Source organism: Nitrospirillum karajorum (assembly GCF_036348415.1).
In the GTDB taxonomy this organism is placed as follows: domain Bacteria; phylum Pseudomonadota; class Alphaproteobacteria; order Azospirillales; family Azospirillaceae; genus Nitrospirillum; species Nitrospirillum amazonense_B.
This window is the reverse complement of the sequence record NZ_JAZBQB010000002.1, coordinates 474795-532300: the sequence shown is the minus strand read 5'-3', so window position 1 is coordinate 532300 and position 57506 is coordinate 474795. Positions and strand designations below refer to the sequence as shown.

At 66.7% G+C, this 57506-nt stretch carries 51 protein-coding genes (2 of these 51 cut by a window edge); 32 read left to right on the top strand and 19 right to left on the bottom strand.

Features of this window, described 5'->3' with window-relative positions; genetic code table 11:
* The 5 genes from UCD39_RS10065 to UCD39_RS10045 all read left to right on the top strand — a co-directional run.
* Positions 1-267, top strand: the end of a protein-coding gene (locus UCD39_RS10065; RefSeq protein ID WP_330495891.1) for a S10 family peptidase. Its footprint begins 1200 nt before the window's first position; 267 of the gene's 1467 nt are visible here — the last part of the coding sequence; its start codon lies off the left edge, out of view; it ends in the stop codon at positions 265-267.
* Between the two features lie 286 nt (positions 268-553).
* Complete coding sequence (locus UCD39_RS10060; protein ID WP_330495890.1) at positions 554-2710, top strand: TonB-dependent receptor; 2157 nt, start codon at positions 554-556, stop codon at positions 2708-2710.
* 101 nt (positions 2711-2811) lie between these two features.
* The gene (locus UCD39_RS10055) at positions 2812-4545 is read left to right on the top strand and encodes a M61 family metallopeptidase (protein ID WP_330495889.1); all 1734 of its coding nucleotides are present in this window, start codon (positions 2812-2814) and stop codon (positions 4543-4545) included.
* A gap of 174 nt (positions 4546-4719) precedes the next feature.
* Positions 4720-5922, top strand: coding sequence for a pyridoxal phosphate-dependent aminotransferase (locus UCD39_RS10050; protein ID WP_330495888.1), 1203 nt, complete (start codon positions 4720-4722; stop codon positions 5920-5922).
* Positions 5923-5947: 25 nt separating this feature from the next.
* On the top strand, positions 5948-7405 hold the full coding sequence (locus UCD39_RS10045; protein WP_330495887.1) for a S10 family serine carboxypeptidase-like protein: 1458 nt from the start codon (positions 5948-5950) through the stop codon (positions 7403-7405).
* A 13-nt stretch (positions 7406-7418) separates the two neighbouring features.
* Here UCD39_RS10045 and UCD39_RS10040 read toward each other — a convergent pair whose 3' ends face one another.
* The 3 genes from UCD39_RS10040 to UCD39_RS10030 all read right to left on the bottom strand — a co-directional run bounded on the left by UCD39_RS10040 (position 7419) and on the right by UCD39_RS10030 (position 10433).
* Positions 7419-7904: an Lrp/AsnC family transcriptional regulator gene (locus UCD39_RS10040; protein WP_330495886.1), complete on the bottom strand. Its 486-nt coding sequence runs from the start codon at positions 7902-7904 to the stop codon at positions 7419-7421.
* Positions 7905-8017: 113 nt separating this feature from the next.
* Complete coding sequence (locus UCD39_RS10035) at positions 8018-8503, bottom strand: Lrp/AsnC family transcriptional regulator (RefSeq protein WP_145734026.1); 486 nt, start codon at positions 8501-8503, stop codon at positions 8018-8020.
* A 4-nt stretch (positions 8504-8507) separates the two neighbouring features.
* A complete protein-coding gene (locus UCD39_RS10030; protein WP_330495885.1) occupies positions 8508-10433 on the bottom strand; it encodes an ornithine cyclodeaminase family protein in 1926 nt (641 codons plus the stop codon).
* Between the two features lie 379 nt (positions 10434-10812).
* On the opposite strand from UCD39_RS10030, the gene UCD39_RS10025 reads away from it, so the two are divergent.
* The 7 genes from UCD39_RS10025 (at position 10813) to UCD39_RS09995 (ending at position 23417) form a co-directional block, all read left to right on the top strand.
* Positions 10813-12072, top strand: coding sequence for an aminotransferase class V-fold PLP-dependent enzyme (locus UCD39_RS10025; protein WP_330495884.1), 1260 nt, complete (start codon positions 10813-10815; stop codon positions 12070-12072).
* A 119-nt stretch (positions 12073-12191) separates the two neighbouring features.
* Positions 12192-13682 (top strand): S10 family peptidase, encoded by a 1491-nt coding sequence (locus UCD39_RS10020; RefSeq protein WP_330495883.1) that lies wholly within the window; start codon positions 12192-12194, stop codon positions 13680-13682.
* Positions 13660-15630, top strand: a complete 1971-nt coding sequence (locus tag UCD39_RS10015; protein ID WP_330495882.1) for a prolyl oligopeptidase family serine peptidase — start codon at positions 13660-13662, stop codon at positions 15628-15630. Before UCD39_RS10020 ends, UCD39_RS10015 begins: the two co-directional genes overlap by 23 nt.
* Positions 15631-15840: 210 nt before the next feature.
* Positions 15841-17997, top strand: a complete 2157-nt coding sequence (locus UCD39_RS10010; protein WP_330495881.1) for an amidohydrolase family protein — start codon at positions 15841-15843, stop codon at positions 17995-17997.
* 92 nt (positions 17998-18089) lie between these two features.
* On the top strand, positions 18090-19613 hold the full coding sequence (locus UCD39_RS10005) for a S10 family peptidase (RefSeq protein WP_330495880.1): 1524 nt from the start codon (positions 18090-18092) through the stop codon (positions 19611-19613).
* A 9-nt stretch (positions 19614-19622) separates the two neighbouring features.
* Entirely contained in the window at positions 19623-20942 is a 1320-nt protein-coding gene (locus UCD39_RS10000) for an APC family permease (protein WP_330495879.1), read from the top strand.
* Between the two features lie 294 nt (positions 20943-21236).
* Entirely contained in the window at positions 21237-23417 is a 2181-nt protein-coding gene (locus UCD39_RS09995; protein ID WP_330495878.1) for a TonB-dependent siderophore receptor, read from the top strand.
* A 207-nt stretch (positions 23418-23624) separates the two neighbouring features.
* Here the strand turns inward: UCD39_RS09995 and UCD39_RS09990 are convergent, their stop codons facing one another.
* A complete protein-coding gene (locus UCD39_RS09990; protein WP_330495877.1) occupies positions 23625-23813 on the bottom strand; it encodes a DUF779 domain-containing protein in 189 nt (62 codons plus the stop codon).
* A 193-nt stretch (positions 23814-24006) separates the two neighbouring features.
* On the opposite strand from UCD39_RS09990, the gene UCD39_RS09985 reads away from it, so the two are divergent.
* The gene (locus tag UCD39_RS09985) at positions 24007-24381 is read left to right on the top strand and encodes a response regulator (RefSeq protein WP_330495876.1); all 375 of its coding nucleotides are present in this window, start codon (positions 24007-24009) and stop codon (positions 24379-24381) included.
* Position 24382: 1 nt separating this feature from the next.
* Here the strand turns inward: UCD39_RS09985 and UCD39_RS09980 are convergent, their stop codons facing one another.
* The 3 genes from UCD39_RS09980 to adh all read right to left on the bottom strand — a co-directional run bounded on the left by UCD39_RS09980 (position 24383) and on the right by adh (position 27463).
* The gene (locus UCD39_RS09980; RefSeq protein WP_330495875.1) at positions 24383-25360 is read right to left on the bottom strand and encodes a helix-turn-helix domain-containing protein; all 978 of its coding nucleotides are present in this window, start codon (positions 25358-25360) and stop codon (positions 24383-24385) included.
* Positions 25361-25505: 145 nt separating this feature from the next.
* Positions 25506-25922, bottom strand: a complete 417-nt coding sequence (locus UCD39_RS09975; RefSeq protein ID WP_330495874.1) for a DUF779 domain-containing protein — start codon at positions 25920-25922, stop codon at positions 25506-25508.
* Positions 25923-25942: 20 nt separating this feature from the next.
* Positions 25943-27463, bottom strand: a complete 1521-nt coding sequence (gene adh, locus UCD39_RS09970; protein ID WP_330495873.1) for an aldehyde dehydrogenase — start codon at positions 27461-27463, stop codon at positions 25943-25945.
* A 276-nt stretch (positions 27464-27739) separates the two neighbouring features.
* On the opposite strand from adh, the gene UCD39_RS09965 reads away from it, so the two are divergent.
* Positions 27740-29635 (top strand): sigma-54-dependent Fis family transcriptional regulator, encoded by a 1896-nt coding sequence (locus UCD39_RS09965; protein WP_330495872.1) that lies wholly within the window; start codon positions 27740-27742, stop codon positions 29633-29635.
* A 12-nt stretch (positions 29636-29647) separates the two neighbouring features.
* Here UCD39_RS09965 and UCD39_RS09960 read toward each other — a convergent pair whose 3' ends face one another.
* Positions 29648-30895 (bottom strand): SGNH/GDSL hydrolase family protein, encoded by a 1248-nt coding sequence (locus tag UCD39_RS09960; protein WP_330495871.1) that lies wholly within the window; start codon positions 30893-30895, stop codon positions 29648-29650.
* Positions 30896-31311: 416 nt separating this feature from the next.
* On the opposite strand from UCD39_RS09960, the gene UCD39_RS09955 reads away from it, so the two are divergent.
* Positions 31312-31692: an SEL1-like repeat protein gene (locus tag UCD39_RS09955; protein WP_330495870.1), complete on the top strand. Its 381-nt coding sequence runs from the start codon at positions 31312-31314 to the stop codon at positions 31690-31692.
* Between the two features lie 52 nt (positions 31693-31744).
* Here the strand turns inward: UCD39_RS09955 and UCD39_RS09950 are convergent, their stop codons facing one another.
* From UCD39_RS09950 to UCD39_RS09940, 3 genes are all read right to left on the bottom strand, one after another.
* Entirely contained in the window at positions 31745-34030 is a 2286-nt protein-coding gene (locus tag UCD39_RS09950; protein WP_330495869.1) for a xanthine dehydrogenase family protein molybdopterin-binding subunit, read from the bottom strand.
* Positions 34030-34515, bottom strand: coding sequence for a (2Fe-2S)-binding protein (locus UCD39_RS09945; protein WP_330495868.1), 486 nt, complete (start codon positions 34513-34515; stop codon positions 34030-34032). The genes UCD39_RS09950 and UCD39_RS09945 overlap by 1 nt, the downstream gene beginning before the upstream one ends.
* An 84-nt stretch (positions 34516-34599) precedes the next feature.
* Complete coding sequence (locus UCD39_RS09940; protein WP_330495867.1) at positions 34600-35514, bottom strand: LysR family transcriptional regulator ArgP; 915 nt, start codon at positions 35512-35514, stop codon at positions 34600-34602.
* Between the two features lie 96 nt (positions 35515-35610).
* On the opposite strand from UCD39_RS09940, the gene UCD39_RS09935 reads away from it, so the two are divergent.
* The 4 genes from UCD39_RS09935 (at position 35611) to UCD39_RS28490 (ending at position 37095) form a co-directional block, all read left to right on the top strand.
* Positions 35611-36222: a LysE/ArgO family amino acid transporter gene (locus UCD39_RS09935; RefSeq protein WP_330495866.1), complete on the top strand. Its 612-nt coding sequence runs from the start codon at positions 35611-35613 to the stop codon at positions 36220-36222.
* Between the two features lie 88 nt (positions 36223-36310).
* The gene (locus UCD39_RS09930; RefSeq protein ID WP_330495865.1) at positions 36311-36556 is read left to right on the top strand and encodes a DUF982 domain-containing protein; all 246 of its coding nucleotides are present in this window, start codon (positions 36311-36313) and stop codon (positions 36554-36556) included.
* A gap of 144 nt (positions 36557-36700) precedes the next feature.
* Positions 36701-37012: a cupin domain-containing protein gene (locus UCD39_RS09925; RefSeq protein ID WP_442943615.1), complete on the top strand. Its 312-nt coding sequence runs from the start codon at positions 36701-36703 to the stop codon at positions 37010-37012.
* Positions 36958-37095, top strand: coding sequence for a cupin domain-containing protein (locus UCD39_RS28490; protein ID WP_442943614.1), 138 nt, complete (start codon positions 36958-36960; stop codon positions 37093-37095). Before UCD39_RS09925 ends, UCD39_RS28490 begins: the two co-directional genes overlap by 55 nt.
* Here the strand turns inward: UCD39_RS28490 and UCD39_RS09920 are convergent, their stop codons facing one another.
* Both UCD39_RS09920 and UCD39_RS09915 read right to left on the bottom strand, forming a co-directional pair.
* Positions 37096-38118: a threonine aldolase family protein gene (locus UCD39_RS09920; RefSeq protein WP_442943613.1), complete on the bottom strand. Its 1023-nt coding sequence runs from the start codon at positions 38116-38118 to the stop codon at positions 37096-37098.
* A 234-nt stretch (positions 38119-38352) separates the two neighbouring features.
* A complete protein-coding gene (locus UCD39_RS09915) occupies positions 38353-38772 on the bottom strand; it encodes a hypothetical protein (protein WP_330495863.1) in 420 nt (139 codons plus the stop codon).
* Between UCD39_RS09915 and UCD39_RS09910 the strand changes: the two genes are divergently transcribed.
* Positions 38763-39920 (top strand): RluA family pseudouridine synthase, encoded by a 1158-nt coding sequence (locus UCD39_RS09910; RefSeq protein WP_442943612.1) that lies wholly within the window; start codon positions 38763-38765, stop codon positions 39918-39920. The genes UCD39_RS09915 and UCD39_RS09910 overlap by 10 nt on opposite strands.
* 144 nt (positions 39921-40064) lie before the next feature.
* Positions 40065-40946, top strand: a complete 882-nt coding sequence (rpoH, locus tag UCD39_RS09905; RefSeq protein WP_145734075.1) for an RNA polymerase sigma factor RpoH — start codon at positions 40065-40067, stop codon at positions 40944-40946.
* A 90-nt stretch (positions 40947-41036) separates the two neighbouring features.
* Here rpoH and UCD39_RS09900 read toward each other — a convergent pair whose 3' ends face one another.
* Positions 41037-41582 (bottom strand): hypothetical protein, encoded by a 546-nt coding sequence (locus UCD39_RS09900; RefSeq protein ID WP_330495862.1) that lies wholly within the window; start codon positions 41580-41582, stop codon positions 41037-41039.
* A gap of 86 nt (positions 41583-41668) precedes the next feature.
* Between UCD39_RS09900 and UCD39_RS09895 the strand changes: the two genes are divergently transcribed.
* From UCD39_RS09895 to UCD39_RS09855, 9 genes are all read left to right on the top strand, one after another.
* Positions 41669-41878, top strand: coding sequence for a hypothetical protein (locus UCD39_RS09895; protein WP_330495861.1), 210 nt, complete (start codon positions 41669-41671; stop codon positions 41876-41878).
* Between the two features lie 107 nt (positions 41879-41985).
* Positions 41986-43341, top strand: a complete 1356-nt coding sequence (locus UCD39_RS09890) for a pentapeptide repeat-containing protein (RefSeq protein ID WP_330495860.1) — start codon at positions 41986-41988, stop codon at positions 43339-43341.
* 47 nt (positions 43342-43388) lie between these two features.
* Positions 43389-43730 carry a PilZ domain-containing protein gene (locus tag UCD39_RS09885; RefSeq protein ID WP_330495859.1) on the top strand — a complete coding sequence of 114 codons (342 nt, stop codon included), beginning with the start codon at positions 43389-43391 and terminating at the stop codon, positions 43728-43730.
* A 544-nt stretch (positions 43731-44274) separates the two neighbouring features.
* On the top strand, positions 44275-44511 hold the full coding sequence (locus tag UCD39_RS09880; RefSeq protein WP_330495858.1) for a hypothetical protein: 237 nt from the start codon (positions 44275-44277) through the stop codon (positions 44509-44511).
* On the top strand, positions 44508-45317 hold the full coding sequence (gene hutG, locus UCD39_RS09875) for an N-formylglutamate deformylase (RefSeq protein ID WP_330495857.1): 810 nt from the start codon (positions 44508-44510) through the stop codon (positions 45315-45317). The genes UCD39_RS09880 and hutG overlap by 4 nt, the downstream gene beginning before the upstream one ends.
* Before the next feature lie 45 nt (positions 45318-45362).
* Positions 45363-46880, top strand: a complete 1518-nt coding sequence (gene hutH / locus UCD39_RS09870; RefSeq protein ID WP_330495856.1) for a histidine ammonia-lyase — start codon at positions 45363-45365, stop codon at positions 46878-46880.
* A 35-nt stretch (positions 46881-46915) separates the two neighbouring features.
* Positions 46916-47581, top strand: coding sequence for a hypothetical protein (locus UCD39_RS09865; RefSeq protein ID WP_330495855.1), 666 nt, complete (start codon positions 46916-46918; stop codon positions 47579-47581).
* Positions 47578-48258: a GntR family transcriptional regulator gene (locus UCD39_RS09860; RefSeq protein ID WP_330495854.1), complete on the top strand. Its 681-nt coding sequence runs from the start codon at positions 47578-47580 to the stop codon at positions 48256-48258. The genes UCD39_RS09865 and UCD39_RS09860 overlap by 4 nt, the downstream gene beginning before the upstream one ends.
* A gap of 129 nt (positions 48259-48387) precedes the next feature.
* Complete coding sequence (locus UCD39_RS09855) at positions 48388-49851, top strand: APC family permease (RefSeq protein WP_330495853.1); 1464 nt, start codon at positions 48388-48390, stop codon at positions 49849-49851.
* Here UCD39_RS09855 and UCD39_RS09850 read toward each other — a convergent pair whose 3' ends face one another.
* The 5 genes from UCD39_RS09850 to UCD39_RS09830 form a co-directional block, all read right to left on the bottom strand.
* Positions 49852-50268, bottom strand: coding sequence for a type II toxin-antitoxin system VapC family toxin (locus UCD39_RS09850; protein ID WP_330495852.1), 417 nt, complete (start codon positions 50266-50268; stop codon positions 49852-49854).
* Positions 50265-50516: an AbrB/MazE/SpoVT family DNA-binding domain-containing protein gene (locus UCD39_RS09845; RefSeq protein WP_330495851.1), complete on the bottom strand. Its 252-nt coding sequence runs from the start codon at positions 50514-50516 to the stop codon at positions 50265-50267. The genes UCD39_RS09850 and UCD39_RS09845 overlap by 4 nt, the downstream gene beginning before the upstream one ends.
* A 72-nt stretch (positions 50517-50588) precedes the next feature.
* Positions 50589-51902: a spinster family MFS transporter gene (locus UCD39_RS09840; protein WP_330495850.1), complete on the bottom strand. Its 1314-nt coding sequence runs from the start codon at positions 51900-51902 to the stop codon at positions 50589-50591.
* Positions 51903-51989: 87 nt separating this feature from the next.
* Entirely contained in the window at positions 51990-54215 is a 2226-nt protein-coding gene (locus UCD39_RS09835) for a TonB-dependent receptor (RefSeq protein WP_330495849.1), read from the bottom strand.
* 50 nt (positions 54216-54265) lie between these two features.
* Positions 54266-55054 carry an alpha/beta fold hydrolase gene (locus UCD39_RS09830; protein ID WP_330495848.1) on the bottom strand — a complete coding sequence of 263 codons (789 nt, stop codon included), beginning with the start codon at positions 55052-55054 and terminating at the stop codon, positions 54266-54268.
* A 314-nt stretch (positions 55055-55368) separates the two neighbouring features.
* Here UCD39_RS09830 and UCD39_RS09825 point away from each other — a divergent pair, with 314 nt between their 5' ends.
* Positions 55369-56013: a TetR/AcrR family transcriptional regulator gene (locus UCD39_RS09825; RefSeq protein WP_330495847.1), complete on the top strand. Its 645-nt coding sequence runs from the start codon at positions 55369-55371 to the stop codon at positions 56011-56013.
* Between the two features lie 72 nt (positions 56014-56085).
* Positions 56086-57506 carry the 5' portion of a class I adenylate-forming enzyme family protein gene (locus UCD39_RS09820; RefSeq protein ID WP_330495846.1) on the top strand. It continues 85 nt past the right edge of the window, so the window shows 1421 of its 1506 coding nt (coding positions 1-1421); the start codon lies at positions 56086-56088; its stop codon lies beyond the right edge, outside the window.

Sequence of the window (57506 nt, the reverse complement as noted above, 5' to 3'; positions counted from 1 at the left end):
GCCTCGCCCTTCGCCAACTGGGCCTACAGCGACCGCCTGATGAAGGCCATGAAGGCCAGCCCGGCGTTCCGGCTGCTGATCGGCAACGGCTATTACGATACCCAAACCACCGTGGGGGCGGCCGAACTGCTGGCCCGCCAAGGCGGCTGGCCGGAGGGGCGGGTGCACCTGACCTTCTACGAAGGCGGGCACATGGCGTACACGGCGGAGCCCGCCGCCCGCAAGTTCGGCGCCGATGTCCGCGCCTTCGTGCAACAGCGTCCCTGATCGCCGCCGACGCGCGGCCGGAGGCGCGGGCAGAAAATTTCCGCAGCATCCCTCTGGGGAATAAAATTTTCTCCCGCCTGGCACGGCAGGCGCAATTTGGGAAGAAAAGCCAACCAGCGGCGATATCATTAATTATCTTTTCCGGCTTTGCCGAATAACAAAACCCTAAAACGGGTGATGGCGGCAGTGGGAGCCCATAAGAACAGGGGGTAGTGAAATGAAGGGAAACCGTGGAATTCGGTCGTTGCTTGCCACGACTGTTCTTACAACTTTCTCTCTTTGGTCATTGACGGGCATCGCCGCCGACGCGGCGGCGGACGACAGCCTGGATGAACTGCAGGAAATCGTGGTCACGGCGCAGAAAAAGACGGAGCGTCTGATGGACGTGCCCGCCTCCATCGCCGTCGTCAACACGCAGTCGCTGTTGCAGTCCAACCAAACCCAGCTGCGCGATTTCTACAGCCAGGTCCCGGGCCTGAACGTGACGTCCAGCGGCAACGGCCGCAGCACCATCGCCATCCGCGGCATCACCACCGGCGGCGGCAACAACCCCACCGTGGGTCTGACCATCGACGACGTTCCCATCGGCTCGGCCACCAGCAGCGGTCTGGGCGACGCGGTCGTGCCGGAAATCGACCCGTCCAGCCTGCAGCAGATCGAGGTGCTGCGCGGTCCCCAGGGCAGCCTGTACGGCGCCAGTTCCATGGGCGGCCTCATCCGCTATGTGACGGCGGCCCCCAACCTGACCGAGACCTTCGGCCAGGTGGCCGTGTCTGGGTCCAGCGTCGCCCACGGCGGCGAGGGCGGCGGCGGCCGGGCCTACATCAACGTGCCCATCGTCGAGGACAAGCTGGGCCTGCGGGTCAGCGCCTTCGCCCGCATGGACCCGGGCTACATGACCAACGCCAACAGCGGCCAGACGGAAATCAATGTCAACCGCACGGAAGGCGGCCGCGCCACCCTGCTGTGGCAGATCACGCCCAGCGTCAGCTACCAGGCGTCCGCCACCTACCAGCACATGACAGCCGGCGGTTCGGCCAATGAATACGTCTCCATCGACCGCGTGCCCACCTACGGCGACTACACCCAGGCGCCCATCTCCGGTCTGAACACCGGCTATCTCGACATGGGCATCTATAACGGCAACCTGAAGGCGGACCTGGGCTTCGCCAACCTGGTGGCCGTCACCTCCTACAGCCACACGGTGTTCAACGGCCCGCAGGACACCACCGGCACCTTCGGCCGCTACCTGGGCTTCTTCTTCCCCAGTTCGGCCCTGCCGGCACTGGGCACCGGCATCTACAACTATTACCAGACCAACAAGCTCAGCCAGGAAATCCGCCTGGAATCCCAGCCTGGCGGCATGATCGACTGGATGGTCGGCGGCTTCGCCACCAATGAGGACAATCTGAACCGCCAGGTGGTCTACGTCGCCAACAAGGCCAACGGCCAGAACGTCGGCTTCCCCGACCTCTACACCGTCTTCGGCCCGTCGCATTACCGGGAATATGCCGGCTTCGGCTCGGCCACGTATCACATCATCGAGGACAAGCTGGACTTCACCTTCGGTGGCCGTTTCAGCCGCCAGTTCCAGGAGGACGCCAGCACGGTCGGCGGCGTGCTGGAAGGCGACACCACCTACAGCGACCTGCATTCCAACACCAGCGTCTTCACCTATTCGCTGGGTCCGCAGTACCACATCACCAAGGACATGATGGTCTATGGCCGCGTGTCGACCGGCTACCGCCCCGGTGGCCCGAACGACGCGCCGGGTGAGCCCGCTGCCTACACCTCCGACACAACCACCAATTATGAGGTGGGTTTCAAGGGGGTGTTGGTCGACCACCTGCTGACGGTGGACGCCGCCCTGTTCGATATCGAATGGGACGATATCCAGTTGCAGGCGGCGTCGCCCACCGGCTTCTCCTACATCCAGAACGGCGGCACCGCCCGGTCGCGCGGCGGGGAACTGAGCGTCACCCTGACGCCGTCCGAGGGGCTGAGCGTGGTGGCCAACCTGGGCTACACCGACGCCACCTTGACCGAGACCATCAAGACATCCGGCCTGTACGGCCTGAAGGGGCAGCGCCTGCCGTATTCCGCGAAGTTCACCGGCAGCCTGTCGGCCGACCAGAAGTTCCGCATCGCGGACGGCTTCACCGGCTTCGTCGGGGCCACCGTGTCCTATGTCGGCGACCGCTACAGCGTCTTCCCGACCAAAGCCACGGGCCAGCGCTTCTTCATGCCGTCCTATGAGACGGTGGACGTGCGGGCCGGTGTCAGCCATGACGACTGGAATCTGTCAGTCTATGCCAAGAACCTGAGCAACGAGATCGCCTTCGTCTCGGGCGGGCCGCTGGATACCATCACCCGGACCGGCGTCTATTCCGCGGCCATCATTCAGCCGCGCACCTTCGGCCTGACCATATCGAAGGATTTCTGATCCAACCCGACCGGGAAGGGTCGCGAGGTCGGTCCGGTGATACTGGGCCGACCTCTTGCATAAAAAGGGCGGGGATGATGCGGCATTTGGCGATAGGTGGAATGGCGGCGCTGCTGGCCCTGTCCGCGGCACCGGTGGCGCTGGCGGCATCGCCGCAACTGGCGGTGACGCTGAAGCCGGCGCCGGTAGCGGGTGCGGATGGTAAGGGGGGTGGCACCGTGCCCTTCGTCGATGTCACGGTCGAAATCCCGTCCCTGGCGGTCGCGGCCGGCGCGCCGCTGCTGCGCCTGCCGCTGGTGACCGACAACGTGCAGAGCGTGGCCGAAACGCTGACGGACCTGACGGCCAGCGACAGGGACGGCCCGGTCACGCTGACCGCCAAGGACGACGCCGACACCCCGACCCGGGCCTACCGCCACTGGACGGCGGCGCGGCCGGTCCAGGGCACGCTGACCGTGCGGTATCGGGCACCCATCACCACGCAGGCCAACCCGCGCGGCGCGGCGCCACCCCTGGAATTGCGCACCGACGGCGGCGGCTTTTCCGGCGCGGCGGGGACCTTTCTCATCATGCCGGAGTCCCAGACGGCGTATGGCCTGACGGTCCGCTGGGACCTGTCGGCCGCCGGTCCCGGCGCGGCGGGTGTTTCCAATTTCGGCGTAGGGGATGTGGCCTCACCTGAGGCTTTGGACGTGGAGCAACTGGGCGCCACCTATTTCATGGGCGGCGCCATCCACCGCTATCCCGAGGCGGCCCCCGCCGGCACGCCGATCAAAGGCTTCTTCTCCGCCTGGCAGGGCACGCCGCCGTTCGACGGCAAGGCGCTGATGCAATGGACGGAGGGGCTGTACCACCACTACCTGGGCTATTTCAAAGACCCGGGCGCGCGACCCTATGCCGTTTTCCTGCGGCCCAATCTGGTGAACGCGGGCGGTGGCGTGGAGCTGAATGGCGCGTTCATCGGCACCTTCGACCAGAAGACCGACATCAAGGACTTCAAGTTCACCCTGGCGCACGAGATGGTGCACACCTTCGTGCAGTCGCTGGACACCGCGGCCGAGGACACGTCGCAAGGACTGGACTCGTCGTGGTTCAGCGAAGGCATCGCCGTCTATTACCAGAACCGCCTGCCGCTGCGCGCCGGCATGGTCACGCCAGAGGAGTTCCTGGCGGACCTGAACAGCACCGCCGCCCGCTATTACACCAACGTCCTGAATGGCACGCCCAACCGGGACATCCCGGCGCGCTTCTGGGCCGATACCCGCATCCGCGTCCTGCCTTACGACCGGGGCGCCCTGTATTTCGCCCTGGTGGACGAGGAGGTGCGCAAGGCCAGCCATGGCAAGCGCTCCCTGGATGATCTGATCCTGGCCATGCTCGACCGGCGGCGGCACGGGCGGCCCATGGACCACGCCGCCTGGGTGGAGATCATCACCCGGGAACTGGGGTCGCGCGGCAAGCTGGAATTGGACGCCATGCTGAACGGCGCCTTGGTTCTGCCGGGGGACGACGCCTTCGGCCCCTGCTTCACCCGCACCACCGCGCCCTTGCGCCGCTATCAGCTTGGGTTTGAACCGGAGGTGCTGATCCAGCCCAAGCGCGTCGTGCGCGGCCTGGTCCCCGGGTCCGCGGCGGCGGCGGCCGGCCTGCGGGACGGGGATGAAATCGTGCGCCCTGTCCCCCAGGACATGATCCAGGGCGACCAGCACGCCACGCTGACGCTGCAGGTCCGGCGCGACGGCCAGGTCTTCCCCATCACCTACCTGCCGAGAGGGGAGACGGTGCAGGTCTACCAGTGGGTTCGGCGCCCCGAAGCGCCAGCCAAATGCCGCTGAGCCCACGCTCCGGTTGAACCAGGTCAGCTTATGCGCCCCGCCATCCAGGCACCGCATAAACTAGCCACCGGCACCCCCAATGCACCGGGCATACGCAAAAAAGAACCCGCTCAGTCGACTAGAATTTAGGCATCGCGAGGCCCCGCGTGGTCTCGCCCGGATAGGAAGTACGCCTTGAAATCTGCCGGTACGCCTGTTGGAACCGCGCCCGCCGCCCAGCCTGATGGCGACTTCTTCGCGGCCACCCATTATGCCGACTGGGTGCGCGGGTCCCTGCACGCGATGGCCACCCGGCCCAACGCCATCGCCCTGTATGACAGCACCATCAGCGAGCCGTCTGGCCTGTTGGCGGAGCTGGTGGCCAAGGCGCTGGTCATCCCGTCGGACGAGGGCGGGCCGCGCTTCGGCAGCCGCTATGTCAGCGTCTTCGCCAACGGCAACCGCTTCCTGGTGAACGCGCTGTGCGCCCGGTATGGCGAAACGCCGGAGCGGTTGCAGACCGTCACCGGCGTCACCGGCGGCCTGCAGCTGATCCTGCGCGCGCTGGTCAAGCCGGGCGAGCGCGTACTGATCGAGAACCCCGGTTTCAAAATCCTGTCCAACCTGGCGCTGGAAGCCGGGGCGGTGGTGGATGACCTGGAGCGTCCGGCACCGGACTTCGGGGTCGATCCGGCCCGGGTGGCGGCCCAACTGACGCCCGACACCCGCCTGGTCGTCCTGACCAACCCCCACAACCCCACGGGCACCTGCCTGGACCACGCCACCCTCACGGCCGTGGCGCGGGCGGCGGCGCGTGTTGGCGCCCTGCTGGTGGTGGATGAGGTCTACGGCGATTTCTCCCGCCGCCCATCCACCGGCCTCGCGGCCAAGCTGGCGCCCAATATCATCAGCCTGTCCAGCCTGACCAAGGTGTTCGGCCTGTTCGCCCTCAAATGCGGTTGGATGGTGGCCGACCCGGACGTGCTGGCCCGTATTCGCGCCCGACAACCGGAGGGGGACGTGGGCGTATCCAAGCTGGCGCATGCCGTGGCCGCCCATGTTCTGGAAAACGCGGACACCTTCGACCGGCACTGGCAGGCCGTCATGACGGCCACCACGCCGGTGCTGCGCCGGCATGCCGACGCCATGCGGCAGGACGGGCTGATCGAGGGCGCGGTGCCCGCGTCCGGCTGTCTCTACTTCCCCCGCATCGTCGGGGTGGCGGATACCTGGGCATTGACCCGCTATCTGTGGAACCAGGCCGACCTGCTGGTGGCGCCGGGCGATTATTTCGGCCTGGCGGGGCATGTGCGGCTGGGCTACGCCGGTGATGCCGAAACGCTGGACAAGGGGCTCACCCGCCTGCACGCGGGCCTGCGCGCCTGGCGGAACCGTTGATGGATCGAGGATGGGGAGGGCGGGCATGCGGTCGATGATGCGCGCGGGTGTGAGCGCGGTGGCCCTGGCTATGGTCATTGGATGCGCCACCCAGGATCGCCCGGCGGCACCAGGCAGTATCGCCCAGCAGATCACCGTGTCGGGCAAGCCTCTGCGCTACACGGCCGAGGCGGCGACGCTGGATCTCACGGATGCGCAAGGCGTGGTGCGGGGACATGTGTTCTACGTCGCCTATCGCACGCGCACCCAGGACGGGGGCGTGCGGCCCGTCACCTTCCTCTGGAACGGTGGTCCCGGCGCCAATTCGACCCTGCTGCATTTCGAGGCCTTCGGGCCCAAGCGGCTGGAGGGGGACGGGCTGGTGGACAACGCCCAGACCCTGCTGGCCGATAGCGACCTGGTGTTCGTCGATCCCGTGGGCACCGGCTTCAGCCGCCCGGCGACCGCCGAGGATGGCCAGCGCTTCTACAGCACCCTGGGCGACATCGCCGCCATCACCGATTTCGTCCAGGCCTGGATGGGCCGGCATGCCGGCGCTGAGACACCCATTTACCTGGTGGGGGAAAGCTATGGCGTCTGGCGCGCCGCCGGGGTGGCGGAGGCGCTGGAGAAACGGGGCCGCGCGGTCGCGGGCGTCGTCCTGATTTCGGGCGGCATTCCGGTGGGACCGGTGCTGCCCAAGGAACTGGCGACGGCGCTGAAGATCCCCGGCCGCGCCGCCGCCGCCCAGGTCCATGGCCGGCTGCCGGCCAGCTTGGCGGGGGCGGACCTGGCGGCGACGGCCGAGGCCGCAAGCGCCTGGGCGATACGGACCTACGCCCCGGCGCTCGCCCATCCCGGCGATCTTGACGAGCAGGCGCGGTCGATGCTGGCGCAGGATGTGGCCCGCCACATGGGCCTGGATCCAACGCTGGTCGACAGGGCAACGCTCACCGTCTCCTCCCGGCAATTCCTGAACAATCTTCTGCCGGGCCAACGGCTGGACACCTTCGACATGCGGATCAGCCGGCCGGCGGGGCAGGGTGAGGCGGCACCGGCGAACGGCCCCGTCATGGTGCGCTATCTGCGCGAAACCCTGGGCTACCGTACCGCCTTGCCCTATCTGGGCCTGGAAAAGGACATCGATGCCACGGCCACGCCGGTGGGCGAACAGTGGGACTACAATTCCGGCGACACCTCGCCCGCCGCGTTCGCCGCCGCCATGGCGGCCGCCCAAGCAGGGGAGGGCCCGCCCGGCGCCGAACCATGGATACGCCGCGCCATGGACATGGACCCCAAGCTGCGCGTTTTCGCCGCCGCCGGGCTTTTCGACAGCCTGAACAGCTGCGCCGCCAATGAGGCGCTGAAGACCCGGCTAGCGCCTGGCCTGACGGCGCGGCTGTCCGTCCATTGCTATGGCGGCGGCCACATGATGTATCGCAACACCGAGGCCCGCGTGCGTCTCAGTGCCGACCTGGCCAAGTTCATCGCCCCTCCACCCTGAGGGGCAATTTTAGTCACTGGAACGTGCGGGGCTTCAACGGCACGGCCGTGGTGCTCTTGGCCTCCGAGAGGGTGACGATGGACCGGATGTCCTGAACACCCGGCAGCTTCATCAGGCTGTTGAAAATGAACTCCTGGTACCATTTGACGTCCGGCGCCACGACCTTCATCAGGATGTCCATTTCCCCGAATACCGTATAGCACTCAAGGATCTCCGGGATGGTCTCGACCCCCCGGAAGAAGGTCTGCCGTTCCTCGTCCGACAGCCGGGCCATCTTCACCTGGGCGAAGATCTGCATGTGAAAGCCCAGCTTGTCCCGGTCGACAATGACCACCTGGCCCTTGATGTATCCCTCATCGTGCAGGCGCTGGATGCGGCGCCAGCACGGGGATTGGGAAATTCCTACCTTTTCCGCCAGCTCAGCCGTGGTCAGCGACGCGTCTTTCTGCAGCAGCGTCAGGATTTTCATGTCGATGGCGTCGAGTTCCGCAGCCGGCATATCCTATGTGGTCCCCTGTTCGTTTATCGCATTGCCTATGGGGTTCCGCGCCCCTGCCGGGCATAAATCTACCGCCTGCGGCCAGGCACCGATAGTGCCGCTTCTCCCCCCTTTTATTGAAACGTGCGGGGCGTCAGCGGGATGGCCGTGGTGTTCTTGGCCTCAGACAGGGTGACGATGGATCGGATGTCCTCCACCCCCGGCAGCTTCATCAGGGTGTTGAAGATGAATTCCTGATACCACCGGACGTCCGGCGCCACGATCTTCAACAGCGCGTCCATCTCACCGAAGACGGTGTAGCACTCCAGCACCTCGGGAATGTTCTGGATGCCGCGGAAAAAGGTCTCCCGCTCCGCCTCCGACAGGCGGGCGATCTTCACCTGGGCGAAGATGGTCATGTCGAAGCCCAGCTTCTGCCGGTCCACCAACATCACCTGGGCGGTGATGTAGCCCTCGTCATGCAGGCGCTGCACCCGGCGCCAGCAGGGGGACTGCGAGATGCCCACCCGCTCCGCCAGCTCCGCCGTGGTCAGCGAGGCGTCGCGCTGCATGTGGGTCAGGATCTTCATGTCGATGGCGTCGAGTTCGGCGGTCGCCATGGCGTCAATCCTTCTTGGCCAGCAAGGGCCAGGCGGCGGCCAGGTCCTGGACCACATGGCCCAGGGACTTGTAGAGCGTCACCTGCTCCGCCGACTGCCGGCCCTCGACCTGACCGGCCAGCACCTCCCCGATCTCCCCGGCGACATGGCCGTCACCGATGAGGCCCGCCGCCTTGGCGCGCAGGAATTCCGCCCCTTGGCGCAGCACGTGCTCCCGGCAGTCGGCGATGAAGCGCGACCGGATCACCAAATCGTGATCCACCTCCGCCGGGCCGGCGATGCTGGACCCCACGACGTTGACATGGGTGCCCGGCGGCACCCAGGCCCCGCACAGGATGGGATCCTTGGCGGCCGTGACGGTACAGATGATGTCGGCGTCCACCACCGCCTCCTGCGCGCTGGTGGCGGCGCGCACGGGCAGGCCAAGCTCCTGCCCCAGCCGCGTTGCGAAGGCGGCGGCGCGGCTGGCGCTTCGGCCCCAGACGGTGACGCGGCTCAGTCGGCGGACCTTGGCGATGGCCTGGGCGTGGGTTAGCGCCTGCTCGCCATAGCCCAGCAGGGCCAGGGTCTGGGCGTCCGGCCGCGCCAGCGCGTCGGTGGCGACGGCACTGGCCGCCGCCGTGCGGATGGCCGTGACCTCACCGCCATCGACCACACCCAGGGGCCGTCCGCTGTCGCGGTCGAACAGCACGATGACGCCCTGGTGCGAGGGCAGGCCCTTATCGAAATTATCCGGGAACACGGCCACCAGCTTGGCCCCGAAGGGCCCGTCATTCAGCGCGCCGGGCATGACGCCGAACAAGTGGCCCTGGTCCAGGGGCAGCACGCCCCGGGGCAATTGCTGCGTCTCGCCCCGCGACAGTGCCGTCATGGCCTGGCGCACGAGGGGGATGCAGGTGTCATAGTCCAGGCGCGCCGCCACGGCGGGGCCATCAACGAGGGGCAGGAGCGGGGCGGTGGGGTGGGGGACGGTCTCATACAGCCAAGCCGTCACAGCCAAATCCTGCACGGCGTGGCCCAGGGACTTGTAGAGTGTGATCTGCTCCGCCGTCTGCCGGCCCGGCGCCTGGCCCGCCACCACGGCGCCGATCTCCGCCGCGATATGATCATCGCCGATGACGCCGGCGACCTTGGCGCGCAGGAACTCCCCGCCATGGGCCAGCACATGTTCCCGATGGTCGACGATGAAGCGGCTGGCGGCCACCAGGGCTGTATCGACCTCAGCCTGGGCGGGACCGCTGGAGCCCACGACATTGACATGGGTGCCGGGGGCGATCCACGCCCCCAACAGGATGGGATCGGCGGCGGCGGTGACGGTGCAGACGATGGCGGCCTGGGCCACCGTTTCCGCCACGCTGTCATAGGCCTGGGTGTCGATGCCCGTGGCGGCCTGGACCGCCGCCGCGAACGCCTGGGCCTTCGCCGGTGTGCGGCCCCAGACGCGAATGTGACGCAGGCGGCGGACGGTCCTCAGCGCCAAGGCGTGCGCCAGGGCCTGGCGGCCGACACCGACCAGGGCCAGGGTGTCGGCATCCGGCCGGGCCAGCGCGCCGGTGGCGACGGCACTGGCCGCGGCCGTGCGGAGGGCTGTGACCTCCGCCGCATCGGCCAGGCACACGGGACGGCCGCTGGCGCCGTCGAACAACACCACCAGCCCCTCATGCGCCTTGCCGCCGTGGCCGTCGGTATAGACGCTGACCAGCTTGGCACCGAAATAGCCGGGCCGCCCGCCGCCGACGAAAGCCGCCGGCATGATGGCGAAGGTGCGGCCGGGCCCCAGGCTGATGAAGCTGCGCAACTGCTGGCGCACGCCGCCGGTGCTGAGCGCTACCATGGCGCCACGCACGGCGGCGATGGCGGCCTCCGTGCTCAAGCCAGCGCGCACGGCGGCGGCATCGAAAACGGCAAGGGCGGACGGCGCGGTATCCATGGGTGTCTTCCCTGTCATCCTGTTCCGATTCACCTTACGGGACCGACTGGGAATTATCTTTCCGAAGTTCGGGGGCTACACACCATGAGTCGGTAATATTTTCACAATGGCGGGCGCTTACTGATATTTTTATGCGCGTATCACTCAAAATTGGGTCACAAGCACCGCGCACAGCCTTGCCGTTGTCAGCGACGAGGACGGGGCGTGGGCATATCCATGCGCTGACCGCGCGGTGACCGATAAAATTTTCCCCGCCATGGCGCAAACGCCGGCAACTTCGCCAAAAATGCCCCTGCGCGGTCAGCTAACATCCCCTTGGATTTAAAACCAATCTGCCTTGACTGGGCACCCCCACCAGCCGTGGATGTTATGGATGAGAATGACGCGCAGGGACGTGATGCTGGCCGCAGGCACCCTGACCGCCGGTCTGACCATGGCTGATATCGAGCCGACCGCTGCGGCTGCGGCGCAACCCGCGCCGCCCCGACAACTGCCCGACAAATCGTCGTTCCTGGCGGGCGAGGGGGTCTACCTGGACTCTGGATCACAGCATCCGATCAGCATCGGCGCCCGGGCCGCCGTCGACACCTACCTGTCCAAGCGCATGCTGGACCCGGCGGCCGCGCACTATGACCTGCCGGACGATGGCGTGCGGGAGAAGTTCGCCCACTTGGTCAACGCCGATCCCGACGACATCGCCTATGTCCAGAGCACCACTGCGGGGGAGCAGATGGTGCTGCGCGGCCTGGGGCTGCCCCATTCAAACGCGAATGGGTCAGGCGGGCACATCGTCACCGACACGCTGCACTTCTTCGGCTCCCTGCCGTTGTATGAGGAGATGCAGCGCCATGGGGTGGAGGTCACGTGGGTGGAGCCCAAGGACGGCCGCATCCTGCTGGCCGACCTGAAGCAGGCCATCCGCAAGGACACCCGGCTGGTGGCCCTGTCTTTGGTCTCCACCATCAATGGCTTCCAGCACGACCTGAAAGCGGTGTGCGACCTGGCGCATGCCCACGGTGCCCTGGTCTATGCCGACATCATCCACGCCGCGGGCTGCGTGCCCGTGGATTTGAAGGGCAGCGGCGTCGATTTCGCCGCCTGCGCCAGCTACAAATGGCTGATGGGCGATTTCGGCCTGGGCTTCATCTACGGCACCAAGGCCGCCCGCGCCCTGCTGACCCGCACCGAATACGGCTATTACGGGATGAGCGCGTTCAAGCCGCACGTCTATCCCTTCGACCCGCCCGGCGACATGATCGCCGACTATGCCTACGCCGATACGGCGGAGGGCACCTTTGCCCACGGTACCCACGCCCATACGGTCATCGCCCAGTTGGACCACTCCCTGGATTACATCCTGGGCATGGGCGTGCCGGCTATCCAGGCGCATGCCCAGGATCTGATCAACCGGCTGAAGCGGGAGCTGCCCAAGCTGGGCTACAGCCTCATGACGCCGCCAGAGGCCACCACGCCCCTGGTCACCTGCGCGTATGAGAACGCGCGGGAGAAGCTGGGGCCCAAGCTGGCAGCGGCCAAGATCAAGATGACGGTCAGCGCCAACCGCTTCCGCGTCACCCCTTCGGTGTTCAACGACCACACCGATATCGACCGGGTGCTCGCCGCACTCGGTCACGCCTGAGGTCGTGCGTTCAGGTGGCCTGTTAAAAAGAGAGTTTTGGCCGTTGGGTTCATTATAAAAAGTCCGGCTTGGCGGGTGACGAACCATCGTTCCCGCCCGCCGGCGGCAGGGGGATTGTCATGCGCGGGCTGATGCGGTGTGTCGTGGCGGGGCTGGCCCTGACGCTTATGGCCGCCCCTGGATTGGCCGGCGCCCAGGGCGTGCCCGTGCCGGAGATCGCCGGGCCGGTTCTGGGCCCGGTGACGACGACGCATGGCGTCATGCTGAACGGCAAGACGGTGCGCTACACCGCCACGTTCACGGAAGCGGTGCTGAAGGACGCCAGCGGCAGGCCCTTGGCCACCCTTTCGGCCACCGCCTATGTGGCGAGCCCAGTGGTGAAGACGCGGCCGGTGCTGTTCGTGTTCAACGGCGGACCCGGCGCCTCATCCTCGCCGCTGCATTTCGGCGCCTTCGGTCCGCGCAGCATCGTCAAGGGGCCGGATGGCAAACGCGCCATGGCCGACAACCCGCATAGCCTGCTGGCGGATGCCGACCTGGTGTTCATCGACCCCGTGGGCACCGGCTTCAGCCGCGTGCTGCCCGGGGGCGACGGCCACCCCTATTGGAACGCCGATGGCGATGCCCAGGCGGTGCTGGGCCTGATCCGGGACTGGTTGCGCGATCAGGGCCGCGCCGGCTCCCCCCTCTACATCGCCGGGGAAAGCTATGGCGGCTTCCGCCTGGCCACGATGATGAAGTTCGCGGGTGACCTGCCCATCGCCGGCCTGATCCTGATTTCCCCCGCCCTGGACTTCACGGCGACGGCGGAGGCGCCCGGCAACGACCTGCCTTACATCTTCGCGCTGCCGGCCATGGCGGTGACGGCCTGGAAGCACGGCCGCGCCAAGATCGACGCCCAGACGCCGGACCAAGTGTTCCAGATCGCCGCCGACTATGCCGAAGGGCCCTACGCCCTGGCGCTGCTGAAGGGCGGACGGCTGCCGGCGGCGGAACGCGACGCCGTGGCCACCCGCCTGGCCGATCTGATCGGCCTGCCGGCCAAGACCATCGCCGACTCCAGCCTGCGTGTCGGCACCCAAACCTTCCTGGAAACGCTGCTGGCCGACCAGGGCCTGGTGGTGGGCCGTCTGGACGGCCGTGTTACCGGGCCGGCCCCCAGGGACACCCCCGCCGACCGCCCGGCCGCCGCCAAGGACCCGGCGCTGGGCTTGGGATCCAGCAACGTCATCACCTCCGCCGTCGCCACCGATTACTTCAAGCATGAGCTGAACCTACCGGTGGATCGCGACTATGTGTCCCTGACCCTGGACGTGAACTTCGGGTGGGACTTCAGGCCGGCCAAGCGCGACGATCAGTTCTACCTCAACGCCGCGCCCGCCATCGCGCCCGTCATGCGGGCCCAGCCCAAGACCCGCCTGCTGCTGGTCGGCGGCTATTACGATCTGGCCGTGCCGCTGCTTTCCGCCCGCTACGCCATCGAGCGGGCGGGCATTCCTCTTGACCGCGTGACCGTTGCCGCCTTCGATGCGGGTCACAGCCCCTTTGACGGGGAGGCGGGGCAGGGTCGGATGCAGGAGATGATGCATGGCTTTTTGGTGGGGCGCTGATCGCCGGCTGTGGGCGGCCGTAACGGCCATCGGCGTGACGTTGGCGGCGGGGGCGCGGGCGGAAAGCCTGCATCAATATTCCGGCCTGACCCTATCGGGTGACGGCAAACGCCTGGCCGCGGTTGAGGCCGACAAGGCGGAAGGCGCGGGCAGCGCCGGCCATGGCGCAGTCGTGGTGCGCGGCATGGACGGCACGGTGGCGCTGAAGGTGGACCCGTGCGACGCCTGCCGCTATGGCAACCCCGCCTGGTCCCCCGACGACAGGACGCTGGCCTTCGTCGGCAGTGCCGGCGGGCAGGCGGTGCTGTACCTGATGGATGGCGCCACCGCGCGCCCCTTGGCCGCCATACAGGGGCTGGCCCACACGCCGCGCTGGTCGCCGGATGGCCGGGAAATCGCCCTGCTGGTGACAGAGAACGCCAAGAAGGAGGCGGGTGCCACCCAAGCCGGCGCCCGCCAGGTGGGCGAGCAGGGCGAAGGCGACGATGTCCAGCGCATCGCCATCGTCACGGTCGCCAACGGCGCCGTGAAACTGGTCAGCCCGGAGCGGACCTACGTCTACGAATATGATTGGACGCCGGATGGCAAGGGCTTCGTCGCCACGGCGGCGGAGGGCAACGGCGACAACAACTGGTGGATCGCCAGCCTGCGCGCCTTCGGGCGTGATGGTTCCGCCCGGATCATCGCCAGCCCCGCCACCCAGATCGCCTTTCCCCGCGTCTCGCCCGACGGCAAGACCGTGGCCTTCATCGGCGGGCTGATGAGCGACTTCGGCTCCTTCGGGGGCGATGTCTACACCGTGCCCTTCCAAGGCGGCCAGCCCAAGGACGTGACCGCCGGCTATGCCGGCACGCTGACCTCCCTGGTGTGGCGCGGCAGTCGCCTGGTGGCGGGCGTCACGGTTGGTGGCGAGACGGGCAGCGCCGTGGTCGATCCGGCCAAGGGTACCGTCACCGAGGTCAGGACGGCGCCAGCCACCCGCAGCGCCGGCGATGGCCGCGTGGCGCTGGACCGTGCCGGCACCCGCGCCGCCTGGGTGGCGGAAGGCTTCGATTTCGGCCCGCGCATCGAATACGGCCGCCTGGGCGATCTGGCCGCCATCACCCATGACAACGACGCCCTGGCGCCGCTGGTCACCGTCACCGACCTCGCCTGGAAGAACGATGGCATGGCCGTCCAGGGCTGGCTGGTGACGCCCAGAGCACCGGCTGCTGACGGCGCCAAGCTGCCCATGGTGGTGAACATCCACGGCGGTCCCTCCGCCGCGCACACGCCGCGCTTCGTCTGGGGCGACATCATGGCCGCCTTCGCCAAGGCCGGCTATGCCGTGTTCCTGCCCAATCCGCGCGGCAGCTTCGGGCAGGGGGAGGCGTTCACACGCGCCAACATCCGCGACTTCGGCGGCGGCGACCTACGCGACATCATGACCGGCATCGACAGGGCGGAAGCGCAGGCCCCCATCGACGACGCGCGGCTGATGATCTTCGGCCGCAGCTATGGCGGCTTCATGAGCATGTGGGCCATCACCCAGACCCAGCGCTTCAAGGCCGCCGCCATCGGCGCCGGCTTGTCGGACTGGTATTCCTATTACGGCCAGAACGGCATCGACCGCTGGATGATCCCCTTCTTCGGCGCGTCGGCGTATGAGGACCCGGAGATTTACGACCGGTTGTCGCCCATCCGGCACGTCCGCGCCGTGAAGACGCCCACCCTGCTGCATGTGGGGGAACGCGACATCGAAACCCCGGTAATGCAAACGCGGGAGTTCTGGCACGCGCTGCGCGCCCTGGGCGTGGAGACCAGCTTCATCGTCTACGCCGACGAGGGCCATGTCATGCAGAAGGCGGAGAACATCGAGGATTTGAACCGCCGCACCATCGACTGGTTCGAGCGGCACATCGGCACCACCGGCGGAACCGCCGGCGCCCATGGCGGGGCGCAGCCCTGACCGGCAGCGCCATGACCGGCACCGCTATGCCCGAAGTGGCACCGGGGCGGCATAGTTTATGCGGCCCCGGTCCTGTTCATCCCATATCGGCATAATCTATCCGGCAAGCCCGCGATAGGCTTTTGCCAACACAGGGAATTACGGCCTGGGCGATGCCTGGGCCGCCCTCGGGTCGGTGACGCCCCGATGGGAAAAGCAGGAGCACCGGGCATGAAAAAGCGCGTTCCCCCCAGCCGTTACCCGCACCGTGCCGCATCCGGCACCTGGAAGGTCCAGGCCGTCCTGCTGGCCCTGGCCATGGGTGCCGCCGCCGGGGCGCAGGCCGCGCCGGTGACCGAAAAACTGGTCATCATCCAGAACGGGGAAACGGTGGGCACCGTCACCGGTGTCACCGATGGCGCCTCGGTCAGCGTCGACTACTACGTCGACGACAACGGCCGCGGCCCGAAGCATAAGGAGACCCTGACCATCGGCGCCGGCGGCATCCCCACCCGTTGGACGGTGGCCGGCACCTCGCTTATGGGGGGCGGGGTCAATGAGAGATTCACGTGGGAAGGGGGCCAGGCAAGCTGGATCAGCCAGGCGGACAAGGGCACGGTGCCCGCGGCCAAGCCTCCGCTTTATGTCGTCAATGATGACAGCCCCTGGGCCTTGGGCGTTTACGCCCGCGCCCTGCTGAAGGCGCCGGGCAACAGCCTGCCGCTGCTGCCGGCCGGCAGCATGCGCCTGATCAAGGTCAAGGCCACCACGCTGGGCCAGGGCAAGGACGCCGTGCCCCTGACGCTCTACCGGATCGAAGGCGTGAACCTGGCGCCGGACTATGTGCTGCTGGACAAGGCGGGCCGCCTGTTCGCCACCTTCGGCGGACACGAACTGACCATCCGCCAGGGCCATGAGAAGGAGGCGCACGCCATCCAGGCCCTGGGCACCGAAGCAGAGCGCACCCTGGCCCAGGACCGGCAGAAGGCCCTGGCCCACCGCTACAGCCAGCCGGTGCGCATCCGCAACGTCCATGTCTTCGACCCGCGCACGGGCACGCCGGGCGGCCTGTCCACCGTCATCGTGCTGCGCGACCGCATCACCGCCGTCCTGCCGGCGGAGCAGGATGGCAGCCCGGTTGACGACCAGGTGATCGTGGACGGGCAGGGCGGTACCTTGATGCCGGGCCTGCACGACATGCATTCCCACACCACGCTCAACTCCGGCCTGTTCTACCTGGCCGCCGGTGTCACCGAGACGCGGGATATGGGCAACGACAACGCCTTCCTGCAGGACCTGATGCCGCGCATCGAAGCCGGGGAACTGGCGGGCCCGCGCATCACGCCCAATGGCTTCCTGGAAGGCCGCAGCCCCTATTCCGCGCGCTATGGCATCATCCCGGAAACGGTGGCCGACGCGGTCAAGGCCGTGGACTGGTACGCCGACCGCGGCTATTTCCAGATCAAGATCTATAATTCCATGACGCCGGACTGGGTGCGCCCCATCGCGGACGAGGCGCACAAGCGCGGCATGACCGTCACCGGCCATGTGCCGGCCTTCGACACGCCCGACCGCTGCATCAGGGACGGCTATAGCGAGATCACCCACATCAACCAGCTGATGCTGGGCTGGCTGCTGAAACCGGAGGAGGACACCCGCACGCCCCTGCGCCTGACCGCCATGGCGCGCGCCGCCGACCTGGACCTGAACTCCGCTCCCGTGCAGGCGACGGTGAAGCTGATGGGCGAGGGGCACATCGCCCACGATCCCACCGCCGTCATCCTTGAACGCCTGATGCTGAGCCGCGCCGGCACGACCCCGCCGGGCGATGTCGATTATCTCGACAACATGCCCATCGGCTATCAGCGCTATCGCAAGCGCACCTTCGTGCCCCTCAAGTCACCCGCCGACGATGAGGCATACGTGAAAGCATTCGGTAAAGTGCTGGAGACGCTGAAGCTGCTGCACGACAAGGGCATCCGCCTGCTGCCGGGCACGGACGACGTCACCGGCTTCACCGTGCACCGGGAGATGGAACTGTACACCCTGGCCGGGATCAGCCCGGCCGAGGTGCTGCGCCTGTCCACCCTGTCGCCCGAGGAATATATGGGCCACGGCGATTTGGGCACGGTGGAGCGCGGCAAGCTGGCCGACCTGGTACTGATCGCCGGCGATCCCACCCAAGACATCCGCGCGGTGAAGAAGCCGCGCCTGGTGATGAAGGGCGGGGCCATCTACTACCCCAGCGAAATCTACCAGTCGCTGAGCATCAAGCCCTTCGCCGACGCCCCGCCGGTCACGGCACCCAAGGCGGACGCCGGCCCCGGCGATAGCCTGGGCGCGCCCGGCCTGTTCGGCGGCGGCCACGACGACGACATGGGCGACTGAGCCGACGCAGGTTTCTGGGGAGCGTAGCGGACTGGAAACCGAGGATAAGCCAAGCCTGCGGATGCAGGCGCCCGGTGCTTAAGGGAACAAAAATGGGCAACTACAAGACGGCGTTGATGGTGGGCGTTATGCTGGCCTGCCTGACAGGCGAAGCTTCGAACGCGGCGGAGGTGGGCGGGAGGTCCGCCGCCACGGCCGGCGCGCCGCGCGTGTTCACCTCCGATCATAGCGGCACCTTCAATGGGCGGAAGCTGCGCTATACGGCGACGATGGCGGAAACCATCCTGACCGATCCGGCCGGGCAGAAGACGGCCAGCGTCTTCACCACCAGCTACATCCGCACCGACGTGCCCAAGGGCACGGTGCGCCCCGTCGTGTTCGTCTTCAACGGCGGCCCGGGCTCCGCCAGCCTGTGGCTGCACATGGGCTTCGTCGGGCCCAAGCGGGTGGACTTCACCGACCCGGTGCACCCGCCGACCACGCCGCCATTCCATACGGTGGACAACCCCGACAGCCCGCTGGACGTGGCCGACATCGTGCTGATCGACCCGCCCGGCACCGGCTATAGCCGCATCCTGCCGGCCGGTAAGCCGGAGCAGTATTACGGCACCGCCCAGGACGCGCAGATGACCGTCGAGGTGATCGAGCGCTGGACGCGGGAGCATGACCGCTGGAACGCCCCCAAGTACCTCATGTCCGAAAGCTACGGCACCATCCGGGCCGCCGTGGTCGCCCGCCTGCTGGCCGGTGGCCCCATGGCGACCGGCACCATGGACGGCATGACCCTGAACGGCGTCATCCTGTTGGGCCAGTCCATGGACATGAGCGGTTCCGGCGGGGACGACGCCCGGTACCTGACGGCGCTGCCCACCCTGGCCGCCACCGCCTGTTATCACCACAAGGGCCCGGCCGGCTGCACGGCCGAGGGCCAGGTGGCCGCCGCCAAGGCCTTCGCCGCCGACCGCTACTTGAAGGCGCTGTACGCCGGCAACACCCTGCCGGACGCGGAGCGGGAGGCGGTGGCGGCGCAGTTGGCGAGCTTGACCGGCCTGCCGCCAGCCATCATCACCGCCAACGATTTGCGCATCAGCGCCACCACCTTCGCGCACACCTTGCTGGCGTCCGAGGGGCAGGAGATCGGGGCCTATGATGGCCGCTACACCCTGCCGCTGGCTGGCAGCGGCAAGGACCCGGTCGCCGACGATCCGGCCATGGGCCAGTACGTGCCAGGATTTGTCGGCGCCTTCGACGGCTATATCCGCCATGACCTGAGCGTGACGGTACCGGAGGCGTATGAGGCGATCTCCTTCCGCACCGTCAACGGCCGCTGGGACTATGGCAAGGGGCCGGGCGAGGGAGCGGATGCCAATTCCGCCAAGGATCTGGCCATCGCCATGCGGCGCAACCCGCGCCTGCGCGTCATGGTGGGCGCCGGCTATTACGACCTGGTGACCACGCTGGGCTCAGCCGCCTTCACCATCGCCCACGCCGGCATCCCGCAGGACCGCACCGAAACCCACCTCTACCCCTCGGGCCACATGCCCTATCTGGGCGATGAGGCGCGGGCCGCCCTGGCCCGGGACGTGCGCGCCTTCCTGACCGCCGATACGAAGTGATTCTGCAAGATGAGCGATAGCAAGGCCGGCCTTAAGCCCGGCGGCTTGAAGCAGGGCGTCACCCTGATCGACCTGGTGATGCTGGGGGCGGGTACCGCCATCGGCGCCGCCATCTTCTCCGTGCTCGGCCCCGCCACACAGGTGGGCGGCGCCGGCATCCTGGTGGCGGCCGGACTGGCCGCCTTGCCCATGGTGTTGTTCGCCCTGGTCTACGCCTACATGGCGTCCGCGGTGCCCCGCACCGCCGCCTCCTACGAGTGGCAGCGGCAGTTCAGCCACCCGCTCATCGCCTTTTCCATCGTCTGGCTGCGGGTGCTCAGCAATGCCGTGGTCATGATCGTGCTGGGCCGGGTGCTGATGAACTATCTGGGGATGGTGCTGCCCTTGCCGGCGGTGCCGGTCATCCTGGGCCTGTTCACCCTGATCTTCGCCCTCAACTACCTGGGCGTGGCCGTGGCGGCACGGGCGCAGACGGTGCTGATGATCATGCTGTTGGGCCTATTCGCCGTGCTCGTGGTCAGTGGCGCCCCGGCGATGAAGCCGGAACTGTTCGTGCAGGCGGTGACCGGCGGCTGGACACCCATCCTGGCGGCCCTGCCGCTGATGATCCAGTTGTTCCTGGGCATCGAGACCGCGACCGAGGTGGGGGAGGAGGTCAAGAACGCCAAGGTGGTGGTGCCCTGGGGCATCGCGCTGGGCCTGCTGCTGACCGTGGTGGTCTACGTCGCCGTCTCCTTCACCGCGCTCAGCGTCGTGGGACCGGAGGCGCTGGGCTCCGCCAAGGCGCCCCTGCTGATGGTGGCGCAGGCCACCCTGGGCCGCTGGGCCACGCCCCTGATCGTCACGGCGGCGGTGGCGGCGCTGATCAAGTCAATGAACGCCATCTTCCTGGTCTACGCCCGCTTCCTCTATGCCATGGGCGCCACCGGCGTGTTGCCGGCGCCGTTGGGCCGCATCCACCCACGCTTTGGCACGCCGCACGTGGCGACGGCGGTGGCCTTCCTGGCGTCGTGCATCGGGCTGTTCCTGCCCGACAGCCTACTGTTCCTGCTGCTGTCCATCAACGTGCCGACCATGATGAAGTATTTCGGCTCGTGCCTGGCCGCCTACAACGTGGCGGACAAACACCCGGAGGTGCGGGCCCAGGCCCGGCTGCGTTTCAGCCCCGGCCTGGTGAAGGCCCTGTCGGCCCTGGGCATGCTGGCCGCCCTGGTCATCGCGGCCCTGGGCTTTGGCACCGACTGGCGACCCTATGCCTTGCTCACCGTCTGGCTGGCGCTGGGATTGACATATTATTTCCGGACCTGGCGGCGGGCGGCGGCGATCTGAGCACTTTGGGACGATCTGAAACACCCGACAAATAAGGAAGCAGGAAGCCGAAGGGGGCCTCGGGGGAAGGAGCGGCCGCCACGCGGAAATGCGAGTGATTCTTATTGACTGTTCCCCGATATTCCGCGAAGCCTGAGGCCGCCACATCAAGATGGTTAATCCACCTGAATTGCATGGGGCGACGCAGGCGGAGGTGAGGTTGTGCGCGACCCCAATATGCGACTAGCTCTTAATCGCATTTTCCGCTGGTGATGGTGAAGCGAGATTTTTGGGATTGTGGGGAGAACGCAGGTAATGAAGTCCAGGAAAGCGGCGTGCTTGCATGCCGCCTATCTCATGGGCACCGTGGCGCTGCTGGCCCTGGTGCCAGGCGGAGGGGCGCGCGGGGCGGATGGCACCGACGGCGGGGTGTCCACGGACACGTTGGCGACGATTGACGTCTATGCGGACCGGGAGAACGCCCAGACGGTCGCGACCAAGCTGCCCATGACGCCGCACGAACTGCCCCAGTCGCTGTCGGTTCTCGGCGCGGAACAGGTGCAGGAACAGAAGCTGGTCACGCTGGACGACGCCATGCGCCAGACGCCAGGCGTGATCGTGGAGCCCATCGACGGCAACCGTGTGAATTTTTATTCACGGGGCTTCGAGATCATCAACCTGCAGTATGACGGCATTCCCACCACCATGGATGACCGCATCTTCGCGCCGCCGGATCTGGCGGTCTTCGACAAGGTGGAGGTGCTGAAGGGCCCCGCCGGCTTGCTGGCCGGTTTCGGTGGCCCCGGCGGCGCCATCAACCTCGTGCGCAAGGTGCCGCTCAGCACGACGGCCGGTTATGCCAACCTGACCGTCGGTTCGTGGGATAACTATCGGCTTGAGGGGGACTTCACCGGTCCCCTGAATGAGGCCGGCACCGTGCGCGGCCGGCTGGTCGGCGCGTTCCAGGAGCGGGACAGCTTCCAGGACTGGGCGCACCAGAAGCGCCTGCTGGGCTATGGCACCGTGGGGGCCGACCTGACGCCCGACACAACGGCTACCGTGGGCGCCTACCGGCAGGAGAACGACTACAAGGGCGGCTGGAACCTACCGGGTAAGGTTAACGTGGTGGGCGGCAAATATGTCCTGAGCCTGCTGGATGTGCCGCGCTCCACCTCGCTGGGGGAGAAATGGAACGATGACCAGTTCACCACCACCGGCGCCTTCGCCAATGTGGAGCATCGCTTCGGCAACGGCTGGCACATCAACTTGGGCACGCAGTACCTGGACAACGTGTTGGACCGGGTCATGGCTTATGCCTACGCCCCGGTGATCGCGGGGCAGAACACCACCACGATGTATGCCCAGAAGGTGCGCTACGACCAGTCGCAGGCGGGTACCGACATTTCCGCCTCCGGCCCCTTCAGCCTGTTCGGCCAGGTGCACGAGGCGGTGATCGGCGCCAGTTATGAACGGACCGAGTTCCGTGCCCGCTCCGCCAACGGCTACAACGCCAACGGCAGCCTCTGGTCGTCCACCGTCAACGTCTACTCCCCCGTGGCGACGGCGGCGGAACCGGTGTGGGCCCCCTGGCAGCGGGACGACAGCACCCTGACCCAGACCTATAGCACTTATGGGGCGGTACGGCTGCGCCTGCTGGACCCGCTGCGCCTGATCGCCGGGGTGCGGGCGACCTGGTGGGACACGGCGGTCGACACCACCCTTCCAGCCAACACCCCGCGCAGCACGGCCTCAATCAATGGCAAGGTCACGCCCAATGCCGGCCTGGTCTATGAGGTGAACCCGGCCGTGGCGCTCTACACCAGCGTCACCAAGGTCTTTGAACCGCAGTCCTACACGGATGCCAGCGGTAAGGTGCTGAAGCCCCTGCAGGGCCTGCAGTACGAAGTCGGCACCAAGGTGGACTTGTTCGAAGGCCGCCTGCATAGCAGCGTGGCGCTGTTCCATGTCGATGAGGAAAACCGCGCCCAGGCCGACACGCGCTATCCCAACCAGTCCATCTACCTGGCCCAGGGCAAGGCGCGGAGCCAGGGCGTGGAACTGGACCTGACGGGCGAGGTGCTGCCCGGCTGGACCGTCACCGCCGGCTACGCCTACACCTTCGCGGAGAACCTGGACACCAGCGTCACCGACAGCAGCGCCTTCAGCGCCATCGCACCCAAGCATTCCTTCAAGCTGTGGACCAACTATCGCTTGCCGGAAAGCCTGGATCAGCGCTGGACCATCGGTGGCGGCGCCACGGTGCAGTCGGCCATCTCCAACACCTTCCCCACGTTGGGCAACGCCGTGCTGACCCAGGGCGGTTACGCCGTGTTCGACGCCCGCGTCGGTTTCGACGTGACGGAGAAGGTCAGCATCGCGGCCAATGTGAAGAACCTGTTCGACCGCACCTACTACCAGCGCATCGGCACACCGCAGTCGGGCAACATCTATGGCGAACCCCGGTCCGTGCTGGTGACCCTGCAGGCCAAGCTGTGACCCTGACGGGGGCGTGCCTTTGCCCCCGTCAGGGCGCTGCCGCCAGAGCGGATCGCAAGAATGCGAAATCGCTATGAAGCGTGAATCCGCTCGCTGACAAGGACCTGGAGCCGAGCGCGTTTAACCGAAACCTGCTCGGTTCCTAGAGCAGACTCAGCGAGAACCGGCTGCGCCTGGTTTTAAGCAGCCGGCTCCGGACGCAGACTTTCAACGCCCTGCATCCTTGAACAGCCGCGACCGGGTGAGAATGCGCAGGCCCTCCAGGGAGAACATGCCGCCCCGGCCGGTAACCGGGTCGATGATAAGGCGGGTGTGCTTCCAATATTCGGACCGGCCTTCCCCCTGTTGAGGGCTGCCGCCGATCTCACCCAGCAGGACGTCGCCATCAACCACCACAATTCGCCGGTGGAGCGCTGCGGTCGCGGCGGCGCCCCCTTATTCCCAGCGCAGCATGTCCATTCCCGGAGCGCAGAACACTGAAAATTCGTTCTGCTTTTCATAGAATTCTGATTAAATTTTCTGAAAATGCCTCACATGGAGACACGAGAAATACTTTTAAATTTGGAATGCCTACTACAGGGAATTGAATATGCCTACTTGCCTGATTATTGATGACGACGAAATCATTCGCCACGTTATGAAAGCGATGCTTTTACATCTTGGATGCAGCCGGGTGTGGGATGTTGCCGGCGGGCAGGAGGCGTTGGCTCTGCTTGGCGAAAATTCACCCGATATGATCTTCGTGGATTGGGTGATGCCGGAAATGAGCGGCCCAGAACTCATAAAAAAGATAAGGGCGTTGCCTAAAGGTAATTTCCCAAAAATAGTGATGTTCTCATCCGAATGTAACATGGATAGGATCAATCAGGCTTTTGACGCCGGGGCGGATGATTATCTGCTAAAGCCAACAAACATCGATTTGCTTTTGAAGCGAATCCGACACATGGGATTTCTTGTGAAGTAATCTATTTTCCAGCGGTGCCCTGTCGATATTTCGTGGGAGACATCCCATAGGCTTTCCGAAAGCGGGCCGTGAAGTGGTCGGCATTTGAAAAGCCTGCCAGCACGGCGATCTCTGAAATGCTCTTGTTATCCAGGCGACGATTGGCCAGCAGGGCGCGAGACCGCTCAAGCCGCAGGGTCCACAACTCCGCCATGAAACTTGTTCCCGTGGCGCAGAACAGCGAATGGAGGGTCCGTACGGAAATTCCATGCTCCGCCGCAAAGCCGGCGGGGCTAAGGGAGGGGCTGGAGAGGCGGTCCCGCATATCCGAGCGCAGTCGGTCGAGAAGAGAGCGACCGCTGGCGCGGAGTGGCACCGCATCTGGGCCGGCACATAACGCCAATAAACCGGCGATATTTTCCGCGATGTCGGCGGCGGGAAGCGCCAAGCCCCCCATTGTCTTGGGGGAGATCTCCAACATCATCTCCGCGATGGCTTTTCCCCACCCGGATATGGTCGATATTTCATTAAAGAACAATGCCGTCGGAACCGAACCGATGGAACGAATCCACGACTTTTCAAAATATAAAGTTACAAACTCAACCGGCCCCTTCATTTCAGCTTGAAACGGGCTTGATATGGGATTGCAATACACATCGCCAGGGCGCCAATACAACTCGTCAGAGTTTGAATATATCCTGCCATTCCCTTTTTTGATCAGGGAAAGACACAATATCTCGAGCCCATCCCTGGATATGTGAAAGGGCAAGCGCTGCGCCTGGATGTCGCTAAGCCAAAACTGGGTCACCTTCCCAAAACCAAAGTCCACATATTCTGTGCTGGCGCTGAAATGATCGACATCACGAAAGTCACACCGAACGCCATGGCAGGCATCCCCGACGTGATCGGCCCAGTATTCTTTTGCTTCCCGCTGCCCCATCCCCTCAGTACTGAACCGGATAACGTCGCTCGACAAACTTCCCCCCGCCGCACCGATCAAGGGCACGTCCGCAGTACGCATGAGGGGTATAATATATATTGAATAAACTAAACCGGACGGTGGATGTTATGGTTAACAAGGAACCTGAAAGGACAGGTTTTATGGTTAATTGTCCCTATTATGGGTAGTTTGGCGAGCAAAGCAATTATCGAACGCCAAGGGGCATCGCCTCCAGCGCCGCGTTCTCCTCATCCGTGAATAGCCGTGACCGGGTAAGGAAGCGTAGGCCCTCCGGCCCCTCCAGGGAGAACATGCCGCCCCGGCCGGGCACCACGTCTATGGTCAGGCGGGTGTGCTTCCAGTATTCGAATTGGGCCTTGCCCATGTAGAAGGGCTGGCCGCCAATCTCACCCATTAGGACATCGCCGTCGCCCACCATGAACTCCCCGCGCGGGTAACACATGGGGGCGCTGCCGTCGCAGCAGCCGCCGGACTGATGGAACAGCAGGGGGCCGTGACGGGCCTCCAGCCGCTTGATCAGCGCCAGCGCGTCCGGGGTGACGTCCACCCGGACCACCTTGGCAGGTGATCCGGGGGTAACGTCGGCCCGGCTTTCTGACATCAGATCCGCCGGGCCCGTCATCAGAAGAAGCCCAAGGCGTTGGGACTGTAGCTGACCAACTGGTTCTTGGTCTGCTGGTAATGATCCAGCATCATGGCGTGGTTTTCGCGCCCGATGCCGGACTGCTTGTAGCCGCCGAAGGCCGCGTGGGCCGGATACAGGTGATAGCAGTTGGTCCACACGCGGCCCGCCTGGATCTCCCGGCCGAAGCGGTAGGCGCGGTTGATGTCGCGCGTCCACACGCCGGCCCCCAGGCCATACAGCGTGTCGTTGGCGACGTGCAGGGCCTCTTCCTCATCCTTGAATGTGGTGACGGCCACGACCGGGCCGAAAATCTCCTCCTGGAAGATGCGCATGCGGTTGTGGCCCTGGAACACGGTGGGCTGGACGTAGAAACCGCCGGCCAAGTCGCCCGACAGTTCCGCCCGGGCGCCGCCGGCCAGCACTTTCGCCCCCTCCTGCTTGCCGATGTCGAGATAGGAGAGGATCTTCTCTAATTGCTCGGAGGATGCCTGGGCGCCGATCATGGTGTCGCCGTCCAGCGGGTTGCCCTGCTTGATGGCGCGCACGCGGGCCAGCGCCTTGTCCATGAAGCGGCCGTAGAGGCTCTCCTGGATCAGGGCACGCGAGGGGCAGGTGCAGACCTCGCCCTGGTTCAGGGCGAACATGACGAAGCCCTCAACCGCCTTGTCCAGGAAGGCGTCATCCTGCGCCGCCACGTCGTCGAAGAAGATGTTGGGCGACTTGCCGCCCAGTTCCAGCGTCACGGGGATCAGGTTCTGCGACGCATACTGCATGATCAGCCGGCCGGTCGTCGTCTCACCGGTGAAGGCGATCTTGGCGATGCGGGAGCTGGACGCCAGGGGCTTGCCGGCCTCGACACCAAAGCCGTTGACCACGTTGACCACGCCCTTGGGCAACAGATCCTGGATCAGTTCCATCAGCACCAGGATGCTCACCGGGGTCTGCTCCGCCGGCTTCAGTACCACGCAGTTGCCGGCCGCCAGGGCGGGGGCCAGCTTCCACGTCGCCATCAGCAGCGGGAAGTTCCAGGGGATGATCTGGCCGACCACGCCCAGCGGCTCATGGTAATGGTAGGCGATGGTGTTGTGGTCGATTTCCGAAATGCCGCCTTCTTGCGCGCGGATGGCGGCGGCGAAATAGCGGAAATGATCGGCGGCCAGCGGGATGTCGGCGGCGCGGGTTTCGCGGATGGGCTTGCCGTTGTCCCAGGTTTCCACCGTGGCCAGGGTTTCCAGATTGTCGTCGATGCGCTGGGCGATGCGTTCCAGCACCCGGGCGCGGTCGGCGGCGGAGGTGCGGCCCCAGTCGCGCTTGGCGGCGTGCGCCGCGTCCAGCGCGCGCTCGATATCCTCGGCGTTCGACCGCGGCACCTCGCAAATGACTTGGCCGGTGATGGGGGTGGTGTTCTGGAAATACTCACCGGACGCGGGCGGCACCCACTCGCCGCCAATGAAATTGCCATAGCGGCTCTTGAACGAGACCGGGCTGCCATACTGTCCGGGGGCGATCTTGGCCATGTAACGTGTCCTCCAGCTTGTTTTGCGCCTCAGGCGGGCGGTTTGCGCTGGCCCTTTAAAGGCAAGGGCCGTGCCAGTCTCGCTGGGCTTTTCAGGAATCACGCGGGATCAAGCCCTTAAACCATGCCACTTAGGTCGGGTTGCGAGGGCCGTGGATCTGTCTCATGCTGCCGATCAAAGACAGGTGCCGGAACTGTCGCGGACCGCGACACCCGTGCAACACCTGTCGCAACAATCGGGCTTGCGACACCCGTCGCGGCAAATGGGAGGATAGGCATGGCGAACGCCCCGCACAGCCCGGCGATGGCCCTGGCCATGGCGCGTGAGCGATTGGGGGAGACGGGCGGCCTGGACGGCGTGCCCATCCCGCTGGTCATCGCCCGGTCCTGGCGGCGTTGCGCCGACCGGGGCCTGCGCGCGGACCGGCCCGCCCACCAGGACCCGCTGTCCCGCGCCGACTTGGCGGCGTTGCGCGACCGTCACCATACCCTGATGCATCTTGCGACACCTGAGCTGGACACCCTGCACCAGGCGATGCGGGATCTGGGCGGCATGGTGCTGCTGACCAACGACCGGGGTCTGATCCTGGATGCGCGCGGGGATGCCGGCTTCGTCCGCCGCGCCCGCCGCGTCTCCCTCCAGCCCGGCGCGGGGTGGGGGGAGGATGACGAAGGCACCAACGCCGTGGGCACGGCGCTGGCCGAACGCGCCCTGGTCCAGGTGCGCGGGCCCGAGCACTACCTGACCGACAACGCCTTCCTCATCTGCACGGCCATGCCGGTGACCGACCCCTATGGTGCCGTGGCGGGAGTGATCGACCTGTCGGGTGACACCCGCCATCCCCGGGCGGACACCCATGGCCCCGATGCCCAGGCCCTGGCCCGCCTGGCGGTGGCGCATCTGGAACACCGCTGGGCCGCGCAGGCCGCCGAGGGGCATGAGGCGCTGATCCGCCTGCACGCCCATCCGGCCTGGCTGGGCACCCCGCAGGAAGGCCTGCTGGCGGTGGACGATGGCGTCATCCAGGCGGCCAACCCGGCGGCGCTGGCCTTGCTGGGCCTCGGGAATGAGGCCCTCGGCCGTGTCCGCCTGGACAGCGTGCTGAGCGGCGGACTGGAGCGGGGCGACCGGCTGCTGCGAACGGTGGCGGAGGATCGCCCCCTGCATGCCCGCATGACGACGCCGGGCAAACGCCGCCCGTCCACCCCTCGGCCGTCCGCCCGCCGTCCCGCGCGGCAGGATCAGGGGATGACAGCGGGCAGGGACGGCATCCTGTGGGATGCCACCACCCGCCCCCTGCTGGACCGCGCCATCCTGGCGCTGGACGCCGGCATCCCCATCCTGCTGCAGGGGGAGACAGGCACGGGCAAGGAGGTGTTCGTGCGCGCGGCGCACGCCGCGTGCAGCCGCGCCCAGGCCCCCCTGGTGGCGGTCAATTGCGCCGCCATTCCGGAGGGGCTGCTGGAATCGGAACTGTTCGGCTATGAGGACGGGGCCTTCACCGGCGCCCGTCGGGGCGGGCATCGCGGCCAGATCCGCCAGGCCGACGGCGGCATCCTGTTCCTGGATGAGATCGGCGACATGCCGCCGGCGCTTCAGGCCCGCCTGCTGCGCGTGCTGCAGGACGGCGAGGTGACGCCCGTGGGCGGCCGGCCGGTGAAGGTGGATTTCCTGCTGGTCACCGCCACTCACCGCGATCTGGCGGCCTGCGTGGCGCAAGGCACCTTCCGCGCCGACCTCTATTACCGGCTGAAACACCTGGTGGTGACCCTTCCGCCCCTGCGCGACCGCCCGCTGGGCGCCATCATCGATGCGCTGCTGGCCAGCTTTGGCGCCGACGACCGGGGCATCCGCCTGGCCCCGGCCACCCGCACCCTGCTGCGCCGTCACGATTGGCCCGGCAACCTGCGCGAACTGGCCAACCTGCTGCGCACCCTGGTGGCGCTGTCCCCGCCCGGCGCCATGATCACCCCGGCCGACCTGCCGGCGGATTTGGGGGGCCGGGCCCCCAAGGACCTGGGCACGGCAACCCACCCCACGCCCAGCCTGAAGGCGCGGGAGGACGACGCCATCCGCCAGGCCCTGGCCCGCCACCGGGGCAATGTCAGCGCCGCCGCCCGCGAGCTGGGCGTGCACCGCAGCACCCTGCACCGGCGCCTGCGACCGGACTGATCCTGACGTCGATCAGGGGTGTATGACCGCCAGCGCCGCCTCCGCCATGGCGCGATAGCCGGCGTCGGAGGGGTGCAAATGGTCGCCGCAGTCATAGTCGGGGCGGATGCGCTCGGGATGGGCGGGGTCGCGGACGGCGGCATCGAAATCGATCACGTCATCGAAGGCACCGCTGGTGCGGATCCAGGCGTTGATCTTCTGCCGCACCGCGTCCTTTTCCGGCGTGGCATAGCCGGGGAAGGTGGCGCCGATGGCCGGGGTGAGGGTGGCGCCATGCACCCGCAGGTGCCGCGCCCGCGCCCGGTCGATCAGTTGGCGGTAGCCGGCGATGATATCCTCCGCCGTCACCACGGGGTGGGTGGCGCTGGTGCGCAAGGTCGGCAGGCCGCTCAGGCCCAGATCGTTGATGCCCTCCAGCAGGATGACGTCGGTGACGCCGGGAACCGCCAGCACGTCGCGGTCGAACCGCGCCAGGGCCGACGGCCCGACCTCACCGCGCAGGACGCGGTTGCCGCCGATGCCGGCGTTGGCGATACCGATATCGCGCCGGCCCTTGGCGCGCAGCAAGGCGGCCAACTGGTCCGGCCAGCCCCGCATCAGCCGGTCCTTGGCGCCGAAGCCGTCGGTGATGGAATCACCGAACGCAACGAGGGTACGGCCTTGCGCGCCGGCATGGACCAGCAGGGCGGACACGATCTCCCGCGCGTCCTCGCCCCGCGCGCCATCCAGCGCGACGGCCTCGGTCCGGTCATCACCAGAAAGGATGTCGGTGTGATGGTTGTTGTCCGCCTGCGGCACCGTCACCGGCTGGGGCAAGTGCAGGCTCACCACCAGCACGGCCCCGGCATCGAGCGGCAGATCCAGCGGATCGCTGACCAGCGGCGCGCCCGCCGGCACGCGGACGGCGCGGGCGCCATCAAAGGTCAGGGTACGGAAGGCGCCGGGGGCCACATGCCCCTGGGCGTCGGCCACCGCGACCGTGGCATGGTCGACCAGCAAGTCCTGCGGCAGGGTCTCGGCCGACAGCCGGACACGCAACTGGTCGCCGCCGGCACTGATGCGCAGGGTGTAGCGCACCGTGCCTTGCACCTCCGGCGCCGGCTTCCAGAAGGGCAGGGGCAGCTTTTCGATAGGCAGGGAGGGGCTGGACGCCCAGGTGGTTATCCAGCCGGCGGTCTCGCCTTTGGCCCAAGCCACCGGACACAGGCCCGCGATGAGGCCGGCCGCGGCCAACGTAGTCAGCAATAGGGATCGCCGCATGGATTAGTCCCTCCCGTATCGTTTGTGTTCGCGGCCAGCGCGGTCAGCCCCCGACAGCCACACAACAATTATATTTAATAACTTTTACAACAGCGCGCGGGATGCGACAACCCATTATTGCAATCGGTTGTAGCCCATCAATATCCTATCGATGTCCGCCCGCTTTGACCTCACGCCCGTAGCTGATCCCGGATGGGGACGGGGGCGGATGCACTTACCGGCGGCGGGGAACTTGGCGTTCGGCGAGGCGATGATGGTAGTGATACAGGCGGCGCCCCTCAACATAGGTGGGCTTCAGCACAGGAGCCAACCGAGCGTGGCTACTTCAGGGGTATGCTTCAAAATTAAAGTCTCTGCGTCAGATATTATAGCGTCCTGATTTATTTAGGATGCCGTCGGAGAACAGGAGTTGAAATATGACATTCATTGCGGAAATAGATGAAAAAATCGAACCAATCATCCGAATGATCGCCGAAGACCGTTGCAAAGGGATAGAAGAGCTTACGGAGCTGGCCGAGTCAGGAGACCGATCAGCAATCGTATTCTTGGGCCTGTATTTATCTGAAAAAAAAGAGACCACCGATATGGCGATGAAGTGGTTACTCTTGGCTGATGGCTTTGGGAACCCAGATGCAGCCTGGAATATAGCCATGATCGCCCGAGAAAATAGCAATTTTGAAGAAATGAAACGGTGGATCGACCGCGCATCCGACCTCGGAGAAGAAGACGCAAAAATAGTAAAGGAAAATGGCTACGAGGTAGATTCCCTCCTATCTTCGCGATCCCAGCTAGAATGACGGCGCCATAGCGTCCATATACTTAAAAATAACCGAAATTTATCTCTTCCCTTCAAGCCCCCAACTGATCCCGGATGGGCAGGCTGCGGATGCGTTTGCCGGTGGCGGCGTGGATGGCGTTCAGCAGGGCGGGGGCGATGGGGGGTACGCCCGGTTCGCCCACGCCGCCCAGGGGCGCGTCGTACTGCGCCGCCGGCATCAGGTGGACGCGGATGTCCTTGGGCGCCGCGTCGATGCGGGTGACCTCATAGCTGTCGAAATTATCCTGCTGCACCTGGCCGGCCTTGAAGCTGATCTCGCCCAGCGTGGCCAGGCTGACGCCTTGAATCACCGCCCCTTCCAGCTGCGCCCGCACCCGGTCGGGGTTGATGACGGGGCCGCAGTCGAAGGCGATGTCGACACGGGGAATGGTCAGCTTGCCCTGGGCGTCCACCGCCACCTGCACGACGGCGGCGGCATAACTGGCGAAGCTGCGGTGCGCGGCGATGCCGCGGCCCTGGCCCTTGGGCAGGGGCTTGCCCCAGCTGCCCTCCTTGGCCGCCCGCTCCACCACGCCGCGCAGGCGGCCGGTGTCATAGGCGTAGGCCACCGGGTCTTCGTTGTAGTTCCAGCCATCGGCCATGTCGGCCGGGTTGATCTGACGGGCCGGGCCGATCAGGTCCAACAGGAAATCCTTGGGGTCGCGCCCGGCGGCGGCGGCCAGTTCGGCCACGAAGCTCTGCACCGCGAAGGCGTGCGGGATGTTGGAGACGCTGCGGAACCAGCCGATGCGGGTGTGGCTCTCCGCCTCCGGGTTCTCCACCCGCAGGTTGGGCACGATCCACGGGGTGTTGACGGCGCCCATGCCCAGTTCCGAGGCGCCCTCATGCTTCACCCCGGCGACGAAGGTGGCGTTGATGGCGGGGGCCACGGTGCGGTGCAGCCAGGCGACCGGCTTGCCCTTGGCGTCCAGCCCGCCCTCCAGCCGCTCCACCGACACGGTATGCAGAAAACCGTGGTGCAAATCGTCGGTGCGGGTGAAGGTCAGCTTCACCGGCCGGCCATCCATGGCGCGGGACAGCAGGGCGGCCTCGGCGATGTAGTCCGGCTTGGACTTGCGGCCAAACCCGCCCCCCACCAGGGTCTGGTGCACGGTCACCTTCTCGGCCGGGATGCTCAGCACCTTGGCCACCGTTTCCCGCGTGGTCTGCGGCGCCTGGGTGCTGCCCCAGATCTCGCAGGCGTCGCCCGTCACCTGGGCCACCGCCGCTGGCGGTTCCATGGGCGCCTGGGCCAGGTGGGGGATGTAATATTCAGCGGTGATGCGCTTGGCCGCCGACTTCAGGGCGGTGTCCACATCCCCCTGGTTGCGCGCCACCTGACCAGGGGCGCGGGCCGCCGCCTCCAGCTCCGCCCGATAGGCGGCGCTGTCGTAACGGACGTTGGCGCCGTTGTCCCAAGTGATCTTCAGCTTATCCCGCCCCTTGAGGGCGGCCCAGGTGTTCTCCGCCACCACGGCCAGGCCGCCCTTGGGCAGGAAGCCGGAGGGCAGGGGCGCCGGGTTCAGCACCACCACCTTGACCACGCCGGGCACCTTCAGCGCCTCATCCACCTCATAGTGCACCAGCTTGCCGCCATGGACCGGCGGCCGGGCGACCACGGCGTACAGCATGTTCTCCCGCCGCACGTCGATGCCATAGGTGGCGCGGCCGGTGGTGATGTCGAAACCGTCGACCAGGCCGATGTCGGCGCGGCCGATATAGCGGAATTTGGCGGGGTCCTTGAACACCAGCACCTCACGCGCCGGTACGGGCAGCGCGGCGGCGGCGGCGGCCACCTCGCCATAACCCAGGCGCCGGCCGCTGGCGTCGTGCGCCAGGCTGTGGTGGTCCGCCGTCACCTCCGCCACCGGCACGCCCCATTGGGATGCCGCGGCCTGGGCCAGCATCTGGCGCGCGGCGGCGCCGATGCGGCGCAGGGCCTGTAAGTGGTGACGCATGCTGCGCGAGCCGTCGGTGTTCTGGTTGCCGTAGCGCGCCTCGTCGCCCAGCGCCTGTTCCACCTTCACCTTGGCCCAGTCGGCGTCCATCTCATCCGCGATGACCATGGCCCAGCTGGTGCGCACGCCTTGTCCCATTTCCGCCCGGTGGCAAAGGATGGTGACGGTGCCATCGGCGGCCACGGCCACGAACAGGCGCGGGTCGTCCTTGACCCCACCAGGCATGGCGTCACCGCCATACTTCTTGGGGCTGTCCTCGCCGCGCGCGCCGGGGCCCAGCCCGCCGGCCAGGACGAAAGTGCCGGCACCCAGCCCCATCAGGACGGCGCGGCGGCTGAGATTGGTGATGCTTCCGCTCATCACTTCGCACTCCCGCTGCTGGCCGTCTTGCGCTGGATTTGGCCGGCCGCCTTCTTGATGGCGGCGCGGATGCGGGGATAGGTGGCGCAGCGGCAGATGTTACCGCTCATGGCGTCGTCGATGGCTTCGTCGCTGGGATGGGGCGTGTCCTTCAGCAGGGCCGCCGCCGACATGATCTGCCCGGCCTGGCAATAGCCGCACTGCGCCACGTTCAATTCCCGCCACGCCACCTGCACGGGGTGCATGCCGTCGGGCGACAGGCCTTCGATGGTGGTGACAGCCATGCCGGCGAGATCGCCCAGCGTGGTTTGGCAACTGCGGATGGGGGCGCCATCGGCATGCACAGTGCAGGCCCCGCACAGCGCCTCGCCACAGCCGTACTTGGTGCCCGTCAGGCCCTGGACATCGCGCAAATACCACAGCAGGGGCATCTCGGGATCGCCCTCGAAACGCTGCTCCTGTCCGTTCAGCGTGAACGTGATCATGTCAACCGCCCTACCTTGTCATGCCGCGCATGGTGCCACCGGTCGTGCGGCATGGGAACTGTTCTCGCCCTCAAGCGGCCCGCCTCATGCCAGCGGCCCCCCGGACACCAGTTCACGCCGCGCGATGGCGACGACATTGCGCGTCAACGGGGATAGCTGGTCGGCGGCCAGGCGGCTGACCTGCCAGAACAAGGGCACGTCAAGGACGGCGCCGGGGACCAGTTCCACCAGCCGACCGGCCTGCAAATGGTCGCGCACCAGTGGCGCCGGATTCATGCCCCAGCCCATGCCGGCCAGCGCGCCGTCGACAAAGGCCTGGGTCGACGGCAGCCAATGGATCGGGGGGACGACATCACGGCCCAGTTCCCGGCGAATCCAGTCATGCTGCAGCCGGTCCTTCTGGTTGAAGGTCAGCGCCGGGGCGCGGGCCAGGGCCTCCGCCGTCACGCCCTCGGGGAAATACCGGGCGGCGAAAGCCGGGCTTGCCGTGGCGTGGTAGCGCAAGGCGCCAAGAGCGGTGACGCGGCAGCCCTGCACCGGCTTTTCCAGCGAGGTCACCGCCGCCAGCACCCGGCCGCGCCGCAGCCAGTCCGCCGTATGGTCCTGGTCGTCGATGACGATGTTCAGCAAATGGTCACTGGCGTGCGTGAAGGCCGCCGCCGCCGCCAGGAACCAAGTGCCCAGGCTGTCGGCGTTGGTGGCGATGGCCAACGTCACACGGGATACGCCGGCCGCCGCATCGGCCAAGCCCGGCAGGTGCGCTGTCAACTCCCGCTCCAGCAAGCCGACATGATCCATGTGCCGGCAGAGCCATGCGCCCTTTTCCGTGGCGGTGCAGGGCGTGCCGCGCTCGATCAGGACGACGCCCAGCCGTTCCTCCAACGACTTGACGCGCTGGGAAACGGCGGAAGGGGTGACATGCAGCGCGGCGGCGGCCTTCTCGAAGCTGCCGGTCCGCGCCACCAGCGCCACGGCACGCGCCGCCGCATAGTCGATCATGGATAAGTTTCGCTAAATCAGGGTTAGTTTCATTAACTAGCCTAATCCCGCGGGGCCCGCTATCACAAGGGCGGGTAACGTCGGGGCATCCTGGTCATGAATTCCGCCGTCTTCATCGCGGGCCTCAGCATGGGGCTCAGCCTCATCGTCGCCATCGGGGCGCAGAACGCCTTCCTGCTGCGCCAGGGCCTGCGCAACCGGCATGTCTTCGCGGTGTGCCTGGCGTGCGCCTTGTCAGACGCCGTGCTGATCGGGGCGGGGGTGGCCGGCTTCGGCACCATGATCGTCTGGATTCCCTGGTTGGACACGGCCATGCGGTATGCCGGTGCCGCCTTCCTCGCCTGGTATGGCGCCAAAAGCCTATGGTCGGCGTGGCACGCCACCGGGGCGCTGACGGCCGCCGGGCAGGCGGAGGATGACGGGCTGGCGAAAACCCTGTTGGCCTGCCTGGCCATCACCTGGCTGAACCCGCATGTCTATCTCGACACCGTGGTCTTGCTGGGGGCCGTGTCCACCCAATTCGACGGTTTCCAGGCATCCTTCGCGGCCGGCGCCATCACCGGTTCCTTCCTGTTCTTCTTTTCCCTGGGCTATGGCGCCACCCGCTTGCGCCCTGTCTTCGCGCGCCCCGCCGCTTGGCGCGTGCTGGAGGGCGCCATCGCCCTGGTCATGTGGTCCATCGCCGTGACGCTGGTCGCCGGGCGATAGACCCGAAGCGGGCGCGAAGGGGAACCATCATCGCGATGGACCGTTGTGCGGTGCTTACAGTTGGTCCCTCCGCAGCAGGACACCGCCCATGCGCCCCTTCACCCCCATCGCCGTCTGGGAAGCCCCCTCGGTCCGTCGCGCCATCACCACGGTGGACGAGGCGTCGAACTGGCTGATCTACCGTTGGCCGGAAGAGCACCTGAACGATCCCGCCCGCCAGGCGGCCACCGCCGCCTGTCTGGCCGCCCTGGACGGATCGGGGGAGGTGGAGGCGGCGCGGGCGGCCTTCATCTCCGCGGCGGAGGCTGCGCGCATCCTCGCGGACGCGCCATAAAGCACCAGGCGGCGTCCTGGCCCATTTATGAGTCCCCTTCATGGGGCCATGCGGACTTTCGGGCATAGTCGGCGGACCATCCCCACCCCAGATTGCTCCCGAGCCCACCCGACCGGCGGATGGGATTCCAAAGGAGCATGGACGATGGAGATCATTCGCAACGGCGCGACGCCGTCCACCCGGGGATCGTCGGACTATTTCACCGGCACGGTACGCCTGGACCAGCCGTTCCAGGCCGGGGCGCCGGCAACGTTGCGCGGCGCCACCGTGACCTTCGAACCCGGCGCCCGGACGGCCTGGCACACCCATCCGTTGGGGCAGACGCTGATCGTGACCGCCGGCCTGGGCTGGGCGCAGCGCGACGGCGGCCCGGTGGAGGAGATCCGCCCCGGCGACGTCATATGGTTCGCCCCGGGGAGCGTCATTGGCACGGCGCCACGGCGACGACGGCTATGACCCACATCGCCCTGCAGGAAGCGCTGGACGGCAAGGTGGTGGACTGGCTGGAGCAGGTTTCCGACGCCGAATACCGGCGCTGATCACACGATCCCGGCCAATCCCCGGGCCGTGGCCACGAAGGCGTCCACATGCGACGGGTCCGTGTTCCAGGCGGTGACCAGGCGGACGCAGGCGCCGTCCCAGCGATAGAATCGGAAGCCCGCCGCCTCCAGACCGGCGATCATCGGTTCGGGCAGGATGGCGAAGACCTCGTTGGCCTGCACCGGGCTGCGCAGGCCCACACCAGGCAGGGCGTCCAGGCCGGCCGCCAGGCGGGTGGCCATGGCGTTGGCGTGGGTGGCCAGGCGCAGCCACAGGCCGTCGGTCAGATAGGCGTCCAGCTGGGCCGACAGGAAGCGCATCTTGGAGAACAGGTGGCCGGCGCGCTTGCGGCGATAGGCGAAGCTCTCCGCCAGGGCCTTGTCGAAGAAGATCACCGCTTCCGCCGCCAGGGCGCCGTTCTTGGTGGCGCCGAAGGACAGGACGTCCACGCCGGCGCGCCAGGTGATGTCGGCGGGCGCGCAGGCCAGGCTGGCGACGGCGTTGGCGAAGCGGGCGCCATCCATGTGGATGCGCAGCTTGTGGGCCCGCGCCACATCCGCCAGGGCCGCCACCTCGTCCGGGGTATAGACCGTGCCCGCCTCGGTCGCCTGGGTCAGGGTCAGGGCCGCCGGCTGCACATGGTGGACGAAGCCGGCGCCGGCCTTGTTCAAGGTCGCGGCCAGGACCAGAGGGTCCAGCTTACCATGGGAGCCGGGCAGGGGGACCAGCTTGGCGCCGCCGGACATCAGTTCCGGCGCGCCGCATTCGTCCACCTGGACATGGGCCTCGTCATGGCAATAGACGGCGCCGTAGGGCGGGGTCAGCACCGACAGCGCCAGCGCGTTGGCGGCGGTGCCGGTGGCGACGGGGAACACGGTGACATCGCATTCGAACAACTCGGCCAGGTCATGGCTCACCCGCTCTGTCAGGGGATCGGCGCCGTAGGAGGGCTGCGCCCCGTCGTTGGCCGCGGCCAGGGCCGCCAGGATCTCCGGGGCGGCACCCACCACGTTGTCGCTCATGAAGTTCATCGAGGACCGTCTAAGCCTTGTTGCGTGATACGGAGGAGGATCGGGCCGCACGGCCACGAGATGAAAGCGAAAAAGCGCGGAAATCCGCAGTGCTGTCACGCCTCGCTGAAATATTGGGCAAGCACCGGCGGCCGGGATTGCGCCGCTGGCTTCGTGACAATGGCCATTAAATCTCTGTCATGTAGACCGATTACGCTGGTCGGCCGGCGAGCGGTGTGACCGTAATCACGGCGTCCGGGGAACCTGCGGGCGCATCGTCTGGTTGGGTTCGGACGCCCCACTTGAAGAAGATGGGGTGTCCGATGAAGTGGTTCCAGTAACGACCGCGATCTGGACCTTCCCGGTGCTGGGTTCCAGCAGCACGATACGCTGGGCACCATTGGGAAGTTCGACCTGGACGGCCAGGCGGCTGCCCACGCTGGTCATGGCCTCGATGTGGCTGCCTTCAGGCAGCTTGAGCAAGGGGGCCAGGGCCTCGGGCGGCGCGGCCGAAAGAGTGGTCGTGCCCGGTGCCGCGTCATGGCGGCCGAAGGCGCGGGGGTGGTTGGGGTCGGTGGCACGCCGCCAGATCTCCACCCCGATGAAGGTGAAACCGGCGACGATCAGTACGCCCATGATGACGAGGAAGGTCTTTATTGTCCGCACTTGCTTCAACCATCTGTGCCGCCCCGGGCCAGCCTGCCGACACCGCCTTCGCGCGCCCTGGCGCCGCGGCGGGTGAGGGCGGGGCTGACCGCCTGGACCTTGGCGCGCCGGTGGTCGACGGTGCGGAGGATGAGGATCTGGAAGGCGAGGAAACGGGTTGCACCCTTCTCGCCGTCACCATTCCCGACACCGCGGCCCGCGATCGGCTGGACAAGGCCCTGGCCCAACTGGCGCCAGAGACCGCCAGCCTCACCCGCTCACGCCTCCAGGCGTTGATCGGCGAAGGCCGCGTGACCCTGGATCAGCCGGGCGGCCAGACCATAGACGACGCCTCCTACCGGGTCAAACCCGGCCAGGTGTTCCACATCTCGGTTCCTGCACCCGAGGCGGCGGTGCCGATGGCACAGGACATCCCGCTGACCATCGTCTTCGAGGACGATGATTTGCTGGTGATCGACAAGCCAGCCGGCATGGTGGTGCATCCCGCCGCCGGCAATCCGGACGGCACGCTGGTCAACGCCCTGCTGTTCCGTTGTGGGGAGCGCCTGTCGGGCATCGGCGGCGTGCGCCGGCCCGGCATCGTCCACCGGCTGGACAAGGACACCAGCGGCCTGATGGTGGTGGCCAAGACCGATCGCGCCCACACCGGGCTGTCCGCGCAATTCGCCGACCGCACCCTGTCGCGCACCTACCACGCCGTGGTCTGGGGGGCGCCGGCGGAAGCCCAGGGCGAAATCGAGGGGAATATCGGCCGCCATCCGACGGATCGCAAGCGCATGGCCGTGGTAAGCAAAGGGGGCAAGCCGGCGCTGACGCGCTGGCGGGTCCTGGCGCGGCACGGCCTGCTGAGCACCCATGTGGAGTGCAAGCTGGCCACCGGCCGCACCCACCAGATCCGGGTGCACATGGCCCAGATCGGCCACCCCCTGGTGGGCGACCCGCTGTATGGCAAGGCGCGCCCCACCGGCGCGTTGGGCGCGCGGCTGAAGGAAGCGTCGGCGGCGGCGCAGGCCGGACTTCTCGGTTTTCGTCGCCAAGCGTTGCATGCGAAGGACATCGCCTTCCGTCATCCGGTGAGCGGTGGGATGCTGGCCTTCACCAGCGACCTGCCCGCGGATCTCGCAGGGCTGATTTCTAGTTTAGAATGATTTTAAAATGTGGTCGGATGCGCGTCTGAAGCGTATACTGATCAACGTGTCACCCCAACCCCGCCCGGGGGGCTCCATTGAGCATCCGGTACCGGGGGGATCGCCCGATATCCGGGGATCCTTAGCCGTGAAAGGTTGTTGACCATGGCCACCTTGCCCGCCATCCCCGCCATCAGCTCGGAATCGAGCCTGTCGCGCTATCTCCAGGAAATCCGCCGCTTCCCCATGCTGGAGCCGGAAAAGGAGTTCATGCTGGCCAAGCGCTGGCAGGAACATGAGGACGGCACGGCCGCCCACCAGCTGGTGACCAGCCACCTTCGCCTGGTGGCCAAGATCGCCATGGGCTACCGCGGCTATGGCCTGCCCCTGTCGGAACTGATCTCCGAAGGCAACGTCGGCATGATGCAGGCGGTGAAGCGCTTCGACCCCGACCGTGGCTTCCGCCTGGCCACCTACGCCATGTGGTGGATCCGTGCCGCGATCCAGGAATACATCCTGCACAGCTGGAGCCTGGTGAAGATGGGCACCACGGCCGCGCAGAAGAAGCTGTTCTTCAACCTGCGCAAGCTGAAGGGCCAGATGCAGGCCATCGATGACGGCGACCTGTCGCCCGAGACGGTGACCGCCATCGCCACCAAGCTGGACGTGCCGGAACAGGACGTCGTGTCCATGAACCGCCGTCTGGGCAGCCCCGACCACAGCCTGAACGCGCCCTTGCGCGTGGATGGCGAAGGTGAGTGGCAGGATTGGCTGGTCGATGAAACGGAAAGCCAGGAAATCCGCCTGGCCGACCGGGAAGAGTTGGGCAAGCGCAAGGCCCTGCTGGCCGGCGCGATGAAGGGCCTGAACGACCGTGAGCGTCGCATCCTGGCCGAACGCCGCCTGCGCGACGACCCGACCACGCTGGAGGATCTGTCGCAGGAGTTCGGCATCAGCCGCGAGCGTGTGCGCCAGATCGAGGTGCGGGCGTTTGAAAAGCTGCAGAAGGCGGTGAAGAACGCGGCGCTGGAAACGCACCTGGCCTGATTTTAGTGGGCGGCCGCCGTGAAGCAGGTGATAGTTGCATGAAACGGCGGGACCCTAAGGGTCCCGCCGTTGTTTGTGTGGGACATGGCGTCAGTGGCGCAAGACCAGGAGAGCGACAAGCGCCAAAATGGGTGCAATTAAAGCTCCTGCCACGAGAAGTCCCACGTTCCACGCGGTCTTGGCGTCCTTGGTGAAACGGATGGGCTCCGGTTCCGGTGGCAACGGCAGCCGCCCGCCCTGATCATGATAGCGTCGCAGCAGATCAGACAGTGCCGTTCGATTTAGCGCGAAGTCATCCGGGATGAAGAACCAACTTTTATCGAAGCAACCATGGTCTGCGACAGCATCACCACGCCGCTGAATAAAAATGCCTGCGGCCTGGGATTTGTTTCCCATGACGCGCATCATCATAACGGCATCGTCCCAAGCGCACACCGCTATCTTCCGGCCTTGGATTAAGGTCACGCCATCCGCGTCGATGAGCAGCTTAAGCCACCCTGGCCGAAAAACGCGCAGCCCATGAATGCCCCATGCCGCGAACGCCACCATGCACAACTTCACCCAGGCAGCTTGGGCATGCGGAAAATTAAGCACGATCACAAACGCCATGAAAAGGCTGGCGAACAAACCAGCCAAGTAACTGCGGCGTCCACGATGTAAGACGACATGCGCGGCTGGAGCGGCATGTATGACAGGCATTCGGTGTCCTCAAGTCATGCTTAATGAGTGCCAGAAAGAATGCGACGACGGAACTGGTGAACTTGCCGCATGCATGGCGCATTCGCGGGAAAGAGATGTGCCCCGGCCTGCCGGGGTGGGCCGCGCAATGGCATTTTGCTCGGCAACTGGCTTTTCTCGAACGCCCCGTCAATCAAACGGATATCGCTGCCACCGGCTGTTTCTCGGCGTATTTGATTCCCGTCACTTTTTGAAAACTTTCTTCCCCGGCCTGCCCACTTCGGATTAAAGACCTTTTATTAACGATCACAGGCTATCACCATAAGCGACGCGTTTATGAATCAAAGAGCCTGAGACCGATATGAGCCATAAGGCCGACCTCGACAGCCTGGACATTGGATATCGGCGCCTGTCGGCCGCGGAGATCGAGCAGGCCTTGGCCCTGCACCTTCGTTACCTGCAGGGCCAGCGGGGTGGCGCACGGGCCAGCTTTAAATTCTGCGACTTGTCGCATGCCATCCTACGGGGCCGGGTACTGGCGGATGCCGACCTGACAGGCGCCCGCCTCAGCGAAGCCGACCTGTCGGACGCTGACCTGCGCTCCGCCTGCCTGTTCGGGGCCGACCTCCGGCGCGCCACGCTGGAACGGGCCAACCTGGTCCGTGCCGACCTGCGCGGGGCCGCCTTCAGGGGCGCCAGCATGCAGCGGGTGGTGATGGTGGAGGCCGACCTTCGGGACGGTCACCTAATGCGCAGCAAGAACGGCGAACTGACCCCCAATGTCCAGGGTAACGCCTCGGCGGAGTTGGCCGAGGCGTCCATGACCCGGGCCGACCTAAGCCACGCTAAGCTATCCAACGCCTTCGTCATGCAGACGGATTTGCGGGACACGGACCTGCGGGGCGCCGTCTTCGTCAGGGCGGACCTCAGCGGTTCCGACCTCACCGGCTGCAACCTGGAAGGCGCGGACCTGTCGGAGGCCAACCTCAGCGGCACCAAGCTGGACGGGGCCGTGCTGACCCGCGCCCTGCTACGCAGCACCAACCTGTCCAAAGCCAGCCTGCTGGGCGCGTTGCTGGACGATGTGGACTTGTCCATGGCCAACCTGACGGGGGCCGACCTGGTGCGGCGCCTGGACGATATCGCGGGCACCATCGGCGAAACCTTGCGCCGTCACCGCCTGTGGATCTTGAGCAACGGCGGCAAGGGTCAGCGGGCCGACCTCTCGGCGCTCGACCTCAGCGGCCAGGACCTGTCCAACCTGAACCTGTCGGCCGCCATCCTCAAGCAGGCGAACCTGAAGGGAGCGAAGCTCAGCGGCACGGTGCTGGCCATGGCCGATCTGTCCATGGCGGACCTCCGCCACGCGGACCTGGCCGGGGCCGATCTGCGCGGCGCCTGCCTGGAGCGCGCCAGCCTGAACGAGGCCAACCTGGCCAACGCCGTCGCCTGCCCCATGGATTTGCGCAATGGCCACGCCTGGCCCACCAATTTCAACAAGGCGCGCATGGTGCGGGTGAACCTGGCCGGCGCCGACCTGACCGCCGCGCGGCTGGAGGATGGCGACCTGACCCAGGGCAATTTGCGCAACGCCATCCTGGCGGGCGCCAGCCTGACGGATGCGATCCTGACCATGACCGACCTGCGCGAGGCCGACATTCGCAACGCTGACTTCCGCGGCGCCAAGAACCTGTCCGCCGAGTCCCTAGCCCTTTGATTGGGGCCCTTTGAGTGTGGCCCCTGTGATTGTGGTAGAATGGCACCATGACCAGCACCATCTCCCCCCAGTCAAACGACCGTCGTAAAGCCGTGCGCCAGCCCGGCGAAGCCTACCCCCTCCGCGTGGGTCGCGAACCGGCGCGCCTGGTCGACTGGTCGGTCAAGGGTGTGGGCCTGCAACTGCGGGGGGGTGTCGACACCCTGGCGCCGGGTCAAACGCTGACGGTCAGCATCCACAGTGAGGTCACCAACGGCGTGGCGCTGTTCCCCGTCGTCGTCCGCCGGGTAGATACGGAACGGCGCGTCATCGGCGCCGATTTCCTGGATGAGGCGGAGGACGCCGCCAACTTCCTCGCCTGCCTGCTGGCGATGTCGGACGCCCGTTAGCGCAGATCGGCCAAAGGTGAAATCCCCTTTGGGCGCGAAGCTGCTCGTGTACAAACTCAGCTGGTGCCGGCTGCGTCTGGTTTTACGCAGCCGGCACCAGTACTGGACAGGACGCCCCGCCCGCACACGCCTCGCGCAGGCTTCGCCGTCCAGCCAATAAGCCCATTCCGGCGGGCGGCCAGGCTGCAGGGCGCGTCGTTGCCAACCCGTGAAATTTCAGAATAACCGGCACTGTTCAGGCGCAATTCAAATTCCGTCACCCGCCCACCACCGAACACCAGGTGGGCGTGGCGGTTGATCAAGCTCGGCGTGATCCATCGCCTGCCGGCATCCCGTACATGCACCGCCACAGTCTCTGGCCGGCCGGGAAGTTCCTCTTAAGGATTTCTGACAGGTCAGATGATCCGACAGGTCTTTACGATCCATCCGCCCGCCGCTAAGATGGGCCCATATCGTCATCCTGGCCACCGAAGATGGCAATTCCGGTGATCAACTGGCGGCTATCGATGGCCGCCAGCCGGCGAAACAGGCATGAGGCATGTCAATGGGCTCCCCCCTTCCGCCGCGCGGCGTCAACACGCGCACCCTATTCACCGCCCTGGCCCTGCCGCCCGGCGACAGGGACCGCGATGTGGCCGCGACACCCCACGGTGGGCGCCTGGAGGAACTGTACTGGCCGGACCATGACCGGCGCCTTCTGACAGGTCACCACTTGACCATCGACTGCGCCCACCGCCATGATCTGGAGGCGCCTATGGTTGGCTCCATGGTCGGCAAATGACGGCGCCGGGGTTCACCTTCCGGCAGGGGACGGCGCCGCTGCTGATCTCCTTCCCCCATGTCGGCATCCAGGTGCCGGGCGACATCGCCCCCCGCCTGGTGCCGGAGGCGCATGCCCTGGTCGACACCGACTGGCATGTCGACGCGCTGTACGATTCCGCGGACGCGATTGGCGCCTCCATCCTGGTGGCGGGCTACAGCCGCTACGTCGTGGATCTGAACCGGCCGGCGGATGACGCCAACCTCTATCCCGGCCAAGCCGGCACCGGCCTAATCCCGGAGGTGATGTTCGACGGAACGCCCTTGTATCTGCCGGGGCAGGGGCCTGACGATGCCGAAAAGGCCGCCCGCGTCGCCACCTATTGGCAGCCCTATCACGCCCAACTGTCGGCGGAGCTGGACCGGTTGAAGGCGCAGCACGGCTACGCCCTGCTGTGGGACGCGCATTCCATCGCGGCGGAGGTGCCGCGCCTGTTCGACGGCCGGCTGCCCGATCTGAACCTGGGCAGCAACGCCGGCGCCTCCTGCGCCGGCAATTTCGCCGACGCGGTGTTCGGCGTGGCGCAGGCCAGCGGCTATAGCGCGGTGCTGAACGGCCGGTTCAAGGGTGGGCACATCACCCGCCATTACGGCCGGCCGGCGGTGCATGTCCACGCCCTGCAACTGGAACTGTCGCAGGATACCCACCTGGCCCCCGGCCTGGTGCCGGCGCTGGACGGGAACCGCTGCGGCAGGCTGCGCCCGGTGCTTCGTTCCATGATCGAAACCTTTCTGTCTTCCGCCGCCCAGCATTACGCCAGCGCCTGAAGATAGCCTCATAGCATTTTGTTTTTCCTCGGGAGTTCTCGTGCCATGCACACCCTCACTCTGGTCCCCGGCCGCCTGACCCTGGCTGACCTGCGCGCCACCCTGGCCGGCCCCGTCCGCCTGGTGGTGGACGACGCCACCCTGACGCATGCGGAGAAGTCCGCCGCCACGGTGGACGCCGTCATGGCCGCCGGCCACACCGCCTATGGCATCAACACCGGCTTCGGCCTGCTGGCCAAGACCCGTATCGGCAACGACCAGCTATCGCAGTTGCAGCGCAACCTGGTACTGAGCCATGCCGTGGGCACCGGCCCACTGCTGGACGACGCCATTGTGCGCCTGATCCTGGTGCTGAAGATTTCCAGCCTGGCGCGCGGCTATTCCGGCGTGCGCGGCAGCGTCATCCAGGCACTGGTGGCGCTGGCCAACCATGGCGTCTACCCCTGCATCCCGTCCAAGGGCTCCGTCGGCGCCTCGGGCGACCTGGCGCCGCTGGCCCATCTGGTGGCGCCGTTGCTGGGCGTGGGCGAGGTGCGGGTGGACGGCCAGATCCTGCCCGCCGCCGAAGGCATCAAGCGGGCGGGGCTGGTGCCCATGGAGCTTGGCCCCAAGGAGGGCCTGGCCCTGCTGAACGGCACCCAGGTGTCGACCGCCCTGGCCCTGAATGGCCTGTTCGCGGCGGAGCGGGTGTTCCAGGCGGCGCTGACCGCCGGCGCCTTGTCGGTGGACGCGGCACGGGGTAGCGACACGCCGTTCGATGCCCGCATCCACGACCTGCGCGGCCAGAAGGGCCAGATCGACACCGCCACCACCTATCGCCGCCTGCTGGACGGCAGTGCGGTCCGCGCCAGCCACCTGGATTGCGAGCGGGTGCAGGACCCCTATTGCCTGCGCTGCCAGCCGCAGGTCATGGGCGCCTGCCTGGACCAGTTGCGCATGGCGGCGGGTACCCTGCTGATCGAGGCCAACGCCGTCACCGACAACCCCCTGGTCTTCCCGGACACGGGCGACATCCTGTCCGGCGGCAACTTCCATGCCGAGCCGGTGGCCTTCGCCGCCGACCAGATCGCCCTGGCGCTCGCCGAGATCGGCAACCTTTCGGAACGGCGCATCGCCATGCTGGTGGACCCGCACCACAACGGCGGCCTGCCGGCCTTCCTGGTGAAGGACGGCGGCATCAATTCCGGCTTCATGATCGCCCACGTCACGGCGGCGGCGCTCGCCAGCGAGAACAAGGGTCTGGCCCATCCGGCCTCGGTGGACAGCATCCCCACCTCCGCCAACCAGGAGGACCATGTCTCCATGGCCACCTGGGCGGCCCGGCGCCTGATCGACATGGCCGACAACGCCGCCGGCATCGTCGGCATCGAGGCGCTGGCCGCCATCCAGGGCCTGGAGTTCCACCTGCCGCTGCGGACCTCCGAACCGCTGGAGCAAGCCCGGGCCAAGCTGCGCGCCGTGGTCCCGGCCTACGACCAGGACCGCTACTTCGCCCCCGACATCGCCGCCGCCAAGGCCCTGGTGGTGAACGGGGACCTGGGCGCGGGGCTGGCTTTCGCGTAAGAGGGTAACGCGGGCTTTTCCGGGAGGGGAATGGAATGAGGCGTTGGCGTTATCCATTGCCTGTTCTTTCCTCTCTGCCCCTTCTGGTGGCTGCGGCCTTTCTCGGGCTGCCGACACGAGGCGAACAGACCAGCAATGGGCGCGATGAGCTTCCCATTCTGACTGGGCAATCGACACCGGTTCCCGAGGGGGAGGTCGAACGGTGCCGCGTCGATGACCAAGGCGCGAACTGCCGGATAGTCAAAGCGTCCCCGAATGAGGCCCACGCCCGGCTCATGGCTCTCATGGCGGCAATCATCCGCCATGGTGATTTGACCGACCGTCGTTTTCTGGAAAGGACGTTGCGCGTCCAGTTGCCGGTCGATGGATCCGGCAGCGGCATGCTGAGCATGTTCAGCGCAGATATTGGCTACGTCTCATTGACGTATGATACCAGTCCGAGCCGATATCAAACCTTACTGTTCAGGAATTTAGCATCAGCCGCTTGTGTGGCGTCGCGGGACTTTGCTGATTTCTTCAAGGAAGACAAAATAGAGATCGTATCGAGCTCTGAACTAATCGTTGGCTTCCATCGACGGACGGTTGACACCCGCCACAGCGTGACCTTTCAGTACGAAGGCATGCCGTGGGAAAAAGCAGTTCCGTGCGTAAGCTATTTCCAGATCGACCAGAACAAATTCCCAATGGCGCGGCAAAAATGACCACCACAGAGGAACGCTTGAGCGAACGGGCCTACCAGGCCCTGCGCGCCGACATCATGCTCTGCCGCCTGACGCCCGGGCAGCGGGTCAGCGAGGCCCTGCTGGCCGAGCGGCTGGGCTTCGGCAAGGCGCCCGTGCGCACGGCCCTGGCCCGCCTGTGCCAGGAAGGGCTGATGGCGGCGCGGGCGCGCAGCGGTTTCACCGTGGCGCCCATCACGCCCGAAGACATCATGCACTGCTTCCAGATCCGCCTGGCCTTGGAGCCCATGGCCGGGCGACTGGCGGCGGGGCGGCTGACCACGACGCATGTCCGCCGGCTGGTGCGGGCCACCACCATCACGGTGGAACCGGACGACCCCGACCAGCACCGCAAGATCCTGGAAGCCGATCAGGATTTCCACGAGACCATCGCCGAGGCCTCGGGCAATCCGCGCCTGCACCAGATCCTGCAGAACCTGTACGAGCGCGGGCAGCGTCCCCTGTTCATGGGTATCCCCCAGTCGGAGGGGGCGGCGGCCTACCGGGCCGGCAGCCAGCCGGTGCTGGCCGCCCTGATCGCCGGCGATGGCGAGAAGGCGGCCCAGTTGCTGTACGAGCATGTCTACACCGGCCAGAACTTCGTGATCGAGGCGGTGCTGCGCCAATACCCATCCCCGGAGGATGAAGGCGTGGATTAAAAATCTGATCGCGTTCGGGGCCCGGGCTGGGACGGGCGTGCAGGAACGTGCTAGGACGGGAATAATGGATAGGACAGGGCCCCGGACGTGCGGCCCACCTGATTGGCGCGAATGGGGAAAGGGACGGGTATGGGGTTATGGACGGTCAAGCCGGTCGATGCGCTCATCGCGGCCGGTGAAGGGAAACATGGCGCCGCGAAGCTGACGCGCGGCCTGGGAACATTGGATTTGATCCTGGCGGGCGTGGGGTGCACGGTGGGGGCCGGCATCTTCGTCATGACCGGATCACAGGCCGCCACCCATGCCGGCCCGGCCGTCGCCATTTCCTTCGCCTTCGCCGCCCTGGCCTGCCTGTTCGCCGGGCTGTGCTTCGCCGAGCTGGCCACCGTCATCCCCGTCGCCGGCAGCGCCTACAGCTACACCTACGCCACCTTGGGCGAGATGGTGGCTTGGCTGGTCGGCTGGAACCTGGTGCTGGAATACATGATCAGCGGGTCGGCCGTGGCCGTGGGCTTCTCCGGTTATCTCAACGCCTTTCTGGAGCAATGGGGGGTGCATCTGCCCACCAACCTGGCGTCGGCCCCCTTGTCCTATTCGGATGAGAAGGGTTTCGAGTGGACCGGGGCCTTCATCAACGGGCCGGCCGTGTTCATCATCGCCCTGTGCGGCGTGATCCTCAGCCTGGGCATCAAGGAAACGGCGCGCTTCAACAACATCTCCGTGGCCATCAAGGTCGGCGCCATGGTGCTGTTCGCGGTGGTGGGCATCTTCTATGTCGACACCGCCAACTGGCACCCCTTCATTCCGACCAACACGGGCGACGGCGCCTTCGGCTGGTCCGGCGTGTTCCGCGCGGCCGGCACCCTGTTCTTCGCCTATATCGGCTTTGACGCCGTTTCCACCGCGGCGCAGGAAGCGCGGTCGCCCCAGCGCACCGTGCCGCGCGGCATCCTGGGCGGCCTGGCCGTCTGCGTGACCCTGTACGTGGTGGTGGGCCTGGTCATGACCGGCCTGGCGCCCTACACCATGCTGGACGCGCCCGAGGCCATCTTCATCGCTATCCATCATGCCGGGCCGGCCCTGGCCTGGCTGGGCATGATCATCAACCTCGCCGCCATCCTGGGCCTGGGCTCCGCCATCCTCATCTGCAACTACGGCCAGATCCGCATCTTCTACGCCATGGCGCGTGACGGCCTGATGCCGCCGTCCTTCGCCTCGGTCAACCCGGAACACCATGTGCCGTGGCAGGCGACGCTGTGGGTGACCCTGGCCGCCGCCATCATCGGCGGCATCGCCCCCCTGGACGTGCTGGGTGACCTGGTGTCCCTGGGCACGCTCATGGCCTTCGCCCTGGTCTGCGTCGCCACCCTGGTGCTGCGCGTGCGCGACCCGCACCGCCCGCGCCCCTTCCGCGTGCCCTACCTGCCGGTGGTGGCCGTCGTCGGCGCCGTGATCTGCGTGGCGCTGATGATCTCCCTGGGCCTCAGCAACTGGATCCGCTTCGGCGCGTGGAGCCTGCTTGGCCTGGCCATCTACTTCGCCTACGGCATGCGCAACTCCGCCCGCCAGCGCGAGGCGCAACTGGCGGAGTGATTAGCCGGCGGAGAGCATATGGGCGGGTTCGGTGGCGTTCCCGCCCATGCGCCGCCAGCGATTGACGGCACCACGATCAAACGAAACAAACACTTCACCACCCTTGTCCCGGCCATCGGTCGCTATGGCCCCGTCGGCGAAGTCGCCCCCGGCACGTAAAAACGCGATGCCCGCCATCAGCGCCTGCCTATCGATCACGATCGCGTCGACAAGAAGCAGGCGTTCCAACTGATCCGCTATATCGGATGTGGAGAGGCGATACGCGCGTCGTAATACCCATACCGCCTCACAGACTGCGGGCAGGGGAATGACGATCCGCGTCGCTTTGACCAATAAGGCCCGCGCCTGCGTCGCCTGTTCGGGGTCATCTTCAATGAAAACGCGGACGAGGATGTTGGTGTCGACTGTAATCTTCATCGTTCGCCAGCCCAACCGGCCGCGATCGCTTCATTCATCTCGTCAATGGTAAGGACGGGCTGGCCGGGCCGTTTCAGCGCACCGAACAGCTCCGTTATGGCTAGGCCCGGTTTGGCATGGACCTGGACCCGGCCTTCCGGCAATAGATCGACCACGACCTTGTCGCCTGGCCCTATGCCTAAGTGAGCCAGGACCTCCTGACGCAGGGTGACTTGGCCCTTGGCTGTTACCGTCAGTTCGATGGACATGGGGAAAAATCCCTCCCGTGGGGAATTCCCACATTGTAAGGCACGTAGCCCTTACTCGCAACTCACTGGACTTCATCCCTCCCAATCCCGTTCCAGCCGGCGGCTGGCGAGAATGAAGAACAGGGCGCTCAGCAGGTAGAAGCCCAGGCCGATCAGCATGGAATAGCGCAGGGCCTCGGCGCCGAAGTGGGGCTTGAGGGCGTCGGACAGGCGGCCGAAGAAGAAAATGCCGAAGCCGATGCCCACCAGGTTGTTGATGAACAGGAATATGGCCGAGGCGGTGGCTCGCATGGCCGGTGGCACCACATGCTGCACGGCGGCGATGATGGGGCCCAGCCAGGCGAGGCCCAGGGCCAAGGGCAGGGTGCACAGCGCCGCCACCAACCACAGCTCCTTGGCCAGGAAGCCCAGCGCGTAGAGCGGCACGGCGATCAGGAAGGCAACGGCCGGCACCAGGGGATAGGCCGCCTTGGCGCGGCCGCCCAGCCGGTCGGCCAGGGCGCCGCCCGCCCAGATTCCCAGCGTTCCCGCCACCAGGGTGCCGCCGCCCAGCAGCAGCGAGACGTCCGTCAGCGCCATGCCGTGCATGCGGCCCAGGAAGGACGGCATCCAGAACGCCAGCCCATACCCCAGGACGGAGCAGGAGGCGGCCCCGGCGGACAGCAGCCAGAACGACGGTTTGGTGCCCAGGATGGACAGCACGGCCCGCAACGGCACCGGGCTGCCCGCGTTCTTCACGGCATCGAACGCGCCGCGCACCGGCTCACGCACCGTCAGCAGGAAGATCGGCGTCATGACCAGGCCGGCAATGCCGCAGACGGTGAAGGCCAGGCGCCAGTTCACCGCCGTGGCGATGTAGCCGCCCAACAGGATGCCCAGGGCGCTGCCGAAGGGGATGCCGAAGGAATAGACGGCCAGGGCGCGGGCGCGCTGCTGCTTGGGGAAATAGTCGCTGATCAGGGAATAGGCGGGGGCCACGCCGCCGGCCTCCCCCACGCCCACGCCCATGCGGCACAGGAACAATTGCCAGAACAGGCCCACCTGGCCGGTGAGCGCCGTAAAGCCGCTCCACAGCGCCAGCGACACCGCCATGATGCGCACCCGGCTCATACGGTCGGCCAGGCGGGCGATGGGGATGGCGAGGAAAGTGTAGAACAGGGCGAAGGCGGGGCCGCCCAGCCAGCCCAACTGGGTGTCGGTCAGGCCCAGCTCCGTCTTGATGGGCACGGCCAGGATGCTGAGGATTTGACGGTCCACGAAATTCAGGGTATAGACGACGAACAGCGCCGCCATCACCAGAACGCGGTATCCCGGCCGGACCAGGGCCGGGGCCAGAACTGGTGACGGAGGAGGGGCGGCGGTCTCGGTCATCGTGCTCTCGCTCATGGGTGATCCTGGCTGGTCTTTAGCATGGAGCGGCGGGCGGAACCGCTGATCTGGATCCCACCCGCCCCGGCGCCGGACGCGCCGGTGTCAGAAATGCAGGCCAACCGTGCCGGTGAGGGTGCGCGGCGGACCGTAATAGGCGGCGAAGGAATTGGCATAGGTGGCGCCGCCGAAGGGATAGCCGCCGACGCGGTACCGCTCATCGGTCAGGTTCTTGGCATGCAGGCCCACCTGCCAATGATCATCGGCGGAGGTCCAGATGAAATTCAGGTCCAGCAAGGTATAGCCCGGCTGGTCCAGGATGCTGGCGGTGTCGTACAGCTGGGTGAAGCTGCGGTACGACACGCTGGCGGAGGAGTTCAAGGTGCTCTTGTCATCGAAGGGCAGCAGATAGGACAGGGTGAAGCCGGTGGTCCATTTGGGTGTGTTCTGAAAGCCGCGGGTGTTGGCCACGTCCACGTATTGCTTGCTGGCCAGGTCATAGGACAGGAACTTGTCGAACTGCGCCAGGGTGTAGCCGACATTGGCCTGAGCCGTCAGCTGGCGGGTCAGCTTGGCCACGGCCTCCAACTCCAGGCCGTAGATGTGGCTGGCGCCGGCGTTGTCGACGAAGCTGGCGATGCCGGTGGCGGTAGGCACCTGGGTCGTCACCTGCTGGCCGCTGTAGTCGGCGTAGAACCCGGCCAGGTTCAGGGTCAGGCGCCGGTCCAGATAGTCCCCCTTCAGGCCCACCTCATAGCTGTTGACCGTCTCGGGGTTGTAGCCCTTGACCGTATCGGGGGTCAGCACGGCGTCGCCGCGCATGTCGAATCCGCCGGACTTGAAGCCCTTGGAGTAGGAGACATAGCCGGTCATGTCCGGCGTCAGCTTATAGCTGACGCTGGCGCGGGGCGTGAACTCGCCGAAGCTGCGGTCGTTGGTGTAGTTGGTGCGGATGGAGAAGGGCGCCTGCTGCTTGCCGCCGAACGCCGGGCTGCGGATGCCCAGGTAATAGGCGCGGTAGACGCTGCCCGTCTTGTCGTCGTTGGTGTAGCGGCCGCCCAGCGAGACCTTCAGGTCATCGGTGATGTCATAGCTGAGGTCGGTGAAGCCGGCGATGCTCTTGGTCTTGACCGACCCGGACGTCAGGATGCTGAGGCCCAGGTTCTGCACATCGGTGTCGAAGGCGCCGGCCGCCGTGGCATCCATGTAATAGATGCCGGCCACCCCCTGCAGCCGCTCACCGGTATAGACGGCCTGGACCTCCTGGCTGAACTGGTGATCCTTGTACTGGGCCGGCACGTCCAGATAGGGCTGGGGCAGGTTGTCGAAGTCGATGTTGGTCTGGGTGTAGCCGTCCCGGTAGGCGCTGATGGCCTTGAATAACCACTGGTCCGACACCTGCCATTCCGCCGTCAGCGACATGCCCCGATTGGTTACGAAGTTGTGGTCGCCCACGCCCGCCATGGTGTCATAGACGTCAGCCAGGGGAGGGGTGCCGGCCGGTGTCGCCGTCTCACGGTGGCCGCTCTTGGCGTTCGACATGTCGTTGGTCTGGTCGGCCGCCACCTTGATGGTGAATGTCTCGGTGGGCTTGAACTCCGCGCTGATGCGGCCCGCCACCACGTCCTTATTGTACTGGTCGGCGCCGGTGTAGAGGTTGTGGCCGTAGCCGTCATGGCGGTAGATGGCAACGGCGCCGCCGATGGCGAATTTCTCGCTGAGCGGCGTGCTGCCCGACAGGATGACGTTGTGCTCGTTATAGCTGCCGATCTCCACCCGGGCGTTGGCGGTGGGCTGGTCGGTCATGTCGCGGGTTACATACTTGATGGCGCCGCCGATGGTGTTGCGGCCGTACAGCGTGCCCTGTGGTCCGCGCAGCACCTCGATGCGGCTGACGTCGTAGATGTCCAGCACGGCACCCTGCGGGCGGGCGATGTAGACGTCGTCGACATACAGGCCGACGCCGGGCTCGAAGCCCCACAGCGGGTCCTGCTGGCCCACGCCGCGGATGAAGGCGATGAGGGTGGAGTTGGAGCCGCGCGCCACCTGCACCGTGGTGTTGGGCGACTTGTATTCCAGGTCGGTCAGGTTGACCGAGCCCTGGGCCTGCAACTGGTCGGCGGAAATGGCGGTGACCGCCACCGGCACGTCCTTCAGGTTCTCCGCCCGGCGGCGAGCCGTCACCACCACCTCCTGTATCGTGTCATCCTCTGGGGCGGGGGGCACCGCCTCTTGCGCCCATGCGACATTCCCCATGACCAGGCCCGCGACCGAGGCCCGCGACATCCCCTTCAGCATCCGCCCCAGCGTCCAATCTGCAGCCTTGCCCATGTCCTTACCCTCCTGTTCTTTCCTTCGTTGATCGCCGTTTCCCGCCCGCCTCAACCCCGCCAGGGCGGCAGGCCGGCGGCGAAGCCGGCGATGATTTCGTTGAAGCGTTGCGGCTCCTCCAGATGCGGGGCGTGGCCGGAGACGGCGAAGGTGACCTGCCGCGCCTGGGGCAGCGCCGCCGCCAGCCAATCCGCCGTGCCGGCGGAGTAAAGCTGGCTCAAGGCGCCGCGCAGGATCAGCGTGGGCAGCCGCAATCTGTTCAGGTCCGCGCGAAAATCCTGGGCCAGAAGGTCCAGCCACAGGGCCGCCATCGCCTCGGCATCGCAGGCCGCGACCTCCCCCTCCGCCCAGTGGCGCAGGTCGGTGCGCGGGGTCCCGGCGGCGAAGATGCGGCGGGCGATGCGCGGGGCGAAGGCGGCCCAGTCGGCGGCCAGCAGGCGCGCCGCCTGGGGCCCCCGCGCCTGAACAGCACCGCGCAGTCCCCAGGGCCAGCCGGCGCCATTGCACAGGCGCGGGCTCATATCCACCACCACCAGGGCCGCCACCCGGTCGGTCATACCGTCCAACAAGGCGCGCCAGGCCACCATGGCCCCCATGGACCAGCCGACCAGAACGGCACCGCGCAGGTCCTGGGCGGTCAGCAAGGCGCGCAGCGCCTCCGCCTGGCCCGTCACCGTGGGCCGGAGGGCAGGGGTGGCACCGTGACCGGGTAGATCGGGCGCCAGCACCTGGAACGAACCGGCCAAGCCGGCGACCTGCGGGGCGAAGAACCCGCCGTGCGTGGCCCAGCCGTGGAGCAGCACCAAGGGGCGCCCTTCACCCGCCAGGCGGTAGGCCATGAGGCCACCGTCGGCCGGTGTCAGCGGGCATGAGTCCCCCCGCGTGGCCGGGCCCCGGCCTGTCGCCCCAGTTCGTGCATCGGTGTTTCCCGCGCTTCGTGGTATCCACCGACACGAGCGTGCCGGTGGACCATCCTCCCGCCGACATGCTTGCCGTAAGATGAAAGTTGAGTCAACGTTCAAGTTCTGAAAAACAAGAGAGGGAGGTGGGGCATGGTGCAATCGCGGGGTGCAATGGGACGGAACGCGATGGGACTGGACTCGGGGGGCGGGATGAAGCAGGGCAGGTTACGGACCCGGGCGAGGATGACGCCTTGACGCGGGACGGAACGGACGGACGGGAAACCGACATGCCAATGGCGGAGGCGGCGGGGGGCGACAAGGCCCCGCGTACGGAGCGGGGCAAACGCACCCTGCGCAAACTGCTGGACGCGGCCGCCCTGGAATTTGGCGAGCGCGGCTTTCACGAGGCGTCGGTCAGCGGCATAACCCAACGGGCCGCCGTGGCATTGGGCACCTTCTACACCTATTTCGACAGCAAGGAATCGCTGTTCCGGGCGCTGGTGGAGGACATGGGCGCGCTGACCCGGCGCTGGATCGCCGAACGGGTGGCCCAGGCGCCCGATCGCCTGACGGCCGAGCGGGTGGGCCTGGAAGCCTTCATCGAGTTCGTGCGCGCCCACCGCAATCTCTATCGTATCGTGATGGAGGCGCAGTTCGTTGCCGAGGACGCCTACCGGCGCTACTATCAGGTGTTCGCCGACGGCTATATCAACAATCTGGAGTCGGCCAAGAAGCGGGGGGAGATACGCGAGGGCGATGTGGAGGTGCGGGCCTGGGCCTTGATCGGCATCAGCGTCTTCATCGGCCAGCGCTACGCCGTCTGGGGCGACGACCGCCCGGCGGCGGAAATCGCGGCGGAGGCCGCCGATTTCATCGCCCGGGGGCTGAAGCCCTGATGTGACATGCCTTGCGTTGACGGGACCATTGCGTAACCGGAACAATAGGGAGCGGGCGCGACGCGCCGGATCATGTGGGATCTGTTCGACCTGACGGCGCAACGCGCCCGGCTATCGCCTGACCGCGTGGCCCTGGTGGATCTCACCACCCGCGACAGCCTGACCTATGCCGGTCTGGACGATCGCGCCGCCCGCACCGCCGGCCTGCTGGCGGCCCTGGGTATCGAACCGGGCGACCGCGTGGCGGTGCTGTGCCGCAACCGTCCCGCCTTTTTCGTGCTGCTGTTCGCCTGCGCCAAACTGGGCTGCACCCTGGTGCCGCTGAATTGGCGCATGCCGGCGGCGGAATTAATCCAGGTGATGGCGGATTGCCAGCCCCGCCTGCTGTTCCATGGGGCGGAAGATGGCGCGACGGCGGCGGCCCTGCCGGGCGACGTGCCCTGCCTCAACCTTGACGACGGCTTCGATGCGCAGGTGGAGGTGCACCGGCCCCTGTCGGCGCGGGAGGTTTGGCCCGCCGACGACGTCTGGTACCTGCTGTACACCTCTGGCACGACGGGGGAGCCCAAGGCCGTGCTCTACACCTACGGCATGGCCATGGCGAACTACGTGAACCTGCGCCAGGGCGTGGATTTGGCGGAAAGCGACCGCACCCTGAATTACCTGCCGCTGTTCCACACCGCCGGCATCAACCTGCACACACTGCCGCTGCTGATGGCGGGGGGCGAGGTGCTGGTGCGGCCCGGGTTCGACGCCGATGCCGTGCTGGACCTCATCGCCGATGGCCGCATCACCACCTTCTTCGGCGTTCCCGCCGTCTACCGACAGTTGGCGATGCATCCCCGGTTCGCCACCACGGACCTGGGCAGGGTACGGCGCTGGGCCTGCGGCGGCGCGCCGTTGGAGGATGCGCTGGCGCGCCGCTTCGTCGATCGGGGCGCTTATGTCTGCAACGGCATGGGCATGACGGAAACGGGGCCCACCCTGTTCCTGAACGACCCGGCCGGCGCCGGGGCCAAGGTGGGTTCCATCGGCAAGCCGCAGATCCTGTGCCGGGTGCGCGTGGTGGATGCGCAGGGGCGGGACGTGCCCCCAGGGCAGGTGGGCGAGCTATGGGTGAAGGGCGCCGCCGTCACCCCCGGCTATTGGCGCCAGCCTGCGGCGACGGCCGCGGCCTTCACCGGGGACGGCTGGCTGCGCACCGGCGATCTCGTGCGCCAGGACGATGATGGCTATTACTATCCCGCCGGCCGGTTGAAGGAGATGTTCATTTCAGGCGGGGAAAACGTCTATCCGGTGGAGGTGGAGAACGCGCTGCTGCGGCATCCCGGCGTGGTGGAGGTCGCGGTGGTGGCTGTGCCGGACGCTGTGTGGGGGGAGGTGGGACAGGCCCATGTCCGCGTCCAGCCCGGCACCGATGTGGAGGGCCTGGCGCGCCATTGCCGCGCCCTGCTGGCCGGCTACAAGGTGCCGCGCCATTTCGTCCTGGTGGA

What these genes read in the sequence shown, in the direction of transcription:
- UCD39_RS10030 (WP_330495885.1), bottom strand. Translation starts at nt 10,433, where the DNA reads ATGGATACCGCGCCGTCCGCCCTTGCCGTTTTCGATGCCGCCGCCGTG.
- UCD39_RS09950 (WP_330495869.1), bottom strand. Translation starts at nt 34,030, where the DNA reads ATGAGCGGAAGCATCACCAATCTCAGCCGCCGCGCCGTCCTGATGGGG.
- UCD39_RS09960 (WP_330495871.1), bottom strand. Translation starts at nt 30,895, where the DNA reads ATGCGGCGATCCCTATTGCTGACTACGTTGGCCGCGGCCGGCCTCATC.
- rpoH (WP_145734075.1), top strand. Translation starts at nt 40,065, where the DNA reads ATGGCCACCTTGCCCGCCATCCCCGCCATCAGCTCGGAATCGAGCCTG.
- UCD39_RS09995 (WP_330495878.1), top strand. Translation starts at nt 21,237, where the DNA reads ATGAAGTCCAGGAAAGCGGCGTGCTTGCATGCCGCCTATCTCATGGGC.
- UCD39_RS10000 (WP_330495879.1), top strand. Translation starts at nt 19,623, where the DNA reads ATGAGCGATAGCAAGGCCGGCCTTAAGCCCGGCGGCTTGAAGCAGGGC.
- UCD39_RS10025 (WP_330495884.1), top strand. Translation starts at nt 10,813, where the DNA reads ATGACGCGCAGGGACGTGATGCTGGCCGCAGGCACCCTGACCGCCGGT.
- UCD39_RS09930 (WP_330495865.1), top strand. Translation starts at nt 36,311, where the DNA reads ATGCGCCCCTTCACCCCCATCGCCGTCTGGGAAGCCCCCTCGGTCCGT.
- UCD39_RS10015 (WP_330495882.1), top strand. Translation starts at nt 13,660, where the DNA reads ATGGCTTTTTGGTGGGGCGCTGATCGCCGGCTGTGGGCGGCCGTAACG.
- UCD39_RS09945 (WP_330495868.1), bottom strand. Translation starts at nt 34,515, where the DNA reads ATGATCACGTTCACGCTGAACGGACAGGAGCAGCGTTTCGAGGGCGAT.
- UCD39_RS10045 (WP_330495887.1), top strand. Translation starts at nt 5,948, where the DNA reads ATGCGGTCGATGATGCGCGCGGGTGTGAGCGCGGTGGCCCTGGCTATG.
- UCD39_RS09865 (WP_330495855.1), top strand. Translation starts at nt 46,916, where the DNA reads ATGAGGCGTTGGCGTTATCCATTGCCTGTTCTTTCCTCTCTGCCCCTT.
- UCD39_RS09925 (WP_442943615.1), top strand. Translation starts at nt 36,701, where the DNA reads ATGGAGATCATTCGCAACGGCGCGACGCCGTCCACCCGGGGATCGTCG.
- UCD39_RS10055 (WP_330495889.1), top strand. Translation starts at nt 2,812, where the DNA reads ATGGCGGCGCTGCTGGCCCTGTCCGCGGCACCGGTGGCGCTGGCGGCA.
- UCD39_RS09840 (WP_330495850.1), bottom strand. Translation starts at nt 51,902, where the DNA reads ATGAGCGAGAGCACGATGACCGAGACCGCCGCCCCTCCTCCGTCACCA.
- UCD39_RS10005 (WP_330495880.1), top strand. Translation starts at nt 18,090, where the DNA reads ATGGGCAACTACAAGACGGCGTTGATGGTGGGCGTTATGCTGGCCTGC.
- UCD39_RS09895 (WP_330495861.1), top strand. Translation starts at nt 41,669, where the DNA reads ATGAGTGCCAGAAAGAATGCGACGACGGAACTGGTGAACTTGCCGCAT.
- UCD39_RS09850 (WP_330495852.1), bottom strand. Translation starts at nt 50,268, where the DNA reads ATGAAGATTACAGTCGACACCAACATCCTCGTCCGCGTTTTCATTGAA.
- UCD39_RS09965 (WP_330495872.1), top strand. Translation starts at nt 27,740, where the DNA reads ATGGCGAACGCCCCGCACAGCCCGGCGATGGCCCTGGCCATGGCGCGT.
- UCD39_RS09845 (WP_330495851.1), bottom strand. Translation starts at nt 50,516, where the DNA reads ATGTCCATCGAACTGACGGTAACAGCCAAGGGCCAAGTCACCCTGCGT.
- UCD39_RS10020 (WP_330495883.1), top strand. Translation starts at nt 12,192, where the DNA reads ATGCGCGGGCTGATGCGGTGTGTCGTGGCGGGGCTGGCCCTGACGCTT.
- UCD39_RS09985 (WP_330495876.1), top strand. Translation starts at nt 24,007, where the DNA reads ATGCCTACTTGCCTGATTATTGATGACGACGAAATCATTCGCCACGTT.
- UCD39_RS09885 (WP_330495859.1), top strand. Translation starts at nt 43,389, where the DNA reads ATGACCAGCACCATCTCCCCCCAGTCAAACGACCGTCGTAAAGCCGTG.
- UCD39_RS09830 (WP_330495848.1), bottom strand. Translation starts at nt 55,054, where the DNA reads ATGGCCTACCGCCTGGCGGGTGAAGGGCGCCCCTTGGTGCTGCTCCAC.
- UCD39_RS10010 (WP_330495881.1), top strand. Translation starts at nt 15,841, where the DNA reads ATGAAAAAGCGCGTTCCCCCCAGCCGTTACCCGCACCGTGCCGCATCC.
- UCD39_RS10040 (WP_330495886.1), bottom strand. Translation starts at nt 7,904, where the DNA reads ATGCCGGCTGCGGAACTCGACGCCATCGACATGAAAATCCTGACGCTG.
- UCD39_RS09890 (WP_330495860.1), top strand. Translation starts at nt 41,986, where the DNA reads ATGAGCCATAAGGCCGACCTCGACAGCCTGGACATTGGATATCGGCGC.
- UCD39_RS09940 (WP_330495867.1), bottom strand. Translation starts at nt 35,514, where the DNA reads ATGATCGACTATGCGGCGGCGCGTGCCGTGGCGCTGGTGGCGCGGACC.
- hutH (WP_330495856.1), top strand. Translation starts at nt 45,363, where the DNA reads ATGCACACCCTCACTCTGGTCCCCGGCCGCCTGACCCTGGCTGACCTG.
- UCD39_RS09935 (WP_330495866.1), top strand. Translation starts at nt 35,611, where the DNA reads ATGAATTCCGCCGTCTTCATCGCGGGCCTCAGCATGGGGCTCAGCCTC.
- UCD39_RS09975 (WP_330495874.1), bottom strand. Translation starts at nt 25,922, where the DNA reads ATGTCAGAAAGCCGGGCCGACGTTACCCCCGGATCACCTGCCAAGGTG.
- UCD39_RS10035 (WP_145734026.1), bottom strand. Translation starts at nt 8,503, where the DNA reads ATGGCGACCGCCGAACTCGACGCCATCGACATGAAGATCCTGACCCAC.
- hutG (WP_330495857.1), top strand. Translation starts at nt 44,508, where the DNA reads ATGACGGCGCCGGGGTTCACCTTCCGGCAGGGGACGGCGCCGCTGCTG.
- UCD39_RS09860 (WP_330495854.1), top strand. Translation starts at nt 47,578, where the DNA reads ATGACCACCACAGAGGAACGCTTGAGCGAACGGGCCTACCAGGCCCTG.
- adh (WP_330495873.1), bottom strand. Translation starts at nt 27,463, where the DNA reads ATGGCCAAGATCGCCCCCGGACAGTATGGCAGCCCGGTCTCGTTCAAG.
- UCD39_RS09835 (WP_330495849.1), bottom strand. Translation starts at nt 54,215, where the DNA reads ATGGGCAAGGCTGCAGATTGGACGCTGGGGCGGATGCTGAAGGGGATG.
- UCD39_RS09880 (WP_330495858.1), top strand. Translation starts at nt 44,275, where the DNA reads ATGGGCTCCCCCCTTCCGCCGCGCGGCGTCAACACGCGCACCCTATTC.
- UCD39_RS09855 (WP_330495853.1), top strand. Translation starts at nt 48,388, where the DNA reads ATGGGGTTATGGACGGTCAAGCCGGTCGATGCGCTCATCGCGGCCGGT.
- UCD39_RS09955 (WP_330495870.1), top strand. Translation starts at nt 31,312, where the DNA reads ATGACATTCATTGCGGAAATAGATGAAAAAATCGAACCAATCATCCGA.
- UCD39_RS28490 (WP_442943614.1), top strand. Translation starts at nt 36,958, where the DNA reads ATGGTTCGCCCCGGGGAGCGTCATTGGCACGGCGCCACGGCGACGACG.
- UCD39_RS09920 (WP_442943613.1), bottom strand. Translation starts at nt 38,118, where the DNA reads ATGAGCGACAACGTGGTGGGTGCCGCCCCGGAGATCCTGGCGGCCCTG.